The sequence below is a fragment of the Amycolatopsis thermoflava N1165 genome (genome assembly GCF_000473265.1).
Taxonomy (GTDB): domain Bacteria; phylum Actinomycetota; class Actinomycetes; order Mycobacteriales; family Pseudonocardiaceae; genus Amycolatopsis_E; species Amycolatopsis_E thermoflava.
This window is the reverse complement of record NZ_KI421511.1, coordinates 6,465,909-6,521,106: the sequence shown is the minus strand read 5'-3', so window position 1 is coordinate 6,521,106 and position 55,198 is coordinate 6,465,909. Positions and strand designations below refer to the sequence as shown.

Genomic DNA, 55,198 nt, shown 5'->3' with positions numbered 1-55,198 from the left:
TCGGCGACGTCCGGGTGCTGCAGCAACCGCTGCTCCACCTCGGCCGGCGACACCCAGATCCCGCCCGCCTTCAGCATGTCGTTGAACCTGCCGAGGCAGGTGTACGTGCCGTCCGGGTTGCGCACGTAGCTGTCCCCGGTCCGCAGCCACTCGCCCTGGAACACCTGCTTCGACGTCTCGTACCGGCTCCAGTAGCCGAACGCGGTGGACGGGCCGCGCACGTACAGCTCGCCGGGCTCGCCGGTGGTTTCGATCAGCGTGCCGAGCGGGTCGCGGATCTCCACGTCGTAGCCGGGCACGGCGACACCCGTCGTGCCCGGGACCACCTCGCCCGGCCGGTTGGACAGGAAGATGTGCAGCGCCTCGGTGGACCCGATGCCGTCCAGGATCTCCACCCCGAACCGGTCGCGGAACCGCTGGTAGATCACCGCGGGCAGCGGCTCGCCGGCCGACACCGCCTGCCGCACCGAGGAGAACGTGTCCGGTGGCAGGTCGGCGGCCAGCAGGGCGGAGTAGAACGTCGGCACCCCGAAGAACAACGTCGGCCGCTCGGCGCGCACCCGGTCGGCGACCAGCTGCGGCGTCGGACGGCCCGGCTCGAACACCGCGCTCGCGCCGGCCGACAACGGGAAGAACGCGGAATTGCCGATGCCGTAGGCGAAGAACAGCTTGGCGACGGAGAAGCACCTGTCGTCGGGGCCGATCCCGAGCACCTGCCTGCCGTAGGTCTCGCACACCGCCCGGATGCTCGCATGCCGGTGCATCGCACCCTTGGGCTGCCCGGTGGTGCCGGACGTGTACAGCCACAGCGCGGGCGAATCGGCCCACGTGTCATAGGTTTCCCGTGCGTCCGCTGTGGACAGACGAGTCCAGTCGTGTGTGGACACCCGGGAGAACTGCGCCGCGTCCGCGCGGTCCAGCACGACGTCGGTGACCTCCGGCGCCAGCTCGATCGCCTCCTTCGCGGCGGCGGTGAACTCCCCGGACACGCACAGCACCCTGGCCCGCGAGTCGGCGAGCACCCGGCCCAGCTCGGGCCCGGTCACCATGGTCGACACCGGCGCCGGAACGGCGCCCGCGCACATCGCGCCGAGGATGCCGGTGAGCATCTCGACGCCGTCGACCATGCACAGCATGACCCGTTCCTCGGGCCGCACCCCGATGTCCGCCAGCCCGCCCGCGACGCGGTGCACCGCTTCGGAAAGCTCGGCGTAGGACAGCGTGCGCGAGACCGTGACGACCGCGGTGCGGGCGCCGTTCCCGTCCCGGACGTGCCGGTCGACCAGGTAGTCCGCGGCGTTGAACTCGACCATCCGCCCGCCCTCCGCAGGTTTACAGGTACACGTACTCGTAGTCGAACGGCTTCCCGTTGATGCCCTGTCGCGGCGGGGCGACCCAGCTCGCGATCTTGCCCCGTTCGTACACCGGGTGCATGAGCGAGCGGACGAACGCCAGGTCCTCGTCGGTCGGCAGCCAGTGCTTGCGGCTGCGCTCCCAGGTCGCTTCGTCCACGATCGTCCCGTCCGGCGTGATGTGGTGGCCGGAGTTTATGCCGACTTTCCGGTTGAAACCAGGGTGCGGCAGGCGGAACCGGAAGTCGATGCCCGCGTCGGCGAGGATCTTGTTCCACCGCTTGACCCCGGAGGAGCAGTCGGCGATGTACTCACCGCGCAGGTCGAGGTTGAGCAGCAGGATCTTCTGCATCTCCTCGGCGGTCCAGGTGCCGTCGTCCTGCGGTTTCTCCAGCAGCGCCGCGTCTTCGGTCAGCTGGTGGTCGTCCTTGCGGCGGGTCTCCATCCAGCGGCCCTTGAGGCCGGCGGTGTAGTAGTTGGCCGCGTTCGTCGAGGTCTCGCTGCCGAACAGGTCGAGCGAGACGGTGTAGTGGAAGTTCAGGTAGCGCTGGATGATGTCCAGCGGGATGCCGCCGTGCGCGGCGATGTCCATGGTGTCGTGCTCGCGGATCAGCTCGGCGCTGCGCGTCACCACGCGGTCGACACCGGTGGTGCCGACGAACATGTGGTGCGCCTCCTCCTTGAGCATGAACTCGCAGGTGCGCGACAGCGGGTCGAACGCGGACTCCTTCAGCGTGCCCAGCTGGTACTTGCCGTCGCGGTCGGTGAAGTAGGTGAACATGTAGAACGCGAGCCAGTCCGCGGTCTCCTCGTTGAACGCGCCGAGGATGCGGGGCGTGTCCGGGCTGCCCGAGTTGCGGTGGAGCAACGCCTCCGCCTCCTCGCGGCCCTCCTTGCCGAAGTAGGCGTGCAGCAGGTAGACCATCGCCCACAGGTGACGGCCCTCCTCCACGTTGACCTGGAAGAGGTTGCGCAGGTCGTACAGGCTGGGCGCGGTCAGGCCGAGCAGTTTCTGCTGCTCCACCGAAGCCGGCTCGGTGTCGCCCTGGATGACGATCAGCCGCTGCAGGTCGGCGCGGTACTCGCCGGGCACCTGCTGCCACGCCGGCTCGCCGCGGTGCTCGCCGAACGCGATCCGGCGGTCCGGGTCGCGTTCGGCGAGGAAGATGCCCCAGCGGTAGTCCTGCGGCACCACGTGGTCGAAGTGCGCCCAGCCGTCGCGGCCGACGCTGACCGCCGTGCGCAGGTACACGCCCTGGGTTTCCAGCGCCGGGCCCATCTCGGCCCACCAGTGCATGAACTTCGGCTGCCAGCCCTCCAGCGCCCGCTGCAGCCTCCGGTTGTCGGACAGTTCGACGTTGTTCGGGATCTTGGCGTCGTAGTCGATCCTGGTCGGCATCTCACACCCGCTTGCGGTCGAAGGAAGCCTTCTGGCCGGTGCCGTAGCGGCGCAGCGCGCCCTCCGGCCCGGAGGCGTTCGGTCTCGTGAAGATCCAGTTCTGCCAGGCCGTCAGCCGGCCGAAAATCTTGGTCTCGATGGTTTCCGGGCCGACGAACCGGTGGTTGGCCTCCATGCCGGTGAGCGCGTCCGGCGACAGCGCGGCGCGGCCCTCCAGCACGATCCGGATCTCGTCCTCCCAGTCGATGTCGTCCGGGGCCTCGGTGACCAGGCCCAGCTCGACGGCCTCGCTGGCGGACAGCCGCCGGTCCCGCTCGCGCTTGAGCCAGTCCAGGTGGTCGTGCTCGCCGTAGAACCGGGATTCCAGGCGGGACAGGCCGTTGCCCATCGGAAACGCGCCGAAGTTCGCGTCGGACAACACGATCGACGCGCGCTCGTCGCTGTCCTCGTCGTCGATCGGCGGGCCGTCCAGCATGTACTGGCGGTCGCAGGCCAGCGCCAGCTCCAGCAGCACCCCGGCGAAGCAGCTGCCCGGTTCGATCAGCGCGATGAGGCTGCGGCTGGTGACGTCGAGCCGTTTCAGCGTGCGCTTGTAGTAGTGCAGGACCTCGTTGGACAGCCAGTCGGAACCGGTGAGCACCTCCCGTTCGGCGGCGAGCACGGCGTCCGGGTCGCCCTCGGTGCGGAAGACCCAGGTGCCCAGCTCGGGTTCGTTGGTGCGCAGGCGCAGGATGAGGTCGTCCAGCTCGCGGGTCAGGGCCAGCAGCCAGCCGTCTGCTTGCGGTCCGCGGACGGTGATCGTGACGACGCCGGCGGCGCGGTCCAGCTCGGCGGTGGTGTTCGGGTAGGCGATGCGGTCGTCGTCCTCGGTGCGGTCGAGCGGTTCGAGCACGATGCCCTGCGCGTTCTCCGGCCGGTTGCTGCGGGCGGCGAGTTCGCGGGCCCGCTGCTCGACGACCGCGCGGAACTCCTGGCGCGGGACCAGCTCGTCGACCAGCCGCCAGTCGACCGCCGTGCGGCCCTTCACGCCGTCCGGGCGGGTGGCGAACACGTCGGCACGGTCCTTGCGGACGCGGCGCTTGTCGGTGACGCGGGTGAGGCCGCCGGTGCCGGGCAGCACGCCGAGCAGCGGCACCTCGGGCAGCGCGACGGTCGAGGAGTTGTCATCGACCAGCAGGATCTTCTCGCAGGCCAGGGCGATTTCGTAGCCGCCGCCTGCGCAGCTGCCGTTGACCGCAGCGAGGTAGATCTGGCCGGAGTTCTCGGTGGCGTCCTCGATGCCGTTGCGGGTCTCGTTGGTGAACTTGCAGAAGTTCACCTTCCACTCGTGCGGGGAGCCGGCCAGCATCCGGATGTTCGCGCCGGCGCAGAACACCTTGTCCTTGGCGCTGGTCAGGATCACCGCGCGCACCTCGGGGTGCTCGAAGCGCAGCCGCTGCACGGCGTCGTAGAGCTCGATGTCCACGCCCAGGTCGTAGGAGTTGAGCTTCAGCTCGTAACCCGGGACCAGGCCGCCCTGCTCGTCGACGTCCATCTCCAGCCACGCCAGCGGCGGCTCGATCCGGAGCCGCCAGTGCCGGTAGTCCTCCGGTCGCCGATCGAATGACACCGTCGTCATGGCTCTCGATTCTCTACTTGTTTTTCCCGAACGTCAACGTTGTGTAGAGAGTGGATCTCGCGCCTATCGTGCTCAGCATGGCTGACCTCAAACCCCGGTCGCGGGACGTGACGGATGGACTGGAACGCGCGGCGGCTCGCGGCATGCTGCGCGCGGTCGGGATGGGCGACGAGGACTTCGCCAAACCGCAGATCGGCATCGCGTCCTCATGGAACGAGATAACACCGTGCAACCTGTCTCTGCAACGGCTCGCCCAGGCGAGCAAGCAGGGAGTGCACGCCGGCGGCGGCTACCCGATGGAGTTCGGCACGATCTCGGTGTCCGACGGGATCTCGATGGGCCACGAGGGCATGCACTTCTCGCTGGTGTCGCGGGAGATCATCGCCGACTCGGTGGAGACGGTGATGGAGGCCGAGCGCCTGGACGGCGCGGTGCTGCTCGCCGGGTGCGACAAGAGCCTGCCCGGGATGCTGATGGCCGCCGCACGGCTGGACGTCGCGGCGGTGTTCCTCTACGCCGGGTCGATCCTGCCGGGCAATGTGGACGGCCGCGAGGTGACGATCATCGACGCGTTCGAGGCGGTCGGCGCGTGTGCCCGCGGGCTGATCTCCCGCGAGGAGGTCGACAAAATCGAACGCGCCATCTGCCCCGGTGAGGGCGCGTGCGGCGGGATGTACACGGCGAACACGATGGCGTGCGCGGCCGAGGCGCTGGGCATGTCGCTGCCCGGCTCGGCGAGCCCGCCGTCGGTGGACCGGCGGCGCGACCGGTTCGCCCGGGAGAGCGGCGAGGCCGTGGTCGGGATGCTCGGCGCCGGGATCACCGCCCGTGACGTGCTCACGCGCGAGGCGTTCGAGAACGCGATCGCCGTCGTGATGGCGCTCGGCGGGTCCACCAACGCGGTGCTGCACCTGCTGGCCATCGCCCACGAGGCCGAGGTCGATCTGACGCTGGACGACTTCACCCGGATCGGTGACCGGGTGCCGCACCTGGCCGACGTCAAGCCGTTCGGGCGGCACGTGATGACCGCGGTCGACCGGGTCGGCGGGGTGCCGGTGGTGATGAAGGCCCTGCTGGACGCGGGTCTGCTGCACGGCGACTGCCTCACCGTGACGGGCAAGACGCTGGCCGAGAACCTGGCCGAGCTGGCCCCGCCGGAGCTGGACGGCGAGGTCGTGCGGAAGCTGTCCAACCCGATCCACCCGACCGGCGGGCTCACGATCCTGCACGGCAGCCTCGCGCCGGAGGGCGCGGTCGTGAAGAGCGCCGGGTTCGACTCGTCGCGGTTCGAGGGCACGGCGCGGGTGTTCGACGGCGAGCAGGCCGCGATGGACGCGCTGCCGACGCTGCAGCCCGGTGACGTGGTGGTGATCCGGTACGAGGGGCCGCGCGGCGGGCCCGGGATGCGCGAGATGCTCGCCGTGACGGGCGCGATCAAGGGCGCCGGGCTGGGCAAGGATGTCCTGCTGCTCACGGACGGCCGGTTCTCCGGCGGCACCACCGGGTTGTGCATCGGGCACGTCGCCCCGGAGGCCGCGCACGGCGGCCCGATCGCCTTCGTCCGCGACGGCGACCCGATCGTGCTCGACATGGAGACGCGAACGCTCGACGTGGGCATTTCCGAGGCGGAGATGGCCGAACGCCGGTCCGGCTGGGAAACGCCCCCGCCGCCGCGCCGCACCGGCGTGCTGGCCAAGTACGCCCGTCTGGTCGGTTCCGCCGCACAGGGGGCCGTCTGCTCGTAGATGACTAAGTCCTAACCCTGGGTGGGATGTGGAGATGGGTGAAGGATGCTGAACCGCTGACGCTGGCGGTGGCGCAAGTGCTGCTGGGGTGCGTTCCGAGGCCCGGTGGCTGCGGTTCGTGCCTCGCCAGGTACCGGGCGCGTTCCCGTATCTGCCCGGCCGCAACGACTCCTCGCCCTCACCGCCGCCATCTGGCACAACCGCGCCACCGGCCAACCCACCACCCGATCCCTGATCGCCTACGACCACTAACCAAGATCGGACTTACATCTAGACGTAGTATTGACGAATCGTTCAACAATCCAATAATGTCCTCCGCCACTGGGGGCGGCACACGGTGCGCCCATTCCTGGCGAAGGAGTTCCCGCATGCGTGCACGACGTTCGTTGTTCGTCGCCCTGGCATCCTCGATCGGCGCGGTCCTCGCGCTGCTCGTCCCGGGAACGGCCGCGGCTTCGGACTACAACATCGCGACGGCCTCCAGCGGCCCGAGCGGCAACTACTGGTACTACTGCGTGACGGACACCGGGGTGGAGGGCTGCTACCAGCCCTACGGCGACCTGTTCTATGTCCGCGACACGAAGGCGAACGGGCAATCGGCCGAGGTCCGCTGGTACAACAACCTGAACGGGTCGCCCTACCGCCAGGGCACGTGCCGGAACAACCTCGGCTCGGGCCACTGGGGCGTGTGCGACAAGGACTTCCGCGAGGACAGCACGATCCGCTTCGGGGTGGACGGCGTGGGCAACGACGCGCGCCTGTACTCGCCGACGCTCTACGCCTGACGCCCGCGGCCGGACCGCCGACACGCGGTCCGGCCCCGTCCGCTCCTAGAGGGAGCCGAAGAACTGCCGGATGTCCCGCACCAGTTCCGCCGGGGCCTGGTGCGCGGCGTAGTGCCCGCCGACGTCGTAGGTGCGCCAGCTGACGATGTTCTTGTGGTCGCGCTCGGCGAAGCGGCGGATGGACTGGAAGTCGTTCGCGAAGCCGGCCAGCGCGAGCGGCACCGTGGTCGGCTCGGCGGGCGGCTCGGTCTGCGCGTCCTCCCAGTAGAACCGCATCGAGGACGCCGTGGTTCCGGTCAGCCAGTAGATCGCCAGGTTCGTCACCACGAAGTCGTCGTCGAGGCCGGCGAGCAGCTGGCCGTTCCAGCCGGCCAGCCCGGCCGGCGAATCGGCCAGCGCGTGGGCCAGCGTCTGCGGCTGCTGGGCCTGCAGCTGGTTGAACGCGCCCATCTTCGACCAGAACCACTGCAGGTGCTCCAGCGCGGACCCTTCCTCCGGCGTCAGGTCGGCCATCTCGGCGGGATCACCCGACGGGAACGAGAAGATCTGCGTGACGTGCACGCCCACGACGTGCGACAGGTCCACCCGGCCGACCTCGGGTGAGATCAGCGAGCCGCCGTCGTTGCCGACCGCGCCGTAGCGCTCGTAGCCGAGGCGGGCCATCAGCTCGGCCCACGCCTTCGCGACGCGGTACCGGTTCCAGCCGCGCTCGCGGGTCGGGCCGGAGAAGCCGAACCCCGGGATCGACGGGATCACCAGGTGGAAGTCGCGGGACAGCGGCTCGATCACGTCGAGGTACTCCACCACCGAACCGGGCCAGCCGTGCGTGAGGATCAGCGGCAGCGCGTCCTCGCGCGCCGACCGGACGTGCAGGAAGTGGACGTTCTGGCCGTCGATCTCGGTGGTGAACTGCGGATGGGCGTTCAAACTCGCTTCGAAGGCGCGCCAGTCGTAGCCGTCGCGCCAGTACTCGACCAGCTCACGCACGCGGGCGACCGGCACGCCGTAGTCGGCGCCGCCGTCGGCGAGCTCTTCGCTGAACCGGGTGCGGGCGAGGCGATCGGCCAGGTCGTCCAGGTCGGCCTGCGGGACGTTGATGCGGAAGGGCTTGATCTCGGTCATGACACCAAGCTAGAAGCCCAATAGGAAGACTTCTTTCCTATTGATCGGGCAGACTCGGGAAAATGCTGGAGACCTCAGCCCGACTGCTCCGCCTGCTGTCCCTGCTGCAGACACCCCGCGACTGGACCGGCGCCGAACTGGCCGAACGGCTCGAGGTGAGCACCCGCACCGTCCGCAACGACGTCGAGCGGCTGCGCAACCTCGGCTACCCGGTGCACGGCACACGCGGCTCGGTCGGCGGCTACCGGCTGGGCGCGGGCGCCGCGCTGCCGCCGCTCCTGCTCGACGACGAGGAGGCTGTGGCGGTCGCGATCAGCCTGCGGACGGCGGCCGGCTCGCTCACCGGCGTCGAGGAAACGGCGTTGCGGGCGCTGACGAAGCTGGAACAGGTACTGCCGTCGCGGTTGCGGCGCCGCGTGCGAGCGCTGAGCACGTACGCCGTCCGCGCGCCCACCGACAGCGAAGGGCCACGCGTGAGCGGCGAAACCTTGAGCCTCCTCGCCGCGGCGTGCCGCGACCACGAGCGGCTGCGGTTCGACTACACCGGCCACGACGGCACGACCAGCCGGCGCGTCGCCGAGCCGTACCGGCTGGTGAACTGGGGGCGCCGCTGGTACCTCGTGGCCTGGGACTGCGACCGCGGCGACTGGCGCACCTTCCGCGTGGACCGGATGGAGCCGAAGATCCCGTCCGGCCCCCGGTTCACCCCGCGTGAGCTGCCGGAAGAGGTGACCGACCGGGTGCGCCGCGGGGTGTCGGCGGCGGCGTGGCGGCACCACGCGGAGGTGACCGTGCACGCCCCGGCGGACGTGGTGCGCGAGCGGATCAACCCGGCGGTGGGCGCGGTCGAGGCGATCGACGCGACGAGGTGCGTGCTGCACACCGGCGCGGACACCGTGCAGAGCATCGCCGTGCACCTGGGTCTGCTGGACCTGGATTTCACCGTGACCGGGCCGCCGGAACTCGTCGAACGGCTGCGCGTCCTGTCGCGGCGCTACCGGAAGGCCGTGTCGTGAAACCCTTCCAGACCACGCGTCTCGCGGACGCCGTCGAAGTCACCGCCCCCGACGGGTCCGCGGTCCGTCCACTGTGCACACTGCCGGGCGTGGCGAGCTTCGCGCACTTCGCGCTGGAGCCGGAGCAGGTGTCGCAGGCCGTGTCGCACGCGACCGTGGAGGAGATCTGGTACGTGGTCGGCGGCAGCGGCCGGATGTGGCGCGGGCAGGGCACGCGCGAGGAGGTCACCGAGCTGGCGCCCGGGGTGTGCCTGACGATCCCGCTCGGCACGGCGTTCCAGTTCCGGGCGGGCGCGGACGGGCTGGCGGTGGTCGCCGTGACGACGCCACCGTGGCCGGGCGCGGGCGAGGAGGCCTCGCCCACGGCCGGCCACTGGTGACCGTTGACTGAATTTCAAAATTGGTCATAAGCTAGCCACATGGATCGCCGGGAGCGGGCGGAACGCATCCTCGACGCGGCCGCCGACCTGCTGCTGCGCTGGGGCTACCAGAAGGTGACGGTCGACGACGTGGCCGATCGGGCCGGGGTCGGCAAGGGCACCGTCTACCTGCACTGGAAGTCGCGTCAGGACCTGTTCCACTCCGTGTTCCGGCGCGAGCTGGCCGCGGCCTCCGACGAACTCGTCGCCGCCGTCCGCGCGGATCCGCGCACGGTCCTGCTGCACGAGCTGACCCGCGTGAATTTCGAGTCGGTCAACCGCCGCCCCCTCCTGCGGGCGCTCACGCGAGCCGATCCGAACGTGCTCGGCAAGCTCGCCCGCGAACGGGCGGAGTCACGACACGACGAGGCCCTCGCCGGCTACTTCCGGCTGCTCACCGAGCACGGCCTGGTGCGCGACGACCTGCCGTTCGACGACCTCCGCTACGCCTGGCACGCCACGCTCGAAGGCTTCTTCCTGTCCCCGCCGCACCCCGGCGCCGCGGACCTGCTCGCCGCGACCGTGCGCGGCGCCTTCGAACCGGCGGGCGAACCGGATCCGGCGCTGCTGGCCGAGCTCGCGCCCCGGGCCGCCGAACTGCTCACCGAGATCGGGAACGAGCACCGCACCTTCTACGACGGGGGAAACCCATGAGGATCGGCCTGATGCTCGACGACGCGGGCAAGACCATCGACGACATCGTCGCGGCGGCCCGCTCCGGTCTGCCCGCGCTGTGGCTGGGCCAGCGGTTCGGCTGGGACCCGCTGACCGCGCTGGCCGTCGCCGGGCGGGAGGTGCCCGGGATCGAGCTCGGCACCGCGATCGTGCCGACCTGGCCGCAGCACCCGATCACCCTGGCCACGCGCGCGTTGAGCACGCAGTCGGCCACCGGCAACCGGCTCAGCCTCGGCGTCGGGCTCAGCCACCCGGTCATGGTCGAAGGCCAGTACGGCCTCCCCTACGACCGACCGGCCAGGCACCTCCGCGAGTACCTGAGCGCACTCGGGCCGCTGCTGCGTGGGGAAACCGTTGCCCACCAAGGGGAAACGTTGACAGCACGAGCGCGGCTGGAAGTGGCCGGGGCGACGCCGCCCGCGCTGCTGGTGTCCGCGCTCGGGGACCGGACGTTGCGCGTCGCGGGCGAGCTGGCGGACGGGACGATCACCACCTGGGCGGGGCCGCGCACGCTTGGCGAGCACATCGTCCCGAAGATCAGGAAGGCCGCTGCCGGGCGGGCCGAGCCACGCGTGGTGGCGGGCGTGGTGGTGGCGGTGACCGACGAGCCGGACGCTATCCGCGCGTGGGTCGCGCGGGAGTACGGCATCGCCGGGACGCTGCCCGCGTACCGCGCGGTCCTCGACCGGGAGGGGGTACGGGAGATCGCGGAGGTCGTCGTCGCCGGCGACGAGGACGCGGTCGAACGGGAACTCCGGCGTCAGCTGGACGCCGGAGCCACCGAGTTCGCCGCCGCCCTCGTCGGGTCACCGGCGGAGCAGGATCGGACGCTGGAACTGTTGCGGAGCCTGAACTCCTAGTACCGGTCCGTCGTGTACGGCGTGCCGCTCTCGATGCTCGGGCTGACCCGCGGGTCGCGGCCCTCCTGCCCGGGCACCGGCGAGACGACCGGGTCGTTGAGCGAGTGGTCCGCCGGTCGCGGGGCGTTCATCCGCGTGTTGATCTGCTCGACGACCTGTTCCTCGCGCTGGCGCGACAGCACGGCGATGGTGATGCCGTGGGCCAGCGCCAGCACCAGCAGGAACACGCCGATGCGTCCCACGATCGCCGTCGGCGTGGTGCCGCCGGGGAAATCGATCGTGGAGATGAGCGCGAGCACGCCCAGCGTCGCGATGTGGAACAGCACCGCGACCAGCCGGGCCATGGACGCCCCCGATTCCGATTCGCCCTGCCCGTTCGCCAGGTACCGCTTCCCGCTGTGGTAGACGAACTGACCGTCGACCAGGACGATCAGCGCGCCTATCACGAGGAAGGCCACATAGGCGTTCGTGTCCATGACGAGCTCCTCTCCTCACCGTGAGTCGAGTACCCGTCACGCTTCCGAGCGAAACCCGCGTGTCGTGGCAGCTCAGCGCAGGTGGCGCCGCGAATCCGGGGTCCGGGCGGTGATCGCGCGGGCGTCGAGGAGCTCCAGCAACGGCACCGCGACCCGGCGCGTCGTGTCCAGCGCTCGCCGGGCCTCGCTGACCGTGAACGGCTGCGGCAGCGTCCCCAGCACCTCGGCGGCCCGCGGAACCGCGTCCGGGCCGAGGAACACCCCGTCGGCGATCCGGGTGAGCCGCCCGGCCCGCACCGCCGCCGCCAGTTCCCGCGTGCCCAGCCCCAGCTCGGCGAGGTCGTCGGCCTCGGGCGCGCGGAACGGCTGCGACCGGAACCGCTCGTCCAGCCGTGCCAGCGCGGACAGCACCGGCGCGGGCAACCCCGCGCCCGGGCGCCGCACGAGGCCGTCGGCCATCACCAATCCGGTGCCGTCCAGCGCGGCCGGCACCAGCTCGGCCGCGGGCAGGCCGGTCGCCTGGCGCAGCGCCTCCACCGGCATCCCGGCCGCGACGGGGTTGCGAGATGACCACTCGTCGAACCGCGACCGCGCCTCCTCGCGTGCCCGCGCGATGGCCGCGTCGTCCACGATCCACTCGCCGATCCGCTTGCCCGTCAAGGGAAATCCCATCGCCCGCAGCTCGCTCGCGCGGGCGATCGGCGGCGGCGCCACCCGGCCGGCTGCCAGCTCGGCCGCCCGCGCACGCGCCGCACCGCGACGCCGCAGCAGCGGCGGCCGCACGTCCAGCACCGTGACCCCGGCCGCGATCCGGTGCTCGCCGGGGTCCCGCAGGAGCCCGACATCCCCGATGCGCAGCGGCAACGGTTCCCGCAACCGCAGGCGCGCCGCGTCCGTCCCCAGTGGACGGACGTGCACCGGGACCGCCGCCGCGCCGAGGTGCAGCACCAGCTCCCGGTGCAGCTCCCCCTGCGCGCGCACGGCCACGTCCACCTCCGACGTGTGCACCCACGCCCCGGGCGTCAGCAGCGCGTCCCCGCGCCGCACCCGGTCGCGGTCCACCCCGCGCAGGTTCACCGCGACCCGCGCCACCGCGGTCACCTCGGTTTCCGCCGCGCCGAGCGACTGCAGCCCGCGCACGCTCACCCGCTCCCCGGCCAGCTCCAGCTCGTCCCCGGCGCGCAGGGTGCCGCCGGCGAGCGTCCCGGTCACCACCGTGCCCGCGCCGCGCACCGTGAACGCCCGGTCCACCCACAGCCGCACGTCCGCCGCCGGATCCGGGGCGGGCAGCCGGTCGACGAGCGCGCACAGCGCCCGGCGCACCGGCGCCAGGTCCCCGCCGCGCCCGATCGACACCGCGTCGCAGCTGCCGAGGACCGCCAGCTGGGAAAGCGCTTCCGCGGTCGCAGGCCCGGGATCGGCGAGGTCGGCCTTGGTCACGACGAGGAGCGCGTGCCGGACGCCGAGCGCGTCGAGCGCCGCCAGGTGTTCCGCCGACTGGGGCATCCACCCCTCGTCCGCGGCCACGACGAACACCACGGCGGGCACCGGGCCGACCCCGGCGAGCATGTTCGGCACGAACCGCTCGTGCCCGGGCACGTCCACGAACGCGAGCCGCCGCCCGTCGATCTCCGTCCAGGCGAACCCCAGCTCGATCGTCAGCCCGCGGCGCTGCTCCTCCGCCAGGCGGTCGGGCCAGGTGCCGGTGAGCCGCTCGACCAGCGTCGACTTGCCGTGGTCCACGTGCCCCGCGGTCGCTACGACGTACACGCGCGCACCGCCGCGAGCAGCAGTTCGTCCTCGTCCGGGCCGACCGTGCGCAGGTCCAGCAGGCACCGGCCGTGCTCGACCCGGCCCACCACGGACGGCGTCCCGGTGCGCAGCGGCTCCGCCAACGCCTCCGGCAGGCTCACCGCGACCGAGGGCAGCTCCACGCCGGGCGCGCCGCCGCCGCCGACCGCCGAACGGCACGACACCACGCTCGCGCCGGGAATCCGCTCGGCCAGCGCGTCCGCCCTCCGCTGCAGGTCCGCCAGGTCGGCGACGAGGGCCCGCGCGACCGGCGGTTCGGGCCCGCGCAGGGTCGCCTCCAGCGCGGCGACGGTCAACTTGTCGACCCGCAGCGCGCGGGCGGCGGGATGCCTGCGCAGCCGCTCCACCAGCTCGGCCGAGCCCAGCAGCAGCCCGGCTTGCGGGCCGCCGAGCAGCTTGTCGCCGCTCGCGGTCACCAGGTCGGCGCCGTCGCGCAGGGTCGTGGCCGCGTCCGGCTCGTCCGGCAGGACCGGGTGCGGCGCCAGCAGCCCGGAACCGATGTCGACGACCAACGGCGCGTCCAGCGTGGCGAGTTCACGCACCGACGCCTCCGCGGTGAACCCGGTGACGCGGAAGTTCGACGGGTGCACCTTCAGCACGAAGCCGGTGTCCGGGCCGAGCGCCGCGGCGTAGTCGCGCAGGCTGGTCCGGTTCGTGGTGCCGACCTCGCGCAGCCGCGCGCCGGCGGACGCCAGCAGCTCCGGGATGCGGAACCCGTCGCCGATCTCGACCAGCTCGCCGCGGCTGATCACGATCTCCTTGTCGGGCGCCAGCGCGAGCGCGGCCAGCAGCAGCGCCGCGGCGTTGTTGTTCACCACGTGCACCCCGCCCGCGGCCGGCACCGCCTCGGCGAGCGCCGCCAGCGCACCCCGGCCGCGGCGGGCCCGGCGGCCGGTGGCGAGGTCGAACTCGACGTCGGTGCTGCGCCCCGCGGTGGCCACGGCGTCCAGCGCGGCCTGCGACAACGGGGCCCGGCCGAGGTTGGTGTGCACGACCACCCCGGTCGCGTTCACCACCGGCCGCAACGAGGTCGCGGACGACGGCAGCGCCGCGATGGCCTGCTCGGCGACCTGCTCCGGCTCGATCTCCCCGGCGCGCGCCCGGTCCTGCGCCGCCACGACCGCGGCCTTGACCAGGGCGCGGCCGAGCACGCGCTCCGCCTCGGCCAGGCGCGGGTGCGCGAGCAGCACGTCGGTCCGCGGCACGCGGCGACGGGGGTCCGTCACTCCTCGCTCCTCCCTGGGTGGCGGAGGCGGACGGGAATCGAACCCGCCGGCGACAGCGGCTGCCGCCCAACGGTTTTGAAGACCGCGCCGGTCACCAGACCGGATACGCCTCCTCGGGGGACACCCCATGATCGCAACTTCACGCGGCCCGCGCAGCGCGAAGACGGCACGATGATGGCATGGGCCATCGACTGACGCAGTACGCGCACGGCGGCGGGTGCGCGTGCAAGATCCCGCCGGGCGAGCTGGAGGACGTGGTGCGCGGGCTGGTCGGCAGGCAGCCGACCGACCCGGCCGGGGAACTGCTGGTCGGCCTGGACGACGGCGACGACGCGGCCGCCGTGCGGATCTCCGACGGGCTCGCGTTGATCGCCACCACGGACTTCTTCACGCCCGTCGTCGACGACGCCTACGACTGGGGGCGCATCGCGGCGGCCAACGCGTTGTCCGACGTCTACGCGATGGGCGGCCGCCCGGTGGTGGCGGTGAACCTGCTCGGCTGGCCGCGGGACGTGCTGCCGTTCGAACTGGCGGCGGAGGCGCTGCGCGGCGGGGCGGACGTCTGCGCCGACGCCGGGTGCCACCTCGCCGGCGGGCACAGCGTCGACGACCCGGAGCCGAAGTACGGGCTCGCGGTCACCGGCGTCGGCGATCCGGATCGCCTGCTGCGCAACGATTCCGCCCGGCCCGGAATGGCGTTGTCGCTGACCAAGCCGCTGGGCATCGGGGTGCTGAACTCGCGGCACAAGGCGACCGGCGAGCGCTTTCCGGAGGCGATCGAGGTGATGACCACGCTGAACGCCCCGGCCGCCGATGCCGCACTGGACGCCGGCATCACCGCGGCCACCGACGTGACCGGCTTCGGCCTGCTCGGGCATCTGTACAAGATGGCGCGGGCCAGCGGGGTGACCGCCGTCGTGAACTCAGCCGCGGTGTCCTATGTGGACGGCGCACGAGCGGCACTGGCCGAGGGCTACGTCAGCGGCGGCACGCGGCGCAACCTCGACTGGGTGCGGCCGCACACCGACCTGTCCGCGGTGGCCGAGGAGGAGGCCCTGCTCCTCGCCGACGCCCAGACCTCGGGCGGCCTCCTGCTGGCAGGCGAAATCCCCGGCGCCCCGGTGATCGGCGAGTTCGTCCCGCGCGGGGAGCACGTCGTGGTGGTGCGCTGATCTAACCTGATCGCCATGGGGGACGACGAGCTGATCGCGGGCGTCCTGTTCGGTGACGACGCGCGCGACCTGCTCGCCGCGGAGCGGATCCCGCTGCGCGAGGCGCACGAGACGTTGTCCGCGGACCCGGAGCTGCGCGAACGGCTGACCAGCGGCCGCGTCACCTTCCTGCGCGACCCCGCCTTCGAAGGCGTGATCACGTCGAGGCTGCCCGAGCACCGGCTCGTCGACCTCCGGCTCGCCGCCGCCTTCGCCGTCGTGTTCGGCTACCACCTGCTGCTGGTCCGGGCCTGGCCGCAGCTGCCGTGGGGGTTCGCCGCGTTCGCGGTGGCTGCCTACCTCGCCGTGCTGGCGATCGCCTGCCGCATCGGGTACCGCTGGATCGCGCCGCTGCGCGGGCTGTTCCGCCGCGTCGGCGCGTTGCCCGTCGAGGACCTGTGGCGCGTGTACGCGGTCGAGCAGATCGTGTGGCCGGCGCTGGTCCGCTACGTCAAGGAGAAGCGGACTCCGCCGGACAGCACCGAGTTCACCTACCGCGCGGTCGACGGCCTCTACCGGGAATCCCCCAGCGCGACGCCGGTCATCACGGGCGCCGGGGAGCGTCTGCGCACCGCCGTCGCACGGTCGGAGACCGGGGCGATCGCGCTCGCCGGGCACCGCGGGGTCGGCAAGACCACCGCCATCCGGTTCGTCGCGGGCGGGGTGCTCGGTGATCCGGATCGGCCGCCGCTCGCCGTGGTCGCGTCCGCGCCCGCCCGCTACGACGCCCGCGACTTCGTCCTCTACCTGCACGCCCTGCTGTGCAAGGAGGTCATCACCCGCACCCACGGCGCCGGGCAGCCGCACCGCTGGGCGACCTTCGCACGCCTGGCGGCGCCGGTCCGGCGGCGGGAACGGGCCGTGCACGTGGTCCGTTCCCTGCTGGCCCACCTCGTCGCGATCGCGGTGCCGGTGCTCCTCGGCGCGTGGGCGTGGGGACGGCCGCCGCTGGAGTTCGTCACCGATCCGCCGCCGCTGTTCCGCGACCTGACCGGCTGGCGGATCGCGGTTCTGGTACTCGCCGGGCTCGTCGCACTGGCCGTCGTCGCCGACCTGGGCGCGTTCGCCTGGCGGGCGGTGCGCGGGCTGCGCCCGGTGCGGCCGGCCGACCCGCGCCTGCGTGAGCTGCGCGCGGTCGCCGGGCAGCAGCTGCGCCGCATCCGGTTCCTGCAGACCTACACCACCGGCTGGTCCGGCAAGCTCACCCTGCCGCTGAAGAGCGAGGCCGGCTGGACCCGCTCCACGCAAAGCGCCGAACAACAGCTCAGCTACCCCGAGGTCGTCGACGAGTTCCGCGCCTTCGCCGAACACGCGGCGGAGGTGCTGCGGGCCACCGGCGTGACCGAGCGGGTGGTCATCGCGATCGACGAGCTGGACAAGATCGCCGAGCCGGAGAAGGCCCAGGAGCTGATCAACGACATCAAGGGCGTCTTCGACGTGCCCGGGTGCCTGTTCCTGGTGTCGGTGTCGGACGACGCGATCGTCTCCTTCGAGCGCCGCGGCATCCCCGCGCGCGACGCGTTCGACAGCGCCTTCTCCGAGATGGTGCGGCTGGACAACTTCACCCCGGACGACACGCGGAACTGGATCAGCCGGCGCGTCCTCGGGCTGCCGGAGCAGTTCGTCTGCCTGTGCCACTGCCTGTCCGGCGGCCTGCCCCGCGATCTGCGGCGCACGGTCGTCGAACTGCTCGACGTGCCTGCCGGGCAGCCGCTGAGCGCCGTCGTCGAGGTGCTGGTCCGGCGCGAGCTGGACCGCAAGGCGCACGCCTTCACCGGGGCCGCGCGCGGCATCGAACCCTCGCCGGAGCGGTCCGGCCTCATCGCGGACCTGGTGTCGATCCCGACCGTGCGCGGGCCCGGGGAGCTGCGCGCGCTGGCGACGAAGATCGATTCGGGCGACGGGCTCGCCGCGCTGCGCACGCAGGCCGCCGCGTACCTGCTGTTCAGCGCGACGATCCTGGAGGTGTTCACCGACGACCTCACCCGCGACCGGCTGTACGGCGTGCCCGGCGGCGAGCCACAGCTGCTCGCGCTGGCCCGGCAGCAGATGGCGTTCGACCCGCGGGTGTCGATGGACCTGCTCGCGTCCTTCCGCGCCGCCCGCGGGCTCACGGTGGAATAGCGCCTGTCCGGCAACGGTTTTCCAGGATATGGCCGACCTTGCCGAAGAAGTCCTGAAAGCCGCGAACACCATCGCCGTGGTGGGCCTGAGCCGCGACCCGGCGAAGGCCGCGCACTCGGTTCCGGCCGCGATGCAGGCCGCCGGGTTCCGGGTGATCCCGGTGCACCCCTCCGCCGACGAGCTCCTCGGCGAGAAGGTCTACCGCAGCCTCGCCGACATCCCCGAGCCGGTGGACATCGTCGACGTCTTCCGGCCCGCGCGCGAGGCGCCACAGGTGGCGGAGCAGGCCGTCGCGATCGGGGCCAAGACGCTGTGGCTGCAGCAGGGCATCGTCTCGGCCGAGGCCCGGCGCATCGCCGTGTCCGGCGGGCTGAACTACGTCGAGGACCGCTGCATCGCGGTCGTGCGCGCCCTCGCCCGGATCCGGAAGTGAGTCAGGCGCAGCGCGCGGTCAGCCCGCCGTCGACCGGCAGGCAGACCCCGTTGACGTAGGCCGCCTCGTCCGAGGCCAGGAACACCGCCGCCGCGGCCACGTCCCACGGGCTGCCCATCCGCCCCGTCGGGCTGGCCGCATGCCGCCGAGCCAGCTCACCGGGGTCGGCCGCGATGCCGCGCGTCACCAGCGGCGTCTCGATCAACCCCGGCAGGATCGCGTTGACCCGGATCCCGGCGGCCGCGTACCGCAGCGCCAGCGAGACCGTCAGCTGGTTCACCGCCGCCTTCGCCGCGCTGTAGGCCGGGTAGACGTAACCCGTGTCGCGGATCGCGGCGATCGACGAGACGTTCACGACCGCGCCGCCGCCTGCCGCGAGCATCCGCGGCACCACGTGCTTGCAGGTCAGGAACACCGGCCGCAGGTTCACCGCCAGCGCGGCGTCCCACTCCGCCAGTGACAGGTCCGCCACATCCCCGACCCGGGTCGCGCCGACGTTGTTGTGCAGCACCGACGGCCGCCCCAGCGCGGACGCGGCCTCGACGGCCGCGGCGACCTGTGCTTCGTCCGTGACGTCCGCGGTCAGCGCCACCGCTTCACCGCCCGCCGCCGTGATGGCCGCGGCCGTGCCCGCCGCCTCCGAGGCCCGGATGTCGATCGCCGCGACGCGCGCCCCCTCCCGCGCGAAGGCGAGCGCGGCCGCCTTGCCGTTGCTCATCCCGTCACCGCTCGAGCCCGCACCGAAGACGAGCGCCACCTTGCCGGCCAGTCTCCCCATGCCCCGCAGTATCGGCACGCCACCGGCCCGCCCGGAACCGACGGACGTCGAAGACCATGCGGCGGCCGTTCCGAAAACCGGAGGAACGGCCTGGTGGATCATGGGGTCATGGTCGGGAGCGAACTGCAGCGGAGGGTCGACGCGCTCGCGGAGGATCTCGGCCGGTCGGTGGCGATCAACGATCCGTCGGTCCGGCTGCTGTGCGCGAGCAGGCACTTCGGCGACGAGGACGCCGTGCGGGTGCGGGCGATGCTGCAGCGCAGCGCGGGCAGCGAGGCGATCGGCCACATCCTCGCCCAGGGCGTGACCCGCTGGGCCGGCCCCGGCGTCATCCCGCCCCGGCCCGACCTGGACATGCTCGCCCGCGTGAGCATGCCGCTGCGCTGGCGCGGCACCCTCCTCGGCCTGCTGATGGTGATCGACCCGGACGGCACCCTCACCGCCGCCGACCTGGACGCGATCAAGACCGCCGCCGAACCCATGGCCGCCCTGCTCTACCGGGACTTCCTGGTCGCCGACTCGGAACGCGCGGCCCGCGAGGAGACCCTGCGACGCCTGCTCAGCGCGGACCCGGCCGAGCGCGCGGTCACGCACGACTTCCCCGACACGTCCACGGTCCTGATCGCCGAGGTCCTCTCGGGCGAATCCGCGCGGATCGAGGTGGCGCTGCGGACGGCGCTGGAGGCCGCGACCCGCGGCCGCGAACCGTCCTTCTACGTGCGCGGACGGCAGGGCGTGCTGCTCGGCGCCGCGGACGCCGCGGCGATCGTCAAGCAGGCCGAGGACGTCCTCGGCGCGGGCGCCCGCTGCGTCGCCGGCATCGGCACGTCCGCCGACGGCCAGGCGTGGATCGCCCGGGACCGCGCCGCCGTCGCCGTCCGCGCCGCCGCGACGCTGCCCCGCTTCGACGGCATCGCGCACTGGGACGACCTCGGCGCCTACGGCCTGCTCCTGCGCGTCCCCGCACCGGCCAGGGCGCACCTGCCCGAACCGCTGCTCGCGCTGGTCGCCAAGGACCCGGGCGGACGGCTCGTGGAAACCCTCGCCGCCTACCTCGACCACGCCGGATCGAGCCTGGACACAGCCGCCGCGCTGCACATCCACCGCACGTCGCTGTACTACCGGCTGCACCGCATCGAGGAGATCACCGGACTCGACCTCGCCGACGGCGAGCACCGGCTCACCCTGCACCTCGGCCTGAAACTGCTCCCCCTGGTGCGCGACTGACCTGCCCGTTTCGACAGGATGAGGAATCGCGGCCGGCAAAACCCGACCACCGTAGGTCGTCACCCGCCGGGGTTGCGCAGATACTCCCACCGGATCAACCGGCCCCGAAGGAGCAGCCGATGAGTACCGCCGCGCAGACGTCCGCCGCCCCGGTGTCGGCCTCGCGGATCGCGATCGCCAGTTTCATCGGCACGGCCATCGAGTTCTACGACTTCTACCTCTACGGCACTGCCGCGGCGCTGGTGTTCGGGCACCAGTTCTTCCCGACGTTCTCCCCGCTCGCCGGCACGCTGGCCGCGTTCGCGACCTTCGGGGTCGGGTTCGTCGCGCGACCCGTCGGCGCGGTCGTGTTCGGGCACTTCGGCGACCGGATCGGGCGCAAGACGATGCTCGTCGCGTCGCTGCTGGTCATGGGCACCGGCACGGTCGCGATCGGCGCGCTACCCACCTACAGCGCGATCGGCATCGGCGCGCCGATCCTGCTCGTGCTGTGCCGGTTCCTGCAGGGCTTCGGGCTCGGCGGCGAGTGGGGCGGCGCGGTGCTGCTGGCCACCGAGTACGCGCCACGCAACCGGCGCGGCCTGTGGTCGAGCTTCCCGCAGATGGGGCCCGCGATCGGGTTCATCATCGCGGGCGGCGCGTTCCTGGTGCTGGGCGGGACGATGTCGCAGGAGTCGTTCGACGACTGGGGCTGGCGGATCCCGTTCCTGGCCAGCTCGCTGCTGATCGTCATCGGCTACTACATCCGGATGAAGATCGCCGAGACGCCGGTGTTCGAGCGCGCGATGGCCGAGCACGACAAGGCGAAGGTGCCGATCGTCGAGGTCCTGCGGCGGCAGCCGAAGACCCTGTTCCTCAGCACGTGCGCGTTCATCCTTGCGCACACGCTCTTCTACACGATCACCACGTTCTCGCTGTCCTACGGCACCACGGTGCTGGAGCTGGACAAGAACATGCTGCTGATCTGCGCCATGATCAGCGCGCTCGTGATGGGCCTGGCGACCCCGCTGCTCGCGACCTGGTCGGACCGGGTCGGCCGTCGCCGGGTGTGCCTCGGCGCCGCGGTGCTCGCGGTGGCCTGGGCGTTCCCGCTGTTCGCCCTGATCAACACGGGCAACCCGGTGCTGATCGCGCTCGCGATGGCCGTCGGGATGATCGCGTTCGCCGCGTTGTTCGCGCCGATGGGCGCGTTCCTGCCGGAGCTGTTCGCGACCCGCTACCGCTACACCGGGGCGTCGATCGCGTACAACGCCAGCGGCGTGATCGGCGGTGGCGTGAGCCCGATCCTGGCCACGCAACTCATCGCCGCGACGGGTTCGTCCCTGCCGGTTTCCGGGTACGTCGCCGGGATAGCGGTGATTTGCGCGGTGTGCGTCTGGTTCCTGCGCGAGACCCGGGGCAACGAACTCGAGTGAGATCGACGCGCGTTGTTCGCCCGGGCGTCGCCTGGCGGTCGGCACCGCCACACGCGGAACGGACAAAGTGCGCACATGTCTGACATCACTCGAAGGGGTGCACTCGGCCTCGCCGGCGCGGGTGCGGTGACGTTGATGACCGCGAGCGGGGCGCAGGCCCAGCCCGGGGACGGCGCGGTGATCGGCCGCGCCGCCGGCGACACGCTGCACGTGACCACGTTCAACATCCGCCTGGACACGAAGGCCGCGCCGGGCACGCCGGACTCGTGGACCGACCGGCGGCCGGTGCTCGCGCGGTTCCTGGAGATCGAGCAGCCGACTGTGCTGGGCATCCAGGAGGGCCTGTACCACCAGGTCAAGGAGATCGCGGCCGACCTGCCCAAGCACTACGAGTGGATCGGCCTCGGCCGCGAGGGCGGCGGGCGCGGCGAGTTCATGGCGATCTACTACGACACGCGCCGCGTCGAGCCGCTCGACTTCGACCACTTCTGGCTGTCCGACACGCCGTACGTGATCGGGTCGAAGTCGTGGGGCAACAACGTCGTCCGCATGGTCACCTGGGGCCGCTTCCGCGATGCCCGCACCGGCAAGGAGTTCGTGCACGTCAACACGCACTTCGACCACCAGTCGGAGAACGCGCGGCAGCGCAGCGCGGCCTTGGTGCGCGACCGGATCGCCGGCTTCGACCCGGCGCTGCCGGTGGTGCTGACCGGCGACTTCAACACGCCTGCCGACTCGGTGTCGTACCGGACGCTGATCGAGGGCGGCCTGTCCGACACCTGGCGTACGGCGGCCAAGCAGCTCACGCCGGAGTGGGGCACGTTCCCGAACTACCGCGACCCGGTGCTCGGCGCGAACCGCATCGACTGGGTGCTGGCGAACCCACGGGTGTCGGTCCTGGCGGCGGCGATCAACACGTTCCGCGTCGACGGCCGCTACCCGTCCGACCACGTGCCGGTGCAGGCGCTGGTGCGGCTGGTCTGAAAAAAGTCCGGCCGCGGTGTCCAGCGCGGTGGGAGGCTGTTCGTCACAAGTGGGCGCCGGTCAGCGCTTCCCGCGTCTCGGTGCAGGGACCCCATTCCGCCGGACACCGGCACGGCGGTGGCGGTCGCAGCCGGGTCGAGCGCGTGGCCGCCGCGGCGGCCTGACCGAACTCTCGAGCGCGCCGACCTCGACGAGGCGGTGAAGCTCGCCGCGCAGCTCCCGGCGGCCTGGGACGGCGTCGTGGAGGTCCGCCCGGTGATCGAGTTCTGACCGTGGAGGCCGGTGACGCGGTCGCGCGGCTGGTGCGGGACGAGGGGACCCGCGTGCTGGCCACGCTGATCCGCGTCACCGGCAGCGTCGGCCTCGCCGAGGACGCGGTGCAGGACGCCGTCATGCGGGCGCTGGAGACCTGGCCGCGCGACGGCGTGCCGGACAACCCGCGTGGCTGGCTGCTGGTCACCGCGAAGCGGCGGGCCGTGGACCTGTTCCGCCGCGAGGCCGCGTTGTCGCTGGAGGCTCAGGTGGCGCTCGCCTTGCGGACGCTCGGCGGGTTGTCGACCGCCGAGGTCGCGCGGGCGCGGATCCCGTACCGCGTGCCGGAGGCGGCCGAGCTGCCGGACCGGCTGACGGCGGCGCCGACCAGGTGCGCGCCGATCTGACCGCGGAGGCGATCCGGCTCGCGCGGCTGCTGGCTTCGCAGATGCCCGACGAGCCGACGGTGCTGGGCTGCTCGCGTTGCTGCTGCTGCAGAACTCCCGTCGCGACGCGCGGGTGGACGCCGACGGGGCGCCGGTGCTGCTGCCGGACCAGGACCGGTCGCGGTGGGACCGCTCCGCGATCAAGGAGGGCGTGTCGCTGGTGGGCCGCGGCCTGCGGCGCGCGGTGGAACCGGACCGGTACGTCGTCCAGGCCGCGATCGCCGCCTGCCACGCGCTGGCGCCGTCCTACGCCGGGACGGACTGGGACGCCGTGATCTCCTGGTACGACGTGTTGCTGCGCATCTCCGGCACGCCGGTGGTCCGCCTGAACCGCGCGGTTGCGGTGGCCGAGCGGGACGGCCCGGCGGCCGGTCTGGCGTTGGTGGACGCGATCCCCGGACTGACGTCGTACCCGTGGTGGCACGCGACCCGCGCCGAACTGCTGCACCGGCTGGGCGCGGCAGCCGAGGCGCGGACCGCGTACCGGCAGGCGCTGGCACTCGGGATGAGCGAGGCGCAGGCCGCCCACCTGCGCCTCGGCGAACTGGGCTGAGGCGTTGCGGTGCTCAGCCGGCCGTCTCGCGTGGCGCCATCTCCGAGATGATGCCCAGCTGCTGCAACGCGCCGAGCATGTCGTAGTTGACCCACATCTCCACGATCCGGTCGTCGGCCCACTTGGCGCACATCATGCCGGTCATCACGTACGTCTTGCCGGTCGCGGGCAGGCCGCGGAACTCCGCCCGCGAGGTGCCGCCCATCGTGAACCGCACCGCGCACAGGTCGCCGTCGACGAGCACGTCGTGGATGTCCATGTGCAGGTCCGGGTTGGCGGTGCGCAGGTCGCCGACCTGGCGCTGGAACCCGGCGACGCCGTCCACCTCGAAGCTCGGGTCGTGGAACGTGCAGTGCGGCGCGCACAGCTCTTCGCAGGCGTCGAGCTCGCCCTGGTTCCACATCAGGTCCAGCACCCGGCGCAACCGTTCGCGCCGCTCGTCGGAAGTCATGAGGTGCCTCCTTCCGGCCGCGCCGGGGCGGGCGGCGCCCGCTGACTACTGCCGCGGCCGCGATCCGCAGTGGACACCCGGTGCGCGCGACGCGGACAGAGGCTTAGGGCTCTTTATCGCGCGGCGCGGACGCGGCGGCCGTAGGGCGAGCGGCGGTGGCCGATGCGGTGCACGGCCAGTGCGAGGAGGCCGAGGCTGAGGGCGGCGAGCACGACGTAGCTGAGCGTCGTGCCGATGCCGTCCCACGCGGCGTGCAGCGCCACGGCGACGACGAACGTCGCGGCGAAGCGGCCCATCCAGCGGGACCGCCCGCGGTGCCGGACGGCGGCCCACAACGCGGCGGCGGTCAGCCCGGTCCACGCCATGTGGGTGGCCGGGCTGAGCACGCCGCGGATCAGCAGCGTCTGGTCGACGGCGCTGATGTCGCCCTGGGACTTGAGGAACGCCACGAGGGCGTAGCCCATCGTTTCGAGCGCCGCGAAGCCCGCCCCGGACGCGACGCCGAGCAGGAGCCCGGTCGCCGCGCGGCGGTCGCGGACGACCACGAGGACCACGGCGGGCGCGATGAGCTTCGCGGTCTCCTCGATGACGCCGACCCCGGCCATCTGGAACGGACCGAGGTCCTTGAGGACGTCGTACTCCAGCGCCCCGGCCGTGACGACGCCGACGACGCCCCCGACCACCGCGACGAGCCCGACGAGCACCGGATCGACCCCGAAGGAGAGCCGGCGCCCCCACACGAAGACGACGAAGGTGGCCGGCCCGACGACCGCGCCGAGCAGGATCAGGGAGGGCACCAGGTTGGGGTTCTCGGTGGCCAGCACAACCCGCCGGACGAGCTCGAACAACCCGAGCCCCACGACGAGCACGAGCACCCACGCCCACCGCCAGGTCACCTTCCAAGTCGCGGTCCGCGTCCGCATGGCACCTCCGCTCAGGCCGGTGACCAGAAATCGGCCCGACGCCAGGCGGCGTTACCCGGTCGGGCGCGGGCAGCTGGACGGCCACCTCGGCCAGCGCGTCCAGCACGGCTTCGCTGACCTGCCCGGTCGCCCGTTCACTCGCGGCGATGACGACAGTGTTGCCCAGACGACGGATACGAGCGCGGTGTTCCCGTTGCCGTCGCGGATTTCGCCGCCCAGACGCTGCCACGCCTCATCCGGACGTCCTCGGCCGGCGGAACGCTTGCTGTCGGCCTTCCGGCTGTTCTGTCCAGGAGCGCGACCGCGATTCCGCCGACTCCGTTCACCGTCGAGAGCTCCCGGCTTGCCCCGGTCGCCTCCGTACGGCATCTTTACGGTCGGCGCGCCGGGAAGTCTGGTCGGCACACCCGTCCTGAGCAGGGCCGGGTGAACGGTCGACGGCAGGAGTGGCGCGGTGATGCTCGTCAGGATCCCGGCAAGAACCGGTGACCGCGCCGAGATCGTCGTACGCTGCGGGCATGCACGCGTCGGAGATGGCCGAGGACTTTCCGGTCGTCGCGTCGGATTCGGACGCTCTCGATGCGGCCCGCCTGCTGGCCGCGAACCGGCTGCCCGGCCTGGTCGTCACCGATCCGCGCGGCCGTCCGGTGGCGGTGCTGCCCGCGTCGCAGGTGGTGCGGTTGCTGGTACCGCAGTACGTCCAGGACGACCCGTCGCTCGCCGGCGTGCTGTCGGAGTCGATGGCCGACCGCGTGGCGGAGAAGCTGCACGGCAAGACCGTCCGCGCCCTGCTGCCCGAGGACCGGCCGGAGCTGCCCGTGGTCAAGACCGACGACACGATCGTGGAGGTCGCCGCCGCGATGGCGCGGTTGCGCTCCCCGCTGGTGGCCGTGGTGGACGGCGACGGGATCACCGGGGTGATCACCGCGTCCCGGCTGCTTGAGCTGGCGCTGCGGTAGGCGGTGCGCGGTGACCGTGCTCGCGATCGTCGTGTTCGCGGTCGCCTACCTGCTGATCGCGACCGACCGCGTCCCGAAGGCGGCCGCCGCGCTGGGCGGGGCGGGGATCGTGCTGGCGGCTGGCGTGGTCGGCTCGGACGAGGCGTTCTACTCGCACGACACCGGCATCGACTGGGACGTCGTGTTCCTGCTGCTCGGCATGATGATCATCGTCGGGATCCTGCGCCGCACCGGGGTCTTCGAGTTCACCGCGATCTGGGCTGCCAAGCGCGCGAAGGGCTCGCCGCTGCGGGTGATGGTCCTGCTGGTCCTGCTGACGGCGACGGCGTCGGCGTTCCTGGACAACGTCACGACGGTCCTGCTGATCGCACCGGTGACGCTGCTGGTGTGCGATCGGCTCGGGATCAGCCCGGTGCCGTTCCTGATCGCCGAGGTGTTCGCGTCGAACATCGGCGGCACCGCGACGCTGATCGGCGATCCGCCGAACATCATCATCGGCAGCCGCGCCGGCCTGACCTTCAACGACTTCCTCGTCCACCTGACGCCGATCGTGGTCGTCGAGGTCGCCGTGTTCGCGCTGGTGCTGCGCCGGCTGTTCCGCGGCGCGTTCGACGCGGACCCGGCGCGCATCGCCGAGGTGATGACCCTCGACGAGCGCGAAGCCATCCGCGACAAGCGGTTGCTGGTGAAGTGCGGCGTCGTGCTGGCGCTGGTGTTCACCGGGTTCATCGGGCATTCGGTGTTCCACCTGGACCCGTCGGTCGTGGCGCTGCTCGGCGCCGGGGTCCTCGTGCTCGTGTCGGGCACCCGCCCGCGGGACTACCTGGCCGCGGTCGAATGGGAGACGCTGCTGTTCTTCGCGGGCCTGTTCATCATGATCGGCGCGCTCGTGCACACCGGGGTGATCAGCCACCTGGCGCGGCTCGCGGCGGACGCGACCGGCGGGAACGCGCTGCTGGCCGTGATGCTGATCCTGGTGGTCTCCGCGGTGCTCTCCGGTTTCATCGACAACATCCCCTACGTGGCGACGATGAGCCCGCTCGTGGTGGGCCTCGTGGCCGACTTGCCGGACCCCGGCGAGGCCCAAGCGCTGTGGTGGGCGCTGGCCCTGGGAGCCGACTTCGGCGGCAACCTCACGGCGATCGGCGCCAGCGCGAACGTGGTGATGCTGGGAGTCGCCGCCCGCGCCGGCACGCCGATCTCGTTCTGGGAATTCACCCGGAAGGGCGCGGTGGTCACGCTGATGACCATCGCGCTGGCGGCGCCGTACCTGTGGCTGCGCTACTTCGTGCTGGCGTGAGCCCACGACGCCGAGCCTGCGCGGACCACGTCAGAGAAGACCTGACGGATCAATACGCGGTGGAGACCGGCGAGAACCTGACGCCGGCACTGGAACGCACAGCCGTGACGCTCCAGGAGGCGCTAAAGCGACCATCCTCAAGATGGCTGATCCGCGAGGTGAAGAACGTGCTCGATCAGACCGTCCAATCCCCCGTTCTCGACGAACTACGGCAGAGCATCGCGACGCAGCTCGGCGGACGGCCTGAACGAACAGCTGAGACGGAAACCGAGACGAGCCCTGACCGGGGTGTTCCGCACCACAGGAAACACCCCGGCCCGCACGAAGAGCCGACTAGGGGGCTCGAACCCCTGACCTGCTGTTTACAAGACAGCTGCTCTACCAGCTGAGCTAAGTCGGCCTGATCGAGGGTCATCCTAGCAACCGCTGCCGGGCCCCCCGGATTCGTGGATGATCGGCGAAGTGGCGCACGCCACGGTTGCCCCTTTGCAACGACCGGCGTGATCCAGGCGATGGGCACCCGGGAGGCCAATCAAGGAGGTGACGGCCGTATGAACAGCACCCAGCGCGTCCGGGGCCCGGTGACCCGCAGACGCGGCTGGCACATCCTCGAAGCGCCGGAGGACCCGGGCGTCGAGAAGGCGAACCGGCGGCGGCGGGCGACCGAGCCGCGTCGCCGGGCCTGGCACATCCTGGAAGCGCCGACCGGTGAGCAGCCGGCGCCGGACGCGACCACCGAACTCGGTCCCGCCCTGCCGGACGAGGCGACGGTCAACTTCGTCCTCGACCTGGTCCTCCGGATCGGCGAGGTGCAGATGGCCAGCGGCGCCGGCGCCTCCGACGTGACCGCGACGATCCTGTCGCTCACCGCGGCCTTCGGTCTCCCGCACTGCGAGGTGGACGTCATCTTCACGTCCATCACCGTCACCTGCCACCGGGGCACCGACGCGAACCCGATCACGGCCCTGCGCGTCGTCCGCTCGCGCAGCCTCGACTACACGCGCCTGTCGCAGACGGAGATGCTGGTCCAGCAGATCCTGCGCGGCAACCTCAGCGCGGAAGAGGCCTACACCGAGCTGCACAAGATCACCACCGCGCCGCACCCGTACCCGCGCTGGTTCGCCACGCTGGCCTGGGGCGGCATGGCCTTCTTCATCACCCTGCTGCTCAGCGGCACCCTGGACGTCGCGGTCGGCGCGCTGATCATCTCCGCCCTCATCGACCGGCTCGGGCGCCTCCTCAACCGCGTCGCGCTGCCGTTCTTCTTCCAGCAGGCCGTCGGCGGGCTGGTCGCGACGGGGCTGGCCACCTTCGCCGTCAACACCGGACTCGTGCCGACCCGGTTCTCCACGCTGGTCGCCGCCGCGGCGATCACCGTGCTCCTCTCCGGTCTGTCCACGGTGTCCGCGGTGCAGGACGCGATCACCGGCTACAACGTGACCGCCGCGGGCCGCACGATGGAAACGATCCTGATGTCCGCCGGCCTGATCACCGGCGTCGCGCTCGCGCTGAACATCGCCAAGGCACTCGGTTTCACCCCGGCCGAACCGGTGCTGCCCGCGCAGACCGCCGACAGTCTGCTGGTGATCGTGCCGGCGGGCGCGGCCGCGGCGGCCTGCTTCGCCGTCGCCTCCTACTCGACGTTGCGGTCGATGCTCGTGGCCGCCGCCGCGGGCGCGATCGGCGCCGGCGTCTACGGCGCGCTGGTGATCGTCGGCCGGTTCGACGTCATCACGTCCTCCGCCGTCGCGGCCGTCGTGATCGGCTTCTCCGGCGGCGTTCTGGCCCGCCGCCTGAAGGTGACGCCGCTGGTCGTGGCGGTGTCGGGAATCACGCCCCTGCTGCCAGGTCTGTCCACGTACCGTGGCCTGTATGAGCTGGCCACGCAGAGCAACGGCAACCTCTCCACGCTGATCAAAGCCGCGGCGATCGGGCTTGCGCTGGCCGCAGGCGTGGTACTCGGGGAGTACCTCGCGCAGCCGGTCCGCACCGGTCTCGGCCGGCTCGAACGGAAGCTCGCCGGCCCCCGGATGGCGGGTCCGCTGCGGACGACCGACCGGCGACTGGAGTAGCCGCTGGTGGGCCACCGCGCGGTGGATCTTGGTTCGCCGTCGCGAGATAGTGTTCGAGCGGACGACAAGGGAGCATGGCCACGTGAGCGAACCAGGGATCGGCACGGCTTCGGCGGACTTCGTCGTGGTCGCCAACCGGCTGCCCGTCGACCTCGAACGGACGGCCGACGGCAACCAGCGCTGGACCGCGAGTCCGGGCGGCTTGGTGTCGGCGCTGGAGCCGTTCCTGCGTTCGCGCAAGGGCGCGTGGGTGGGCTGGCCGGGCGTGCCGGGTGTCGACGTCGACCCGTTCAGCGACGAAGGCATGGTCCTCTACCCCGTCTCGCTGTCCACCGAAGAGGTCCGCGACTACTACGAGGGTTTCTCCAACGCCACGCTGTGGCCGCTCTACCACGACGTGGTCGCGCCGCCGGTGTTCGACCGCGGCTGGTGGGAGAGCTACGTGCAGGTCAACCGCCGTTTCGCCGAGGCCAGCGCGCAGGTCTCGGCCGAAGGCGCCACCGTGTGGGTGCAGGACTACCAGCTGCAGCTGGTGCCGAGCATGCTCCGCGAGCTGCGCCCCGACCTGCGCATCGGCTTCTTCCTGCACATCCCGTTCCCGCCGGTGGAGCTGTTCATGCAGCTCCCGTGGCGCGCGGAGATCGTGCGCGGCCTGATCGGCGCCGACCTGGTCGGCTTCCACCGGCCCGGCGGCGCGCAGAACTTCCTGTGGCTGGCCCGCACGCTGCTCGGTCTGGAGCCCAGCCGCGGCGCGGTCGGGGTCCGGTCCCGGCCGGGCATGATGCAGGTCGGCAACCGCACGGTCCGGGTCGGGGCGTTCCCGATCTCGATCGACGCGGCCGGCCTGGACACGCTCGCCCGCACCAAGGAGGTCGCGGAGCGGGCCGCGCAGATCCGCCGCGACCTGGGCAACCCGAAGACCGTCCTGCTCGGGGTCGACCGCCTGGACTACACCAAGGGCATCGACCTGCGGCTGCAGGCGCTGCACGAGCTGCTCCAGGAGGGCCGGGTCCAGCCCGAGGACGTCACCTTCGTCCAGCTGGCCACCCCGAGCCGGGAACGCGTCGAGCACTACCAGCGGATGCGCACCGAGATCGAGCAGATGGTGGGCCGTATCAACGGCGAGTTCGCCCGCGTCGGTCACCCGGTGGTGCACTACCTGCACCAGTCGGTCGACCGCAAGGAGCTGGCCGCGTTCTACAGTGCGGCCGACGTCATGGTCGTCACCCCACTACGCGATGGGATGAATCTCGTCTGTAAGGAGTACGTCGCGTGCCGTCACGATCTCGGCGGCTCGCTCGTGCTGTCCGAGTTCGCCGGCGCCGCCGCCGAGCTGACCAGCGCTTTTCTCGTCAACCCGCATGATCTCGACGGGGTTAAGAACGCGTTGGAGGCGGCCATTACGCTCGACCCTGCCGAGGGCAGACGCCGGATGCGCGCGTTGCGGCGTCAGGTCCTCACCCACGACGTCGACAGGTGGGCACGGTCGTTCCTCGAGGCACTCGGGTCCGAACCGGCCGCCTGAGTGGCCCACCTGCAGCTACACGCTTTTGAGCTCCTTAAGGAGGAGTGGTGACCGCCGAGTCCCTGCCCGCTGAGCTGCGCCGTGCGATCGTGCAGATCGCTCGCACGCCGCGATTGCTGGTCGCTTGCGACTACGACGGGACCTTGGCTCCGATCGTGACCAACCCGGACGAGGCGCGCCCGCTGCCCGAGTCGGTGGGCGCGCTGCGCTCACTGGCCGGGCTGCACGAGACGACCACCGCGGTCATCTCCGGCCGCGCGCTGCGCGACCTCGCCATCCTGTCGCGACTGCCGCACGAGGTGCACCTGGTCGGCAGCCACGGTTCCGAATTCGACATCGGCTTCGTGCACGAGCTCGACGCCCAGGCCCGCGACCTGCACCGCAGGGTCGAGCAGGAGCTGGAGCGCATCGCCGGTGACGTGCCCGGCGTGAGCCTGGAGGTCAAGCCGGCCAGCATCGCGGTGCACGTCCGCCGCGCCGACCGCGACGCCGCCCGCCGCGTGCTCGACGAGGTCCACAGTGGACCGTGCACGTGGGAGGGCGTGACGACCACCGACGGCAAGGAGGTCGTCGAGCTGGCCGTCGTGCAGACCGACAAGGGCCGCGCGCTGGACACCCTGCGCCACCAGGTCGGCGCCACCGCGGCGATCTTCCTCGGTGACGACGTGACCGACGAGAAGGCGTTCGCGCGGCTGTCCGGCCCCGACGTGGGCGTCAAGGTCGGCGACGGCGAAACCCTGGCCGCCTACCGGGTGCCCGGCACCGAGGACGTCGCCACGGTGCTGGCGTTCATGCTGGAGGAGCGCCGCAACTGGCTCTACGGCGAGCAGGCGCCGCCGATCGAGCGGCTGTCCATGCTGTCCAACGAGCGCGCGGTCGCGCTGGTCACCCCGGACGCCCGGCTGACCTGGATGTGTCACCCCGGCCCGGACGCGCCCGCGGTGTTCGCCGACCTGCTCGGCGGCACCAGCGCAGGCCACTTCTCGATCAAGCCGCACCACAACGGCCTGCCGCTGGGCCAGCGGTACCTGCCGAACACGATGACGGTGGAGACCCGCTGGTCGCGGCTGCTGGTGACGGACTACCTGGAGCCGGAGGGCCCGCCGCACCGCACCGACCTGGTGCGCGTGATCTCCGGGACCGCCGCCGCGTCCGTGGTGTTCGCGCCGCGGCCGGAGTTCGGCGGTGTCCCGGTCCGGCTGGTGCCGGACCCCGAGGGCCTGCGCGTGCTGGGCACGTCGGAGCCGATCGTGCTGCGCTCGCCGGGCGTGGCGTGGGAGATCACCTCCGACGGCCTGCACGACACCGCCACCGCGCTGGTCCAGCCCATGCAGGACGAGCCGGTCGTGCTCGAACTGCGGTGCGGCACCACCGACCTGACCGCGCACGAACTGTCCGAACCGGAGCGGCGGGCGCGGGCGGGCGCGTACTGGAGCGACTGGGCGACCACGCTGAAGCTGCCGAACGTGGAGCCGGAGCTGGTCGCGCGCTCGGCGCTGACGCTGCGCGGGCTGTGCAACGCCGACACCGGCGCGGTGCTCGCGGCGGCCACGACGTCGCTGCCGGAGGAGATCGGCGGCGTGCGGAACTGGGACTACCGCTACTGCTGGATCCGCGACGCGGCGTTCACCGTCCGGGAGCTGGTCGGGCTGGGCTCGCTCGCCGAGGCCGAGGGCTACCTGCGGTGGCTGCATGGCGTGCTGTCGACGCTGGCCGGGCCGGAGCGGCTGCACCCGCTGTACACGATCAACGGCACCCAGCTGGGCGCCGAGGCCGTGATCGACTCGCTGCCCGGCTACGCGGGTTCGCGGCCGGTGCGTGTCGGCAACCTGGCGAACCACCAGGTGCAGCTGGACGTGTTCGGCCCGGTCGTCGAGCTGGTGGCCGAGCTGGCGCAGGTGCGCGGCGAGCTGCGGGACGAGGACTGGCAGCTGGTGCGCGCGATGGCCGAGGCCGTCACGCGGCGCTGGTCGGAGCCCGACCACGGCATCTGGGAGGAACGGCACGTGCCGCGCCACCGGGTGTACTCGCGCGTCATGTGCTGGGTGACCGTCGACCGCGCCATCAAGCTCGGCGAGGTGTACGGGCGCGAGATCCCGGCCGGGTGGCACGACCTGCGCGAGGAGATCGCGACCGACGTGCTGACCAACGGCTGGAACGACGAGGTCCAGGCGTTCACCACGGCCTACGACGGCACCGACCTGGACGCGGCTTCGCTGTTCGTCGGGCTGGCCGGGCTGATCGACCCGTCGGACGAGCGGTTCCAGCACACGGTGACCGCGATCGAGGCCGAGCTGCGCAGCGGTTCCACGGTGTACCGCTACCGCCGCGACGACGGCCTGCCGGGCGGCGAGGGCGGGTTCCACCTGTGCGCCGCGTGGCTGATCGAGGCGTACCTGCTGACCGGCCGCCGCACCGAGGCGGAGGAGCTGTTCGAGCAGCTCGTCGACGCGGCCGGCCCGACGGGTCTGCTGCCCGAGCAGTACGACCCGGTGGCGGAGCGCTCGCTGGGCAACCACCCGCAGGCGTACTCGCACCTCGGGCTGATCCGCTGCGCCAAGCTGCTCTCCGGCGCCTGATCCGACTGCGTGAACGGCCCCTCCGGCACGTCCGGAGGGGCCGTTCCCGTCTCAACGGGCCACCCGGCCCGCCGCCGCGACCTCGCGCACGGCCTCGGCGACGGCCCGGAAGTCCTTCTGCAGGATCTTCGAGTGGTTGCCGGCGACCTTCGCGCTGATCCGCAGGTTCGGGTTGCGGGCGAGCACCGGTTCGAGCGAGGCCCGCGACGCCTCCATCTCCTCCGCGCCGCCGCCGAGGTTCGACCCGGTGGCCAGGACGTGGCGCATCGGGCAGGACACGCTCTCCAGCCCCGGCGCGAGAGCCGCGGCGATCTCGTTCAGCTCGATGTTGACCTCGGCGTGCTGCTCGGCGGACATCCACGCGGCCAGTCCGAACGGGCGCGCCAGGGGCAGCAGGAACCGCATGCGGTGGAACATCTGCCGGATCCGTTCCTGACCCTCTTCGCCGGTCAGGCCGTAGGGCATCGCGCCGTCGACCGCGGCCACACCGGCGACGCGCTGCGGGTTGCGGGCCGCCCAGTGCGCCGCGAGCGTCGCGCCGCGCCGCGCGCTGACTCACGCGCCTGGCACCGGAATCAGGCGTAGTTGGCCGCGTGCAGGGCCGCCGCCACCGAGTCCACCTCCAGCACCCGGATCCCGTCCGGCAGCTTCCCCGGGTCGGGCGGCACCAGCGCGTGCGTGAACCCCATCCGCGCGGCCTCCGCCAGCCGCCGCCCGGCGCCGGTGACCCGGCGGACCTCCCCGGCGAGCCCGACCTCGCCGACGACCACCAGCCGCGGCGACAACGCCACGTCCCGCACCGACGACCACAGCGCCAGCAACACGGACAGGTCCACGGCGGGCTCGGTGACCTTCATCCCGCCGACCGTCGCCGAATAGACGTCCCGGTCGCCCAGCTTGATCCCGCCACGCTTCTCCAGCACGGCGAGGATCATCGCCACCCGCGCGGAGTCCAGGCCGCTCACGGCCCGCCTCGGCTGCGGCGCGCCGGCACTCGACACGAGCGCCTGCACCTCGCACAGCAGCGGCCGCTTGCCCTCGACCGTGACCGTCACCGCGGTGCCCGGCACCGCGTCCTCCCGCCGGTTCAGGAACAGCCCGGACGGGTCCGGCACCCCGACGATGCCGTCCTCGCGCAGTTCGAAGCACCCGATCTCGTCGGCGGGCCCGAACCGGTTCTTCACCCCGCGCACCATCCGCAGGGTCGAGTGCCGGTCGCCCTCGAAGTGCAGCACCACGTCGACCAGGTGCTCCAGCACGCGCGGGCCGGCGACCGAGCCGTCCTTCGTGACGTGCCCCACGAGCACGACCGGCAGCCCGCGCTCCTTCGCCAGCGCCACCAGACCGGCCGTGACCGCCCTGACCTGCGTGACGCCGCCCGGCGCGCCCTCCACCTGCGGCGAGGCCATCGTCTGCACCGAGTCGACGATCAGCACACCCGGCTTGACCGCGTCGACGTGCCCGAGGATCGCCGAAAGATCGCTCTCCGCCGCCAGGAACACGCCCTCGTGCACGTTCTTCGTCCGCTCGGCGCGCAGCCGCACCTGCCCCGCGGACTCCTCGCCCGTGACGTACAGGGCCGGCCCGGACCCGCCGCGGGCCCACTGGTAGGCCACCTCCAGCAGGAGGGTGGACTTGCCGACGCCCGGCTCACCGGCCAGCAGCACGACCGCGCCGGGGACGAGCCCGCCGCCGAGCACCCGGTCCAGCTCGCCGACGCCGGTGGTGCGGGCGCGGGCGGCCTCGATGTCGACCTGGCCGATCGGCCGTGCCGGGGCGCTGGGCGCGCCCGCGGCCACGCGGGCTATCGCCGGGCGCGCGTCGCCGCGCTCCTCGATGGTTCCCCACGCCTGGCACTCCGGGCAGCGGCCGACCCACTTGGCGGCCTCGTACCCGCACTCACCGCAGCGGTAGCTGGTGCCCTTCTTGACCATGGTCGGTCACGCTAGCTGGCACCACCGACAGTTCTAGTGACCGCCGGCTTCCGCCTCGGCGGACGGCTGGCAGCTCAGCTCGACCGTGGGCGCCTGGATCGGCAGGTTGACGGTGACCGGGCCGGCATCGCGGAAGGTGAAGGTGACCGGGATGGTCTGGCCGGGCCACACGACCTGCTTGATGCCCTGCAGGACGACCTCGGCGTGACCGATCCGGGTCGGCTGCCCGGTGGGACCAGCGGACGCCGACGAGGTGGGCGAGGTCTGGGTCGAGCTCGGCGCGGCGGAGCTGGACTCCGGCTGCTGCACGGACTCGCCTTCGGTGGCCGGGCCGATCAGGAGCTTGCTGCCCGCGACGATGGCCTTCTGGCCCTCGACGGTGGCGCTCGCCGCGTTCGCGCTGCTCACGGAGACCAGCTCGTCGTCGGCGGTGCCGTCGTTGGCGATCACCAACGTCAGCGGGGCGCTCGACCCGGTCGCGTAGGCCTGCTGGCAGTCGTTGCGGTTCACCAGGCCGGCGTCACGCAGGACGAGCTTGCCCGCCTGGGCCATGGCGCCGTTGACCGCGGGCAGCATGGTGTTGGTCTGGGTGATCTGCCCGGCCCCGCACCCGGCAAGAGCCAGGGCGGCACCCACGGCGACCACGCTCGCGCCGACCACACGACGTTTCTGCAGCCTCACGGTCTCAGTCCCTCCTAGAAGCTATACCGGCCCGATCCTATCTGCGCCGCGAAGCGGCTCCGTTGAGGGTGGTGGTGGGCTGGCGGGAGGGGCCTGGCTATGGCCGGAAAGCCCGCCACCGAGGGTGAGCCGAGGGGGCCGGAAACCGTCCACAATGGATCAGAGAATCAATGTCGACAGGGTTCCCCACCACCTGCATGAGCATGCACTTTATCGGTTTGTCAACCCCCCGGATGGCCCCTGACCTGCGACGACGATCTCGGCCCGCTAGGTGGGCCCCCTCGCCGCGTGCTAGGATGGAGGCAGCGAAAGGGGCAGAGGACACATGGTTTTCAAGGTCGGAGAGACCGTCGTCTACCCGCACCACGGTGCCGCACTCATCGAAGCGATCGAGACCCGCGTGATCAAGGGCGAGGAGAAGCAGTACCTCGTCCTCAAAGTCGCGCAAGGGGACCTCACGGTTCGCGTGCCCGCTGACAACGCCGAGATCGTCGGCGTGCGGGACGTCGTGGGCCAGGATGGTCTGAACCGGGTTTTCGACGTGCTGCGAGCGCCGCACACCGAGGAGCCCACGAACTGGTCTCGTCGGTACAAGGCCAACCTCGAGAAGCTCGCCTCGGGCGACGTGAACAAGGTGGCCGAAGTGGTGCGCGACCTCTGGCGGCGCGAGAAGGACCGCGGCCTGTCCGCCGGCGAGAAGCGCATGCTGGCCAAGGCGCGGCAGATACTGGTCAGTGAGCTCGCCCTGGCGGAGGGCACCGACGAGGGCAAGGCGGAGACGCTGCTCGACGAGGTCCTGGAGACAGCGGCCGTCTAGAGCACAGGCTGACCTCGCGAGATGAGCCGGGCAGACGTGCTCATCTACTGCGTGTGCCCCATGAGACACAGCTCGTCCCGCGAAGTGAGACCCCGGCGATGAAGGTCGCGGCAGTCCTCATCGCCGACCCCGAGGGGCCGGATCCGTGCGCGCTCGTACGCGGTGCGCCGCTGTTGCGGCACGCCGTGGACGGTCTGCTGGAGTCCGGATGCGCGGACCGCCTGGCGGTGGCGGTTCCCAAACCCGTGCTCGGGGATTGTGAATTGATCATACGGCCAGTACCCGGCGCCGGTTCCCGGTGCCGGGTACTGGCCTGTGGTCCTGATCGCGCCGAATCCGTCCGGGCGGCCGTCGAGGCCACCGGGGAATCCGATGTCGTCCTGGTGCACGACGTCGCGCGTCCGTTCGTGCCTCCCGCCACCGTCCGCGCGGTGGCCGAGGCGGTGTTCGCCGGGGCAGAGGCGATCATCCCGGTCCTACCCGTGACCGACACCGTCAAACTCGTTTCCGGCGACGTGATCGCCGCCACCTCGGACCGGGACCACCTGCGCGTCGTGCAGACCCCCGTCGGCTACCGCCCCGAGGTGCTCCGCGAGCTCTGCGCACGCGGCGCGGACCCGCTGTCGGATCTGCCCGGTAGCGTGCGCACCGTGGCCGGGCACCCCACCGCGCTCCGGCTCACCACGGCCTTCGACGTGGCCGTCGCGGAAGCACTACTCGAGGAGCAGGGTTGAGGGTCGGGACCGGGGTCGACGTCCATCCGATCGAGGCGGGCCGCGAGTGCTGGATCGCCGGGCTGCTGTGGGAGGGCGCCGACGGCTGCGCCGGCCACTCCGACGGTGACGTGGCCGCCCACGCGCTGTGCGACGCGATGCTGTCCGCGGCCGGGCTCGGCGACCTCGGCACGGTGTTCGGCACCAGCGACCCACGCTGGGCAGGCGCCCACGGCGCGGAGTTCGTGGCCGAGGCGCGTCGGCTGGTCGAGGCGGAAGGCTGGCGGCTGGGCAACGCGTCGGTGCAAGTCATCGGCAACGCGCCGCGCATCGGCAAGCGGCGCGAAGAGGCCCAGGACGTGCTGAGCAAGGCCGCGGGCGGCGCGGTCAGCGTCAGCGGCACCACCACCGACGGGCTCGGCCTGACCGGCCGCGGCGAGGGCATCGCCGCGGTCGCCACCGCCCTGCTGCTGCCGGCCGAATAAGTCACACGAATCCGGAGGTCGTCCCCGGTAGCCTGTGGTCTGTGACGATTCAGGCTGTGATGTTCGACTTCTCCGGCACCCTCTTCCGGCTCGAGCAGAACTCCAGCTGGCTGTCCGACCTCACGACCCCCGACGGCGCCCCGCTCGACGTCGAGGCGCAGACCGAGCTGATGCGCCGCATGACCGCCCCGACCGGGCAGGTCGTCGAGCTGTCCGACGAGTACCAGCACGCGTGGGAGAACCGGGACCTCGACCCGGCGCTGCACCGCAAGATCTACCTCGAGGTGCTGCGCAAGTCCGGCGTCGCGCACGCCCACCAGGCCGAGGCTCTCTACAACCGCCTGATCGATCCCGCGGAGTGGACGCCGTACCCGGACACCGAGGCCGCGCTGAAGGACACCGCCGCCAAGGGCGTCAAGGTCGGCGTGTTGAGCAACATCGCCTTCGACATCCGGCCCGCGTTCGCGATGCGCGGCTACACCGACTTCGTCGACGAGTTCCTGCTCTCCTTCGAGGAGGGCTACATCAAGCCGCAGCCCGAGGTGTTCCGGCTGCTGATCGACAAGCTCGGGGTCGCGCCGGAGGACACGCTCATGGTCGGCGACAGCGAGGAGGCCGACGGCGGGGCGAAGGCGCTCGGCTGCGCGTTCGCCCTCGTCGACCCGCTGCCGACCACCGAACGCCCGGACGGCCTGCTCACGGCCCTGCGCACGCACGGGGTGCTCTGAGCGGCGTCAAGGTGACCCGTACCATTTCAGGGTGGCCCTTCATCTGTACGACACCGCGAGCAGGAGCGTGCGGGAGTTCCACCCCGCCCGTAGCGGAACGGCGTCCATGTACGTGTGTGGGGCCACCGTGCAGGGCATTCCGCACATCGGGCACGTCCGCGGCGCCCTGAACTACGACGTCCTGCGCCGCTGGCTGATCCACAGTGGACTGGACGTGTTGTTCGTGCGGAACGTCACGGACATCGACGACAAGATCCTCACCAAGGCGGCCGACGCCGGACGGCCGTGGTGGGAGTGGGCGGCGACGCACGAACGCGCGTTCGAGGAGGCCTACACCGTCCTCGGCTGCCTCCCGCCCTCGATCGCGCCGCGCGCCACCGGGCACGTCACGCAGATGGTGGAGCTGATGCAGCGCCTCATCGACGCCGGGCACGCCTACGCGGCGGGCGGCGACGTGTACTTCGCCGTGTCCACGTTCCCCGAGTACGGCGCGCTGTCCCGGCAGAAGCTGGACGAGGTGCAGCAGGGCGAGACGCTGGCCGAGGGCAAGCGCGACCCGCGGGACTTCACGCTGTGGAAGAGCGCCAAGCTGGGCGAGCCGTCGTGGCCGACCCCGTGGGGCGACGGGCGGCCGGGCTGGCACCTGGAGTGCTCCGCGATGGCGACCACCTACCTGGGCGCCGAGTTCGACATCCACGGCGGCGGCGTCGACCTGGTGTTCCCGCACCACGAGAACGAGCGCGCCCAGTCGCAGGCGGCGGGTGACCCGTTCGCGCGGTTCTGGCTGCACAACGCGTGGGTGACGCTGTCCGGCGAGAAGATGTCGAAGTCGCTGGGCAACGTGGTGTCGATCGAGGCGATGCTGCGCAACTACCGGGCCGCCGAGCTGCGGTACTACCTGGTGCAGCCGCACTACCGGTCGACCATCGAGTACTCCGACGGCGCGTTGTCCGAGGCGGCCCAGGGCTACCGGCGGATCGAAGGCTTCCTGCGCCGGGCGGCGCAGCGGACGGGCACGGTCGAGCCGGGTGAGCTGGCGCCCGAGTTCGTCGCCGCGATGGACGACGACCTGTCCACGCCGGCGGCGGTCGCGGCCGTGCACAACCTGGTCCGCGAGGGCAACGCGGCGCTGGACGCGGGCGATGACGCCAAGGCGCGTGCGGCCGCCGGCTCGGTGCGCGCGATGATGGGTGTGCTCGGGCTGGACCCGCTGGCACCGGAATGGGCGGAGAGCTCGGCGGCGGAGACGCCGGCGAGGGCCGCACTGGCCGAGTTGGTCGAGGCGATGCTCGTGGAGCGCCAGGAGGCGCGTGCCACGCGTGACTTCGCCAGGGCCGACGCCGTGCGCGACCGCCTGCTCAAGGCGGGGATCGCGGTCGAAGATACTCCCGATGGTCCGGTGTGGACCGTGAAAGAAGCTTAAATGGCAGGCAATTCCAAGCGCCGGGGTGCGGTTCGCAAAGAGGGCACCAAGAAGGGCGCCGTCGTCGGCTCCGGCGGTCAGCGCCGCCGCGGGCTGGAGGGCAAGGGCCCGACGCCGCGCGCGGAGATGCGTCCCGGGCACCCGAAGCAGAAGCGTGCCGCGGCGGCTGCCGCGCGCGCCGAGAAGGCTCGCGACCGCCGCGAAGGGCCGGAGATCATCGCCGGGCGCAACCCGGTGGTCGAGGCCCTGCGCGCGGGCGTGCCGGGCACCACGCTGTTCGTGGCGCTGAACATCGACGCCGACGACCGGGTCACCGAAGCGGTGCGGCTGGCGGCGGACAAGGGCATCTCGATCCTGGAGATCCCGCGCGAGGAGCTGGACCGCAAGACCAACCGCGCGGTGCACCAGGGGCTCGGGCTGCAGGTGCCGCCGTTCGAGTACAGCCACCCGGACGACCTGCTGGCGATCGCGAAGGACTCGGGTGAGCCGCCGCTGCTGGTGGCGCTCGACGGCGTGACCGACCCGCGGAACCTGGGCGCGGTGGTGCGTTCGGCGGCGGCGTTCGGGGCGCACGGGGTGCTGCTGCCGCAGCGTCGCAGCGCGGGCATCACGGCCGTGGCGTGGCGGACGAGCGCCGGGACCGCGGCGAAGATGCCGATCGCGATCGCGACCAACCTGACCCGGCAGCTGAAGCTGTGGGCGGAGGAGGGCCTGATGATCGCGGGCCTGGACGCGGACGGCTCGGTCGGGATCGACGACCTGTCGCTGGCGACGGACCCGCTCGTGGTCGTGGTGGGCTCCGAGGGGCGCGGCCTGTCCCGCCTGGTGCGCGAGACCTGCGACGAGACGGTGTCGATCCCGATGGCCGCCGGGGTGGAGTCGCTGAACGCCTCCGTCGCGGCGGCGGTGCTGCTGGCGGAGGTCGCGCGGCGGCGTCGCGTGACGGGGCGCATCTGATCGTGGCTGCGTGAGCGGCGCCGGGCTCCGGCGCCGTTCCTTTTTGTGGCGTCCAGCGGGGAACTTCACACACCCGCTGCGGAAGCGGTGAGTTTCACTCCTTCGGGCCAACCCGGTCGGCTAAGGTCAGTGCGCTGATCCGCTTGCACAGGGGGACCCCAGGTCGATGTCGTTCGCTTCACCGTTGTTCCTCTGGTACTTCCTGCCGGCGACGTTGCTCGCCGTGCTGGTGCTGCCGAGGAGCTGGCGGAACGGCATCATCGCGGTCGCCAGCCTGGTCTTTTACGCCAGCGGCGCGGGCGCGTTCACCCTGCTGCTCCTGGCGTGCATGGTGGTCAACTTCGCGGCGGGCACCGCGCTGGAGCCGAACCCGTGGGAGCCGCGGTCGAGCCGGAAGCGGTCGCTGCTGATCGCGGTCATCTGCTTCGACGTCGGCATTCTGGTGGTCTGGAAGTACGCCGGGTTCGCGACGCAGCAGATCGACTACTTCACCCAGCTCTTCGGCGGTTCGTTCCCGGTGGCGCACCTGGCGCTGCCGATCGGCATCTCGTTCTTCACGTTCCACCACATCTCGTACGTCGTCGACATCTACCGGGGTGAGCGGCGGGCGCTGCGCAACCCGGTGTCGTTCGTGACCTACATCGCGATGTTCCCGCAGCTGGTGGCCGGGCCGATCGTGCGGTACCGGGAGATCGCGGACCAGTTGCCGCAGCACCGGTCGCACCGGCTGGACGACATCGCGGCGGGCTTCCCGCGGTTCGCGCTGGGGCTGTGCAAGAAGGCGATCATCGCGGACTCGCTGAGCCCGATGGTCGAGGCATGCTTCGCGACGCCCGGCGACGAGATGACGTTCGCGATCGCGTGGCTCGGCGCGGTCGGGTACACGTTGCAGCTGTACTTCGACTTCTCCGGCTACTCGGACATGGCGATCGGCCTGGGCCGCATGTTGGGGTTCCGGCTGCCGGAGAACTTCGCGCGCCCGTACTCGTCGGTGACGGTGACCGAGTTCTGGCGGCGCTGGCACATGTCGCTGAGCCGCTGGTTCCGCGACTACGTGTACATCCCGCTCGGCGGCAACCGCGCCGGTGCGGCGAAGACGTACCGGAACCTGTGCATCGTGTTCGTGCTGACAGGTTTCTGGCACGGCGCGAACTGGACGTTCCTGGTTTGGGGTTGTTACCACGGGCTGCTGCTGATCATCGAGCGCCGGTTCGGCTGGGACCGCACCCCGCCCGCGGTGGCCGCGCGCGTGGGCCGCCGGGTGCTCACGCTGGTGCTCGTGGTGTTCGGCTGGGTGTTCTTCAAGTCGGCCGACATCGGGCACGCGTTCACCATGATCGGGCACATGCTGGTCCCCGACTTCGACGGCCTGACGGACGTCGTCGAGGCGGCGCTGACGAACCAGCGGGTGGTCATCCTGATCGCCGCGCTGGCGATCTTCGCGCTACCGGCCAACCCGGTCACGGGGCCACTGCTGGAGTCCGCCCGAACCCGCGGCGCGGTGGGCTTGCGGATCGGCGTGATGACGGCGGGCGCACTGTACGCCGCGATCCTGGTCGCGAACGGGACGTTCAGTCCGTTCCTGTACTACCAATTCTGAGTGGAGCGCCCTGCTCCAGGACGTTCCGGTACTGATCTGCGCTGAACCGGAAGGGACCGACGTCCGGGTAGCTTTCGAGCACTTGGTCTTGCGAGTCCTGCCAGCGGAAGTCGCGCCAGATGATGAGTTCGTCGTGCCGGGTGATCATCGCCGTGATGGCTCCACAGCCGAGATCACCGCACTCCGGACAGCAGTAGAGCACCTGCCGCCCGTTCGGAAGGCTGGACGGACCGCGGAGCCGCAGACGGTCCATTTCCCTGCTCAGGGCACGCGGCGGAAGATCAGTGGCGAGCGCAGAAACCACGTCCTCCCCGTCGAAGAGCGACAACAGGGGCCGGCCATCGATCACGAAGCCCAGAAACTCCCGTCGCGTGCGCGTGGCAGGCCCCAGAACGGCACCGCTGCGCACGGATGGGATCAACCCGACGTTCTGGAACATCGGCTGGCTCCTTGTCTTGCCCTGCCCCTGCCCCTGCCCGCGACTTAACCAGTGGCTGTTTCCCCTGCTCAACGTTACGTTTCCCAGTGTCACCGGGGTGAGGGGGATGCCATGCCGGAGCGGATCATGTTCGTCCAGCTGAAGACCGGCTTCGACACCGATCGGGGGCCGTCGTGGATTGGGTGGGTGCGGTTTTCCCGGACGTGGCAGACGGCCTACTTCCACGGCCGGACGCTGCGGCGGTGGACCGGTCTGCCGAGCGCGAACTTCGTCGACGTCGAGACGGACGAGTTGTTCTGGCTCTCCGGCCCGAAACGCGACCGGACGGACACCCGCTACGGCCCCGAGCCTCCGGAGGTCGAAGAGGACGCCCGGGAAGCCTACGAGGCGTTCCTCCGCGGTGAGCCGCTGCCGGGGCGGGAGGACGGTTAGCGTTGTCCGCGCGCAGTGCGGAACGTGCGGAAGCCCCGGCGGTGGTAGTTCGGCAGGGCGTGCGGATGGTCCAGGTCCGAGGTGTGCAGCCAGACGCGGCGGACGTCCAGGGGGAGGTGCCACGCCTGCTCGACCGCCAGGGTCAGCGCGTAGCCGCCGATGCCCTTGCCCACGTACTCCGGCACCAGGCCGAACGTGGTGATCTCCACTTCGCCGTCGCCGTGGGACTGGTAGTCGGCCAGGCCGGCGATCTCGCCCAGGTGGCGGATCAGCACGCAGTGGCGGCCCTCGCGGGAGAGGTACCACTCCCAGTCGTCGTCGGACCAGCGGGAGCTCGGCCAGTTGTACGGCTCGCCGATCCGCACCGTCGTCGGGCGCACCAGTGGGGAGTCGGCGGGAATGGGCTCTACCGCGACCCCGGGCACAGGTGCCGACGGGCGCAGGTCGCCGGGGCTGGTCATCTCGAGATGGGTGACGGTCTCCTCCACCCGGCCCAGCATGCCGACCGCGCCCACCACACGCGAGCTATTTCTGGCCGTACCCCCGCAACTTCTCCACCACGTGCGCGATCTCCTCGGCCGGCAGCAGCCGCGGGTCGCCCGCGGAACGGGCGAGCAGCCACACCTGGCAGAGCCACTCCAGCTGCTCGGCCCGGCTGTACGCCGCCGACAGACCATCGCCGTACGTGATGGTTCCGTGGTTGCCCAGCAGGCAGCCCCGGCGCCCCTCCAGCGCGGCGAGCATCGACTCGGCCAGCTCCTCCGTGCCGTACGTCGCGTAGCGGGCGACCCGCGCGGACGGGCCGATCGTCGCCAGCATGTAGTGCACCGCGGGCACCTCGTCGACCAAAGTGGACACCGCGGTCGCGTGCACCGAATGCGTGTGCACGACCCCGGTGATCGGCGCGCCGTCCGGGTCGGCCGCCTTCGTGTACACCGACAGGTGCATCGGCATCTCGCTGGTGGGCCGCAGCTTGCCCTCCACAATGGACCCGTCGAGCGACACCACCGGGATGTCCTCCGGCGTCAGCACGTCGTAGTCCACCCCGGTCGGCGTCACCGCGATCAGCTCGCCCGAGCGGGCGGAGATGTTGCCGGAGGTGCCCACCACGAGCCCGTCGGCGGTCAACCGCCGCGCGTACTCGCACACCGCTCGCCGTTCATCGGCCAGGATCACAGTCGCCACAACCCCCGCGCGGCGGTCAGCGACGCCTGGTAATCCGCGTAACCGCTCTGGTAGAACTCGACATTTTCGGGCACCGGCGACACGGTCCGCGAGCTGCTCGCCCACAACTCCGCGTCGAACGGCTGGTTCAGCGCCTCGGCCGCGACCAGGACGGCACCCCGCGCCCCGACACCCGGATCGCTCGGGATCACGATCGGGCGGCCGAGCACGTCGGCGAAGATCTGCGTCCACTCGGCGGATCGCACCCCGCCGCCGCACGCGTACAGCCGGCCGGACAGACCGGCCGCGTCGAAGCAGTGCCGTGCCGCGTAGGCGATCGACTCGCACAGCGCACGCACCACGTCCGCCCGCCCGTGCTCCAGGCTCAGCCCGGCGAACTGCGCCCGCGCGGACGCGTCGACGAACGGCGCCCGCTCACCGGACGCGGACAGGAACGGCAGCGCCCGCACCCCGGCGGCCCCGGGCGGGCTCTGCGCGAGCAGCGTCCCGATCTCGGTGACCTCGATGCCCAGCAGACGGCAGATCCAGTCGATGCTCGCGGTGCCGACCATCGCCGGCATCGCGTGCAGGTACTCGCCCGGCGTCGGCGTGGACAGGAACATCCCGGCCGGCTCGCCCTCGCCGTCGAACTCGGCGTTGTCGGTGAGCACCTGGCAGGCCAGTGTGGTGCCGGCGGTGAGGATGCCGTCGCCCGGCGCGCGCACCCCGGCGCCGATCGCGCTGGCGGGCAGGTCGAACGGGCCTGCGGTGACCGGCAGCCCCTCGGGCAGCCCGAGGAGTTCGGCGCCACGGCGGTTCAGCCTGAACACGGCCTTCGGCGGCGCCGGTTCGGCCAGCAGGTTCCGCCGGTGGGACAGTCCGACGGCGGCGATCGCGCCCTCGTCGTAGCGGCGGGTCTTCGGGTCGAGGAACGGCAGGGAGGCGTCAGACACGTCCACCGTGATCTCACCGGTCAGCCGCTGCACCACGGCGTCGACGCAGTACCCGGCCACCGCCGCCCGGTCCAGCACCTCGGGTTCGTGGGTGTCCAGGTAGGACAGGACGGCGGCCGCGCAGCCGGGGAACATGCCCGAGCCCGTGCGCCGGAACACCTCCCGCGACACCCCGTCGGCCTGCCACTTGGCGAGCAGCGCGTTGGCCCTGCCGTCGAGCCAGGAAATGGCCGGCCGCACCGCGTTGCCGTCCTCGTCGCGGAGCCACACGCCGTCGCCCTGACCGGTCAGCGCCAGCGCGGTGACCGGGGCGTCCAGCTTCGCCGCGACCTCGCGCACGACGGTCGCGACGGTGCCGACGACCTGGTCGAGGTCCTGCTCGACCCGGCCGCCGGGCAGGTGGTGCACCTCCGACGGCGTGCAGGCCTGGTGCAGCGACACCCCGGCCTCGTCGAACACGACGGCCTTCGTCAGTGAAGTACCGATGTCGACGCCGATGATCATCGCAGCACTTCCGGGTTCGCGACGTTCGCCAGCTTCTCCCCACGGGCGTAGCGGCCCACCTCGGCGGCGACGATCCGCGCGGCGCGCTCGGCGGTCTGGCGGCTGGCACCCGCCAGGTGCGGCGTTGCGATCACGTTCGGCGCGTCCCGCAGGGCCCAGTCCGCGGGCGGCGGCTCCACGTCGTAGACGTCCAGCGCGAGCGCGCCCAGTCGCCCGGACTTCAGCAGGTCCGGCAGCGGCGCGTAGTCCAGCAGCCCGCCGCGGGCGGAGTTGACCAGCACCGCGCCCTCGGGCAGCAGGGCAAGGCGCTCGGCGTTGATCAGGTGGCGCGTCTCGTCGGTCAGGCGGGCGTGCAGGCTGACCACCGCGCTGCGGCGGAGGAGGTCGTCCAGCTCGACCAGCTCGGCGCCGTCCGCCGCGATCTGCTCCGGCTTCGCGTACGGGTCGGCGACCAGCACCTTCGACCCGAACGCGACCAGCACCTTGGCCACCCGCGAGCCGATCGCGCCGTAGCCGACCAGGCCGACCGTGGTGCCCTCCAGCTCCAGCCCGGCGTTCGGGTAGGCGTAGTAGTCACCGCGCCAGGTGCCGCCGAGCAACTCGGCCGACGAGGTCGAGATGCGGCGCATGGCGGCGAGGATCATGCCGATCGCGAACTCGGCGGCGGCGGTCGCATTGCGGCCCGGCGCGTAGGTGACCGCGACGCCGGCCTCGGTGGCGGCCGCGAGGTCGACGTTCACCGGCCCGCCCCGGCACACCGACACCAGCTTCAGCTCGGGCGCGGCGGCGAAGACCTTCTTCGTGAACGGCGCCATCTGGGTGACCGCGACCTCGGCCCCGGCCAGCGCCTCGATGACCTGCTCCTCGGTGCCGCTCGCCTCGTGCACCCCGCCGACCGGGCCGAACGGCTCGACCGGCCAGGGCAGCGACAGCTCACTGAATTCGGGCTCGGTGGCCAGCTCGGCCCGGACCGCGTCGGCAAGCAGGTTGTTGCCGACGAACTCGTCTCCCGCGCAGAGAACGCGCACTTCTGGCTCCTCCTTGAACCGCCGGGCCTCAGCCGGCCGCGTGGACCTGTTCGTATTCGGTGATGTGTGCGACCTTGGCCGCGCTCGGCGAACCCGGGTCGAACGTGTACCCCAGCCACTCGGTGACGATCTTCTTCGCCAGCTCGGCCCCGATCACCCGGGCGCCGAAGGTGATGATCTGGCAGTTGTTCGACTTCACCGACCGCTCGGCCGAGTATGAATCGTGCGCGACCGTCGCACGCACCCCCGGCACCTTGTTCGCCGAGATCGCCACACCGATGCCGGTGCCGCAGACCAGGACGCCCCGGTCGGCCTCGCCGTTGGCGATCTTCTCCGCCGCGGCCAGGCCGAAGATCGGGTACGCGCGGTCGTCGTCCGGGCTGTCCACGCCCAGGTCGATCACCTCGGTGACCCGCTCGTCCTTCGCCAGCAGGTCCCGCACCTCGTTCTTCAGCAGCACGCCTGCGTTGTCCGCGGCCACCACGACCCGCATCAGTTCCCCTCCTTGCCCAGAGCTTCCCCGATCGCCGTGACGATCAGGGCGAACGAGGTCGCGCCGGGATCGGCGTGCCCCTTGCTGCGCTGCGCCAGCCGGGCCGCGCGTCCCTTGGCTGGCACCAGGTTCGCGGTCTCCTCGGCGGCGAGCGTCGCTGCCTGCGCGGCCTCGCGCCACGCGTCCGGCAGCGCGGCGCCGGCCTCGGCCTGCTTGCGCAGCGCCTGCCGGAACGGCTCGATCGCGTCGAGCATGGTCTTCTCGCCCAGTTCGGCCTTGCCCAGCTCGGTGAAGGCCCGCACCGCGCCGTCGACCGCGTCCGCGACCACCGCGGTGGTGATCTCGTCCACCCGCAGCCCCGCGCCGGTCTCGGCGAGCAGCACGCCGTACAGGGCGCCGGACGCACCACCGGCGGCGTCGGCGAGCGCGGTCCCGGCCGCCAGCAGCGTGTCGGCCACCGAAGACCCGGCGGCCTCGCGGGCGGCCGAAACGGCGGCTCGCATGCCGCGGGTCATGCCGAGGCCGTGGTCACCATCCGCGGCGACCGCGTCCAGACGGCCCAGCTCGGACTCGTTGTCCTCGATGCGGCGCATGGCCGCGGTCAGCAGGCGGTCGACGAGTTCGACCCCCTCACCCTCCGGGCGCGCCAGCTGCTTGTCCACTGTGGACGAGAGCTCGACCGGCTCCAGGATCGCCCCGCCGCTGCGGTAGCCCGGGGTGTCGCACGGCGCGCCGTACAGCTCGGCCAGCTCGTCGTCCAGCACCAGCACCGACAGCGAGACCCCGGCCATGTCCAGCGAGGTGACGAACTCGCCGACCTCCGTGTGCACCGGCGTCAGCCCGGCGCCGGCGAGGCGCTCGTGGATCCGGGTGTAGGTCACGAACATCTCTTCGTACTTGGTCCGGCCGAGGCCGTTGACCAGCACCGCGACGCGGCCGTCGCCCCGCGGCAGCTCGGGCAGCAGGCCGTCGACCAGCTCGTCGGCCAGCTCCGCCGCGCCGAGGCGGCCGACGGTGCGCACCCCCGGCTCGCCGTGGATGCCGAGGCCCAGCTCCATCTCGGACTTGCCCACGGTGAACAGCGGCTGGTCGGCACCCGGGAGCGTGCAGCCGCCGAAGGCGACGCCGAACGTGCGGGTGTGCGCGTTGGCCTTGACCGCCGCCGCGTGCACCGCGTCGAGGTCGTCACCCCGCTCGGCCGCGGCGCCCGCGACCTTGAAGACGATGAAGTCGCCCGCCACCCCGCGGCGCTTCTCCGGCGCGTCGGCCGGTCCGCTCGCGATGTCGTCGGTGACCAGGATGGTGCGGCTCTCGATGCCCTCCGCGGCCAGTCGGCGCGCGGCGAGGCCGAAGTGCAGGACGTCGCCGGCGTAGTTGCCGTAGGCGAACAGCACCCCCGCGCCACCCTCGGCGGCGCGGGCCGTGCGGTAGACCTGCTCGGCGCTCGGGCTGGTGAACACGTCACCGACCACCGCCGCGTCGGCGAGGCCGGGCCCGACCAGGCCGGCGAAGGCCGGGTAGTGGCCGCAGCCGCCGCCGATGACCACGGCGACCTTGCCCCGCCGGGGGACGTTCCGGCCGAGCACGCCGTACGCGCCGGGCACCTTGCGCACCTCGCGGCCGTACGCGGTGACGAAGCCGTCCAGCCAGTCCCGCTTGAACGTCGCGGCCGTTCCCAACGTGGTCATGAGCGCACCAGCTCCCCGGCGAGGTAGGCGAGCAGCAGCTTCCGGACATCGTGGTTGGACTCCGCGACCTGTGCGGCCAGCTCCAGCGCGTCCGGCTTTGGCGGGTAGGTCGGGTTGGGCAGGGCGATGACGGTCAGCCCGGCGGCCGCGGCGGCGCGGATGCCGTTGCTGGAGTCCTCGACCCCCAGGCACTCCTCGCCGCGGAAGCCGAGCCGGGACGCGGCCTCGGCGTAGACGTCCGGGCTGGGCTTGCCGCGCGGCACCTCGGCGCTGGACACGGTGGCCGAGAACTCCCCCGTCAGCCCGTGGGTCTCCAGCACCGCGTCGATCACCCGGCGCGCCGCCGAGGACGCGAGCGCGACCGGGACGCGGGCCGCCACGTCGCGCACCATCGCGTCGGCGCCGTCCAGCAGCGGGGCCTCACCGTCGGCGATCGACTTGATCATCCCGTCGACCACGGCCTTCTCGACCTGCTCCGGGGTCTCCGGGGTCCCGCTGCGCTCCGCCAGGTACGCGGCCCACTCGGGCGCGCTCATGCCCTGGACGGTGGCGGTGTCGGCGGCCGTCCACTCGACACCGTGGGCCGCCGCGTAGGCGACCCAGTTCTCCTCCCAGAGGTGTTCACTCTCGACCAGGACACCGTCGAGGTCGAACACCACCGCGGCGAAACCCATGCAACAACCCCTTTCACGCCGTTGGTGTTAAATTAACACCGCCGCCGAGATTTGTCACGGGAGGTCCGATGGGAACGCGGTTGCTGCTGGTCCGCCACGGCGAGACCGAATGGCACGCGGAGAACCGCTACGCCGGCACCAGCGAGGTGGGCCTCACCGAGCGGGGCCGCAGGCAGGCCGAGGGGCTGGCGGCGTACCTGGCCGGCGCCGGCGAGCCGGTCACCGCGCTCTACCGGTCGCCGCAGGGGCGCGCGCGGGTCACCGCCGAACCGTCCGCGCGGGCGCTCGGTCTCGAGCCGGTCGTGCTCGACGAGCTGCGCGAGGTGCACTTCGGCATCGCCGAGGGCAAGGTCCTGTCCGAGCTGGATCCGCAGGTCGTGGCTGCGTTCCGGGCGGATCCGGTGGCCGGCGCGTTCCCCGGAGCCGAGCCGACGGCCGAGGCCGCGCGCCGGGGAGCGGCGGCGCTGCGGGACATCGCGAAGCGCGAAGACGGCGGGCGGGTGCTGGTCGTCGCGCACAACACGCTGATCCGGGTCACGCTGTGTGAACTGCTCGGCATCCCGGTCCGCGACTACCGCCGCGTGTTCCCGCGCCTGGAGAACGCGGCCATCACCGAGATCGGGATCGACGGCGACGCGACGAGCCTGCGGCGCTTCAACCTGCCCACGTCCTAGCCTTGTCCCGTGGAAGACAAGTCCAGCGGGAGCGCGCGCTCCCGTAACATCCGGCAGCAGCGCATCACCGACTACGTCGTGAAGAAGGGCCAGGCGTCCGCAGCGGAACTGGCCGAGCTGACCGGCGTGAGCGTGATGACCGTGCACCGCGACCTGGACGAACTGGCCCGGCGCGGCCTGCTGCGCAAGTACCGCGGCGGGGTGTCCGCGCAGCCGTCGACGGTGTTCGAGAGCAACACCGAGTACCGGCTCAACGCCCACGTCGAGGCGAAGGCCGCGATCGCCGAGAAGGCGTTGTCGCTGGTCGAGCCCGGGATGTCGATCCTGCTGGACGACTCGACCACCGCGCTCGCCCTGGCCAAGCTGCTGCACCAGGTCACGCCGCTCACCGTGGCGACGAACTATCTGCGGATCATCGAGGTGCTCAAGCAGGTCGACGACGTGCGCCTGATCGGGCTCGGCGGCGACTACTCCGCGACTCACGACTCGTTCCTCGGCATGCCCTGCCTGGAGGCCGTCGAGCGGCTCACCGTGGACGTGACGTTCGTGTCGACCTCGGCGATGAACGCGGAGATGACGTTCCACCAGGAGCCCGAGATCGTCATGGTGAAGCGGGCGATGCTGGCCAGCGCGGAGATCCGGGTGCTGCTCATGGACTCCAGCAAGATGCCGCGCACCGCGCTGCACCGCCTGGCCGAGATCGAGGACTTCCACCACCTCGTGGTCGACTCAGCGGTGTCCGCGTACCTGCTCGACCAGTACGAGGACCAGACGAACGTGCTCGTCGCCGAGGTCTGATCGCATCACACCCTTGCGTGTTAATTTCACGTGCTCCATGATAACTTGGGTTTCGCACACTCATGGAGGCGTGATGACGCAGACGGCAACATCGAGGTTGTCCCAGCCGGACAGGGGGTTCGGGGGGCTTCTCGCCAGGTGGGGGCTACCGGCCCCGTTGTTCCTCGGGTACGTCGGCTTGTTGCTGTTCATGGTCGGCGACGGGGTGGAGTCCGGGTTCATCGCCCCGTTCATGGCCGATCACGGCGCCGGGGATGAAATTCACGCGTCCTATGTGATCACCGCGTACGGCGTGGCCGTGATGCTCGCGTCCTGGCTGTCCGGCGCGTTGTCGGAGCTGTGGGGGCCGCGCCGGGTCATGTGGATCGGCCTGGCGATCTGGCTCGTGTTCGACGTGCTGTTCCTCGCCGTGGCGGTGCCCAGCGAGAACTACCCGCTGATGCTGATCACCTACGGCATCCGCGGCTTCGGGTACCCGATGTTCGCGTTCGGGTTCCTGGTGTGGATCACCGCGGTGGCGCCGGTCGCGCGGCTCGGCGCCGCGGTCGGCTGGTTCTACTTCGCGTTCACCGGCGGCCTGCCGACGCTCGGCTCGCTGGTCGCGAGCTTCACCAACCCGGTGCTCGGCCACTACGGCACGCTGTGGCTGTCGGTCGGCATCCTGGCCGCGGGCGGTCTGCTGTGCGTGCTCGGGGTGCGGGAGCGGACCGGGTTCACGCGGCTCGCGCCGGAGGGCGTCCAGCCGGTGCAGAGCCTGGTGTCCAGCGTGTCGATCGCGTGGAAGAACCCGCGCGTGGGCGTCGGGATGATCGTGCGGATCATCAACACCGCGCCGGAGTTCGGCATGCTGGTGTTCTTCCCGACGATCTTCGCCGACCAGATCGGGTTCGGCGAGGGCCGGTGGCTGCTGCTGGTGTCGGTCATCTACGGCACGAACATCTTCTTCAACCTGATCTTCGGTGTGGCCTCGGACAGGATCGGCTGGCAGCGCACGATCTTCTGGTTCGGCGCGATCGGCTGCGCCATCTCGATCCTGCTGCTGTACTTCGTGCCGACGTCGCTGGGCGCGGACTACTACTGGGTGGCTCTGCTCGTGGGCGCGCTGTACGGTGCGACGCTGGCCGGGTTCGTGCCGATCTCGGCGCTGCTGCCCTCGCTCGCGCCGGAGAACAAGGGCGGCGCGATGGCGTTGCTGAACCTGGGCGCCGGTGCCGCGGCGTTCGTCGGGCCGGCGATCGTGTCGCTCTTCCTCGGCCCGGCGGGCGCGGCCGGCGTGGTGATCATCTTCGCCGCGCTGTACATCGTGGCGGCGGTGCTCACCCGGTTCCTGAAGCTGCCGGAGGCCACGCGGAAGGCCATCGACGAGGACGTCAGCTTGCAGGACGTGACGGCGGTCCGCCCGTGACGGTTGTCGGTGTCGACGTCGCGACCGCGGGGGTGCGTGCCTTCGCGGTCGGCGGCGACGGCTCGGTGCGGGCGACGGCTGCCGAGCCGTTGCCCGCCCCGGTCCGGGACGAGTCCGGCCGCAGCGAGCAGGACGCGCGGGCGTGGTGGCCCACGGTCGAGTCGGTGCTGCGGCGGGTGGCCGCGGAGGTGGCCGAGCCGGTGCGGGCGGTCGCGGTGTCGGCCACCTCGGGCACGATCGTCGCGGTCGACGGCCGGGGCGAGCCGCTCGGCCCGGCGCTGATGTACGACGACCGGCGCGGCGCGGACGACAACGCGAAGGCGGCGGAGGTGGGGGCGCAGCGGTGGCACGAGCTGGGGATGAGCGTGTCGCCGACGGCGGCGCTGGGCCGGATCAACTGGCTGCGCCGCGCCTACCCGGATGCCGCCGGTGTCCGTCACACACCGGACCTGATCGGTGAAAAGCTCCTCGGCCGCCCGGTGGCGACCGACTCCTCGCATGCCCTGAAGAGCGGGTACGACCCGTTGCGCGAGGAGTGGGCGGCCGAGGTGTTCGACTTCGGGGTGGACTGGCTCCCCGAGGTCGTGCGGCCGACGACCGTGCTGGGCGAGTTGCCCCGCCCGGTCGCCGGCCTACCCCAGGGGTGCCTGGTGGTGGCCGGCATGACCGACGGGTGTGCCGGCCAGCTGGCGACGGGCGCCGTGACGCCAGGCCGTTTCGCAGGGATCCTCGGCACGACCTACGTGTTGAAGGGCGTGACCGAACACCTGGTGCGGGACCCGTCCGGGGCGTTGTACAGCCACCGCCACCCCGACGGCTGGTGGCTACCTGGCGGAGCGTCGAACACCGGCGGCGAGGCGGTGGCCAGTGTCCCCAACCTCGCCGAACTGGATGCGGAGGCGGCGCGGCGCGGCCCCGCGCGAGTGGTGGCCTACCCCCTGAAGCGCGCGGGCGAGCGCTTCCCGTTCGTCACGCCCGACGCCCGGGGCTTCGTACTGGGCGAGCCGCAGGACGAGGTGGAGCTGCACCGGGCCCGCCTGGAGGGCGTCGCCTTCGTGGAGAGGCTGGCGTTGGAGCGGTTGCGTGAGCTGGGGGTGCCCGTGACCGGCCCGCTGGTGGCCGCGGGCGGGGGAAGCAAGAGTCCGTTGTGGACCCGCATCCGAGCGACGGTCAGCGGAATCGAACTGCGAGTGTCGCCCCAAGCCGAAACCGGCTACGGAGCGGCGATGCTCGCAGCCGCGGCGGTACTGCCGGGGGGACTGACCGAAGCGGCGGAAATGATCGGCGGAGAAGAATCGATAGTTGAGCCGGACGCGGCGGAACAAGAGCCGATGGAAGAGAACTACCAGCGGTTCAAAGAGGAATTGAAGAACCGGGGCTGGCTTTAGCGAGCGAACCCGGAAGCCGGGGCACGCTGTGGCAGGGAACCGGAAGCCAGAGGTGCTTTGACGGGCAACCCGAATACCGGGGCTGGTCTGACAGGCAGAACTGGAAGCCGGGGCGGGGCCTGGCAGGCGAATCGGAAGCTAGGGGTTGCCTTGGGTAGGCAAGCCGGAAGCTAAAGCTGATGGCAGGCAAAACCGTAGCCGAGCTGGCCTTGGCAGGAAAAGGCCGGAAACCGGGGCGGGGCCTGACAGGCAAACCCGAATACCGCGGCTGGCCCGATAGGCAGAAGCGGAAGCCCGGGCAGGCCTGGCAGGAAGAATCGGACGCCCAGGGCTGGCCCGAGTGGCAGAACCGGAAGCCGGGCTGGTCTGACAGGCAGAAACCGGAAGCCGGGGCCGGTCCGACTGGCAGAACCGGAAGCCGGGCTGGTCTGACAGGCAGAAACCGGAAGCCGGGGCCGGTCCGACTGGCAGAACCGGAAGCCG

At 71.7% G+C, this 55,198-nt stretch carries 51 protein-coding genes, 2 tRNA genes and 2 pseudogenes (1 of these 55 running past the window's edge); 32 read left to right on the top strand and 23 right to left on the bottom strand.

The window, feature by feature from the left end; all coding sequences use genetic code 11:
* The 3 genes in view from AMYTH_RS0132210 to boxC are tightly spaced (at most 19 nt apart) and all read right to left on the bottom strand, a layout consistent with a single transcriptional unit that may run on beyond the window.
* Window positions 1–1,313, bottom strand: the 5' portion of a protein-coding gene (locus tag AMYTH_RS0132210) for a benzoate-CoA ligase family protein (RefSeq protein WP_027933694.1). Its footprint begins 250 nt before the window's first position; only the first 1,313 of its 1,563 coding nucleotides appear in the window; the start codon lies at window positions 1,311–1,313; its stop codon lies off the left edge, out of view.
* A gap of 19 nt (window positions 1,314–1,332) precedes the next feature.
* Complete coding sequence (gene boxB / locus AMYTH_RS0132205) at window positions 1,333–2,751, bottom strand: benzoyl-CoA 2,3-epoxidase subunit BoxB (protein ID WP_027933693.1); 1,419 nt, start codon at window positions 2,749–2,751, stop codon at window positions 1,333–1,335.
* Window position 2,752: 1 nt separating this feature from the next.
* The gene (boxC, locus tag AMYTH_RS0132200; protein ID WP_027933692.1) at window positions 2,753–4,369 is read right to left on the bottom strand and encodes a 2,3-epoxybenzoyl-CoA dihydrolase; all 1,617 of its coding nucleotides are present in this window, start codon (window positions 4,367–4,369) and stop codon (window positions 2,753–2,755) included.
* Window positions 4,370–4,446: 77 nt separating this feature from the next.
* On the opposite strand from boxC, the gene ilvD reads away from it, so the two are divergent.
* The 3 genes and pseudogenes from ilvD to AMYTH_RS0132190 all read left to right on the top strand — a co-directional run bounded on the left by ilvD (window position 4,447) and on the right by AMYTH_RS0132190 (window position 6,899).
* Window positions 4,447–6,114 (top strand): dihydroxy-acid dehydratase, encoded by a 1,668-nt coding sequence (gene ilvD / locus AMYTH_RS0132195; RefSeq protein WP_027933691.1) that lies wholly within the window; start codon window positions 4,447–4,449, stop codon window positions 6,112–6,114.
* 38 nt (window positions 6,115–6,152) lie between these two features.
* Window positions 6,153–6,280: pseudogene (locus AMYTH_RS51330) on the top strand (IS982 family transposase); the annotation flags it as partial.
* A gap of 202 nt (window positions 6,281–6,482) precedes the next feature.
* Entirely contained in the window at window positions 6,483–6,899 is a 417-nt protein-coding gene (locus tag AMYTH_RS0132190; protein WP_027933690.1) for a hypothetical protein, read from the top strand.
* A gap of 45 nt (window positions 6,900–6,944) precedes the next feature.
* Here the strand turns inward: AMYTH_RS0132190 and AMYTH_RS0132185 are convergent, their stop codons facing one another.
* Window positions 6,945–8,021 carry an epoxide hydrolase family protein gene (locus AMYTH_RS0132185; protein ID WP_027933689.1) on the bottom strand — a complete coding sequence of 359 codons (1,077 nt, stop codon included), beginning with the start codon at window positions 8,019–8,021 and terminating at the stop codon, window positions 6,945–6,947.
* A 62-nt stretch (window positions 8,022–8,083) separates the two neighbouring features.
* Between AMYTH_RS0132185 and AMYTH_RS0132180 the strand changes: the two genes are divergently transcribed.
* The 4 genes from AMYTH_RS0132180 to AMYTH_RS0132165 are packed head-to-tail and all read left to right on the top strand — an operon-like array spanning window position 8,084 to window position 10,991.
* Window positions 8,084–9,037 carry a helix-turn-helix transcriptional regulator gene (locus AMYTH_RS0132180; RefSeq protein WP_027933688.1) on the top strand — a complete coding sequence of 318 codons (954 nt, stop codon included), beginning with the start codon at window positions 8,084–8,086 and terminating at the stop codon, window positions 9,035–9,037.
* Entirely contained in the window at window positions 9,034–9,417 is a 384-nt protein-coding gene (locus tag AMYTH_RS49130) for a cupin domain-containing protein (protein ID WP_037322840.1), read from the top strand. Before AMYTH_RS0132180 ends, AMYTH_RS49130 begins: the two co-directional genes overlap by 4 nt.
* 39 nt (window positions 9,418–9,456) lie before the next feature.
* Window positions 9,457–10,110, top strand: a complete 654-nt coding sequence (locus AMYTH_RS0132170) for a TetR/AcrR family transcriptional regulator (RefSeq protein WP_027933687.1) — start codon at window positions 9,457–9,459, stop codon at window positions 10,108–10,110.
* Window positions 10,107–10,991: a TIGR03564 family F420-dependent LLM class oxidoreductase gene (locus tag AMYTH_RS0132165; protein WP_027933686.1), complete on the top strand. Its 885-nt coding sequence runs from the start codon at window positions 10,107–10,109 to the stop codon at window positions 10,989–10,991. The genes AMYTH_RS0132170 and AMYTH_RS0132165 overlap by 4 nt, the downstream gene beginning before the upstream one ends.
* Here AMYTH_RS0132165 and AMYTH_RS0132160 read toward each other — a convergent pair.
* From AMYTH_RS0132160 to AMYTH_RS0132145, 4 genes are all read right to left on the bottom strand, one after another.
* Window positions 10,988–11,467 (bottom strand): hypothetical protein, encoded by a 480-nt coding sequence (locus AMYTH_RS0132160; protein ID WP_020417016.1) that lies wholly within the window; start codon window positions 11,465–11,467, stop codon window positions 10,988–10,990. The genes AMYTH_RS0132165 and AMYTH_RS0132160 overlap by 4 nt on opposite strands.
* A 72-nt stretch (window positions 11,468–11,539) precedes the next feature.
* Window positions 11,540–13,237, bottom strand: coding sequence for a SelB domain-containing protein (locus AMYTH_RS0132155; protein WP_027933685.1), 1,698 nt, complete (start codon window positions 13,235–13,237; stop codon window positions 11,540–11,542).
* Window positions 13,225–14,505, bottom strand: a complete 1,281-nt coding sequence (gene selA / locus AMYTH_RS0132150) for an L-seryl-tRNA(Sec) selenium transferase (RefSeq protein WP_027933684.1) — start codon at window positions 14,503–14,505, stop codon at window positions 13,225–13,227. The genes AMYTH_RS0132155 and selA overlap by 13 nt, the downstream gene beginning before the upstream one ends.
* Window positions 14,506–14,523: 18 nt before the next feature.
* A tRNA-Sec gene (locus tag AMYTH_RS0132145) sits at window positions 14,524–14,618 on the bottom strand.
* A gap of 66 nt (window positions 14,619–14,684) precedes the next feature.
* Here AMYTH_RS0132145 and selD point away from each other — a divergent pair.
* From selD to AMYTH_RS0132130, 3 genes are read left to right on the top strand one after another with little or no spacing between them, the layout of a single operon-like run.
* Window positions 14,685–15,677: a selenide, water dikinase SelD gene (gene selD, locus AMYTH_RS0132140; protein ID WP_027933683.1), complete on the top strand. Its 993-nt coding sequence runs from the start codon at window positions 14,685–14,687 to the stop codon at window positions 15,675–15,677.
* A gap of 15 nt (window positions 15,678–15,692) precedes the next feature.
* Complete coding sequence (locus tag AMYTH_RS0132135; RefSeq protein ID WP_027933682.1) at window positions 15,693–17,840, top strand: P-loop NTPase fold protein; 2,148 nt, start codon at window positions 15,693–15,695, stop codon at window positions 17,838–17,840.
* A 28-nt stretch (window positions 17,841–17,868) separates the two neighbouring features.
* Window positions 17,869–18,273 (top strand): CoA-binding protein, encoded by a 405-nt coding sequence (locus AMYTH_RS0132130; RefSeq protein WP_027933681.1) that lies wholly within the window; start codon window positions 17,869–17,871, stop codon window positions 18,271–18,273.
* A 1-nt stretch (window position 18,274) separates the two neighbouring features.
* Here the strand turns inward: AMYTH_RS0132130 and AMYTH_RS0132125 are convergent, their stop codons facing one another.
* On the bottom strand, window positions 18,275–19,051 hold the full coding sequence (locus tag AMYTH_RS0132125) for an SDR family NAD(P)-dependent oxidoreductase (RefSeq protein ID WP_027933680.1): 777 nt from the start codon (window positions 19,049–19,051) through the stop codon (window positions 18,275–18,277).
* Window positions 19,052–19,159: 108 nt separating this feature from the next.
* On the opposite strand from AMYTH_RS0132125, the gene AMYTH_RS0132120 reads away from it, so the two are divergent.
* The 5 genes and pseudogenes from AMYTH_RS0132120 to AMYTH_RS46070 all read left to right on the top strand — a co-directional run bounded on the left by AMYTH_RS0132120 (window position 19,160) and on the right by AMYTH_RS46070 (window position 23,928).
* Complete coding sequence (locus tag AMYTH_RS0132120; RefSeq protein WP_027933679.1) at window positions 19,160–20,278, top strand: PucR family transcriptional regulator; 1,119 nt, start codon at window positions 19,160–19,162, stop codon at window positions 20,276–20,278.
* A 119-nt stretch (window positions 20,279–20,397) separates the two neighbouring features.
* Window positions 20,398–21,693, top strand: coding sequence for an MFS transporter (locus AMYTH_RS0132115; RefSeq protein ID WP_027933678.1), 1,296 nt, complete (start codon window positions 20,398–20,400; stop codon window positions 21,691–21,693).
* Window positions 21,694–21,768: 75 nt separating this feature from the next.
* Window positions 21,769–22,677: an endonuclease/exonuclease/phosphatase family protein gene (locus AMYTH_RS0132110; RefSeq protein WP_051362875.1), complete on the top strand. Its 909-nt coding sequence runs from the start codon at window positions 21,769–21,771 to the stop codon at window positions 22,675–22,677.
* 117 nt (window positions 22,678–22,794) lie between these two features.
* A complete protein-coding gene (locus tag AMYTH_RS50605; protein ID WP_228685040.1) occupies window positions 22,795–22,947 on the top strand; it encodes a YciI family protein in 153 nt (50 codons plus the stop codon).
* Window positions 22,944–23,928 (top strand): annotated as a pseudogene (locus AMYTH_RS46070) (RNA polymerase sigma factor). The gene AMYTH_RS50605 and the pseudogene AMYTH_RS46070 overlap by 4 nt, the downstream one beginning before the upstream one ends.
* A gap of 13 nt (window positions 23,929–23,941) precedes the next feature.
* On the opposite strand, the gene AMYTH_RS0132095 reads toward AMYTH_RS46070, so the two are convergent.
* A complete protein-coding gene (locus tag AMYTH_RS0132095) occupies window positions 23,942–24,379 on the bottom strand; it encodes an ester cyclase (protein ID WP_017985363.1) in 438 nt (145 codons plus the stop codon).
* 113 nt (window positions 24,380–24,492) lie between these two features.
* Window positions 24,493–25,302 (bottom strand): PrsW family intramembrane metalloprotease, encoded by an 810-nt coding sequence (locus AMYTH_RS46065; protein ID WP_037322836.1) that lies wholly within the window; start codon window positions 25,300–25,302, stop codon window positions 24,493–24,495.
* A gap of 518 nt (window positions 25,303–25,820) precedes the next feature.
* Between AMYTH_RS46065 and AMYTH_RS0132085 the strand changes: the two genes are divergently transcribed.
* Both AMYTH_RS0132085 and AMYTH_RS0132080 read left to right on the top strand, forming a co-directional pair.
* Window positions 25,821–26,261: a CBS domain-containing protein gene (locus tag AMYTH_RS0132085; RefSeq protein ID WP_027933676.1), complete on the top strand. Its 441-nt coding sequence runs from the start codon at window positions 25,821–25,823 to the stop codon at window positions 26,259–26,261.
* Between the two features lie 10 nt (window positions 26,262–26,271).
* Window positions 26,272–27,561, top strand: a complete 1,290-nt coding sequence (locus AMYTH_RS0132080) for an ArsB/NhaD family transporter (protein WP_027933675.1) — start codon at window positions 26,272–26,274, stop codon at window positions 27,559–27,561.
* Between the two features lie 327 nt (window positions 27,562–27,888).
* On the opposite strand, the gene AMYTH_RS0132075 is transcribed toward AMYTH_RS0132080, so the two are convergent.
* Window positions 27,889–27,961, bottom strand: a tRNA-Thr gene (locus tag AMYTH_RS0132075).
* Window positions 27,962–28,112: 151 nt separating this feature from the next.
* On the opposite strand from AMYTH_RS0132075, the gene AMYTH_RS0132070 reads away from it, so the two are divergent.
* From AMYTH_RS0132070 to otsB, 3 genes are all read left to right on the top strand, one after another.
* Window positions 28,113–29,633 (top strand): threonine/serine exporter family protein, encoded by a 1,521-nt coding sequence (locus AMYTH_RS0132070; RefSeq protein ID WP_027933674.1) that lies wholly within the window; start codon window positions 28,113–28,115, stop codon window positions 29,631–29,633.
* Between the two features lie 82 nt (window positions 29,634–29,715).
* Window positions 29,716–31,158, top strand: coding sequence for an alpha,alpha-trehalose-phosphate synthase (UDP-forming) (locus AMYTH_RS0132065; RefSeq protein WP_017985373.1), 1,443 nt, complete (start codon window positions 29,716–29,718; stop codon window positions 31,156–31,158).
* A 47-nt stretch (window positions 31,159–31,205) separates the two neighbouring features.
* Window positions 31,206–33,737, top strand: a complete 2,532-nt coding sequence (gene otsB, locus AMYTH_RS0132060) for a trehalose-phosphatase (RefSeq protein WP_027933673.1) — start codon at window positions 31,206–31,208, stop codon at window positions 33,735–33,737.
* A 51-nt stretch (window positions 33,738–33,788) separates the two neighbouring features.
* Here otsB and AMYTH_RS46060 read toward each other — a convergent pair whose 3' ends face one another.
* From AMYTH_RS46060 to AMYTH_RS0132045, 3 genes are all read right to left on the bottom strand, one after another.
* Window positions 33,789–34,223, bottom strand: coding sequence for a hypothetical protein (locus AMYTH_RS46060; RefSeq protein ID WP_051362874.1), 435 nt, complete (start codon window positions 34,221–34,223; stop codon window positions 33,789–33,791).
* A gap of 89 nt (window positions 34,224–34,312) precedes the next feature.
* Complete coding sequence (gene radA / locus AMYTH_RS0132050; RefSeq protein ID WP_027933672.1) at window positions 34,313–35,671, bottom strand: DNA repair protein RadA; 1,359 nt, start codon at window positions 35,669–35,671, stop codon at window positions 34,313–34,315.
* 33 nt (window positions 35,672–35,704) lie between these two features.
* Window positions 35,705–36,352 carry a copper chaperone PCu(A)C gene (locus AMYTH_RS0132045; protein ID WP_027933671.1) on the bottom strand — a complete coding sequence of 216 codons (648 nt, stop codon included), beginning with the start codon at window positions 36,350–36,352 and terminating at the stop codon, window positions 35,705–35,707.
* Between the two features lie 325 nt (window positions 36,353–36,677).
* On the opposite strand from AMYTH_RS0132045, the gene AMYTH_RS0132040 reads away from it, so the two are divergent.
* From AMYTH_RS0132040 to AMYTH_RS0132010, 7 genes are all read left to right on the top strand, one after another.
* Entirely contained in the window at window positions 36,678–37,169 is a 492-nt protein-coding gene (locus AMYTH_RS0132040; RefSeq protein ID WP_020417039.1) for a CarD family transcriptional regulator, read from the top strand.
* 98 nt (window positions 37,170–37,267) lie between these two features.
* Window positions 37,268–37,903: an IspD/TarI family cytidylyltransferase gene (locus AMYTH_RS0132035; protein ID WP_027933670.1), complete on the top strand. Its 636-nt coding sequence runs from the start codon at window positions 37,268–37,270 to the stop codon at window positions 37,901–37,903.
* Window positions 37,900–38,367: a 2-C-methyl-D-erythritol 2,4-cyclodiphosphate synthase gene (gene ispF, locus AMYTH_RS0132030; protein ID WP_027933669.1), complete on the top strand. Its 468-nt coding sequence runs from the start codon at window positions 37,900–37,902 to the stop codon at window positions 38,365–38,367. Before AMYTH_RS0132035 ends, ispF begins: the two co-directional genes overlap by 4 nt.
* A gap of 41 nt (window positions 38,368–38,408) precedes the next feature.
* On the top strand, window positions 38,409–39,095 hold the full coding sequence (locus AMYTH_RS0132025; RefSeq protein ID WP_027933668.1) for an HAD family hydrolase: 687 nt from the start codon (window positions 38,409–38,411) through the stop codon (window positions 39,093–39,095).
* A gap of 31 nt (window positions 39,096–39,126) precedes the next feature.
* The gene (gene cysS, locus AMYTH_RS0132020) at window positions 39,127–40,518 is read left to right on the top strand and encodes a cysteine--tRNA ligase (protein WP_027933667.1); all 1,392 of its coding nucleotides are present in this window, start codon (window positions 39,127–39,129) and stop codon (window positions 40,516–40,518) included.
* Window positions 40,519–41,475 carry a 23S rRNA (guanosine(2251)-2'-O)-methyltransferase RlmB gene (rlmB, locus tag AMYTH_RS0132015; RefSeq protein WP_027933666.1) on the top strand — a complete coding sequence of 319 codons (957 nt, stop codon included), beginning with the start codon at window positions 40,519–40,521 and terminating at the stop codon, window positions 41,473–41,475. It abuts the gene before it with no gap.
* Window positions 41,476–41,641: 166 nt separating this feature from the next.
* The gene (locus tag AMYTH_RS0132010) at window positions 41,642–43,075 is read left to right on the top strand and encodes an MBOAT family O-acyltransferase (protein ID WP_027933665.1); all 1,434 of its coding nucleotides are present in this window, start codon (window positions 41,642–41,644) and stop codon (window positions 43,073–43,075) included.
* On the opposite strand, the gene AMYTH_RS46055 is transcribed toward AMYTH_RS0132010, so the two are convergent.
* Entirely contained in the window at window positions 43,047–43,514 is a 468-nt protein-coding gene (locus AMYTH_RS46055; RefSeq protein ID WP_051362872.1) for a hypothetical protein, read from the bottom strand. The two genes, AMYTH_RS0132010 and AMYTH_RS46055, sit on opposite strands and share 29 nt — an antisense overlap.
* A gap of 111 nt (window positions 43,515–43,625) precedes the next feature.
* Between AMYTH_RS46055 and AMYTH_RS0132000 the strand changes: the two genes are divergently transcribed.
* Complete coding sequence (locus AMYTH_RS0132000; protein ID WP_027933664.1) at window positions 43,626–43,946, top strand: hypothetical protein; 321 nt, start codon at window positions 43,626–43,628, stop codon at window positions 43,944–43,946.
* Here AMYTH_RS0132000 and AMYTH_RS0131995 read toward each other — a convergent pair.
* The 7 genes from AMYTH_RS0131995 to AMYTH_RS0131965 are packed head-to-tail and all read right to left on the bottom strand — an operon-like array spanning window position 43,943 to window position 50,450.
* Window positions 43,943–44,446: a GNAT family N-acetyltransferase gene (locus tag AMYTH_RS0131995; RefSeq protein WP_084022869.1), complete on the bottom strand. Its 504-nt coding sequence runs from the start codon at window positions 44,444–44,446 to the stop codon at window positions 43,943–43,945. The genes AMYTH_RS0132000 and AMYTH_RS0131995 overlap by 4 nt on opposite strands.
* A gap of 25 nt (window positions 44,447–44,471) precedes the next feature.
* Window positions 44,472–45,122 (bottom strand): class II aldolase/adducin family protein, encoded by a 651-nt coding sequence (locus tag AMYTH_RS0131990; RefSeq protein ID WP_027933662.1) that lies wholly within the window; start codon window positions 45,120–45,122, stop codon window positions 44,472–44,474.
* The gene (locus AMYTH_RS0131985; protein WP_027933661.1) at window positions 45,119–46,567 is read right to left on the bottom strand and encodes an FGGY-family carbohydrate kinase; all 1,449 of its coding nucleotides are present in this window, start codon (window positions 46,565–46,567) and stop codon (window positions 45,119–45,121) included. Before AMYTH_RS0131985 ends, AMYTH_RS0131990 begins: the two co-directional genes overlap by 4 nt.
* Entirely contained in the window at window positions 46,564–47,595 is a 1,032-nt protein-coding gene (locus AMYTH_RS0131980; protein ID WP_027933660.1) for a 2-hydroxyacid dehydrogenase, read from the bottom strand. Before AMYTH_RS0131980 ends, AMYTH_RS0131985 begins: the two co-directional genes overlap by 4 nt.
* Window positions 47,596–47,623: 28 nt before the next feature.
* On the bottom strand, window positions 47,624–48,088 hold the full coding sequence (locus AMYTH_RS0131975) for a ribose-5-phosphate isomerase (protein WP_017985389.1): 465 nt from the start codon (window positions 48,086–48,088) through the stop codon (window positions 47,624–47,626).
* The gene (gene dhaL, locus AMYTH_RS0131970; protein ID WP_027933659.1) at window positions 48,088–49,776 is read right to left on the bottom strand and encodes a dihydroxyacetone kinase subunit DhaL; all 1,689 of its coding nucleotides are present in this window, start codon (window positions 49,774–49,776) and stop codon (window positions 48,088–48,090) included. The genes AMYTH_RS0131975 and dhaL overlap by 1 nt, the downstream gene beginning before the upstream one ends.
* Entirely contained in the window at window positions 49,773–50,450 is a 678-nt protein-coding gene (locus tag AMYTH_RS0131965) for an HAD family hydrolase (protein ID WP_027933658.1), read from the bottom strand. Before AMYTH_RS0131965 ends, dhaL begins: the two co-directional genes overlap by 4 nt.
* 68 nt (window positions 50,451–50,518) lie before the next feature.
* Here AMYTH_RS0131965 and AMYTH_RS0131960 point away from each other — a divergent pair, with 68 nt between their 5' ends.
* From AMYTH_RS0131960 to AMYTH_RS0131945, 4 genes are all read left to right on the top strand, one after another.
* On the top strand, window positions 50,519–51,124 hold the full coding sequence (locus AMYTH_RS0131960) for a histidine phosphatase family protein (protein ID WP_027933657.1): 606 nt from the start codon (window positions 50,519–50,521) through the stop codon (window positions 51,122–51,124).
* 9 nt (window positions 51,125–51,133) lie between these two features.
* The gene (locus AMYTH_RS0131955; protein ID WP_017985392.1) at window positions 51,134–51,922 is read left to right on the top strand and encodes a DeoR/GlpR family DNA-binding transcription regulator; all 789 of its coding nucleotides are present in this window, start codon (window positions 51,134–51,136) and stop codon (window positions 51,920–51,922) included.
* Window positions 51,923–51,995: 73 nt separating this feature from the next.
* The gene (locus tag AMYTH_RS0131950) at window positions 51,996–53,327 is read left to right on the top strand and encodes an MFS transporter (protein WP_027933656.1); all 1,332 of its coding nucleotides are present in this window, start codon (window positions 51,996–51,998) and stop codon (window positions 53,325–53,327) included.
* Window positions 53,324–54,715 (top strand): FGGY-family carbohydrate kinase, encoded by a 1,392-nt coding sequence (locus AMYTH_RS0131945; protein WP_027933655.1) that lies wholly within the window; start codon window positions 53,324–53,326, stop codon window positions 54,713–54,715. The genes AMYTH_RS0131950 and AMYTH_RS0131945 overlap by 4 nt, the downstream gene beginning before the upstream one ends.
* Window positions 54,716–55,198: the final 483 nt, after the last annotated feature.

Excerpts from the sequence above, each read along its gene's own strand:
- boxB (WP_027933693.1), bottom strand. The coding sequence starts at position 2,751 with ATGCCGACCAGGATCGACTACGACGCCAAGATCCCGAACAACGTCGAA.
- boxC (WP_027933692.1), bottom strand. The coding sequence starts at position 4,369 with ATGACGACGGTGTCATTCGATCGGCGACCGGAGGACTACCGGCACTGG.
- ilvD (WP_027933691.1), top strand. The coding sequence starts at position 4,447 with ATGGCTGACCTCAAACCCCGGTCGCGGGACGTGACGGATGGACTGGAA.
- AMYTH_RS0132190 (WP_027933690.1), top strand. The coding sequence starts at position 6,483 with ATGCGTGCACGACGTTCGTTGTTCGTCGCCCTGGCATCCTCGATCGGC.
- AMYTH_RS0132185 (WP_027933689.1), bottom strand. The coding sequence starts at position 8,021 with ATGACCGAGATCAAGCCCTTCCGCATCAACGTCCCGCAGGCCGACCTG.
- AMYTH_RS0132180 (WP_027933688.1), top strand. The coding sequence starts at position 8,084 with ATGCTGGAGACCTCAGCCCGACTGCTCCGCCTGCTGTCCCTGCTGCAG.
- AMYTH_RS0132170 (WP_027933687.1), top strand. The coding sequence starts at position 9,457 with ATGGATCGCCGGGAGCGGGCGGAACGCATCCTCGACGCGGCCGCCGAC.
- AMYTH_RS0132165 (WP_027933686.1), top strand. The coding sequence starts at position 10,107 with ATGAGGATCGGCCTGATGCTCGACGACGCGGGCAAGACCATCGACGAC.
- AMYTH_RS0132160 (WP_020417016.1), bottom strand. The coding sequence starts at position 11,467 with ATGGACACGAACGCCTATGTGGCCTTCCTCGTGATAGGCGCGCTGATC.
- selD (WP_027933683.1), top strand. The coding sequence starts at position 14,685 with ATGGGCCATCGACTGACGCAGTACGCGCACGGCGGCGGGTGCGCGTGC.
- AMYTH_RS0132135 (WP_027933682.1), top strand. The coding sequence starts at position 15,693 with ATGGGGGACGACGAGCTGATCGCGGGCGTCCTGTTCGGTGACGACGCG.
- AMYTH_RS0132130 (WP_027933681.1), top strand. The coding sequence starts at position 17,869 with ATGGCCGACCTTGCCGAAGAAGTCCTGAAAGCCGCGAACACCATCGCC.
- AMYTH_RS0132125 (WP_027933680.1), bottom strand. The coding sequence starts at position 19,051 with ATGGGGAGACTGGCCGGCAAGGTGGCGCTCGTCTTCGGTGCGGGCTCG.
- AMYTH_RS0132120 (WP_027933679.1), top strand. The coding sequence starts at position 19,160 with ATGGTCGGGAGCGAACTGCAGCGGAGGGTCGACGCGCTCGCGGAGGAT.
- AMYTH_RS0132115 (WP_027933678.1), top strand. The coding sequence starts at position 20,398 with ATGAGTACCGCCGCGCAGACGTCCGCCGCCCCGGTGTCGGCCTCGCGG.
- AMYTH_RS0132110 (WP_051362875.1), top strand. The coding sequence starts at position 21,769 with ATGTCTGACATCACTCGAAGGGGTGCACTCGGCCTCGCCGGCGCGGGT.
- AMYTH_RS0132095 (WP_017985363.1), bottom strand. The coding sequence starts at position 24,379 with ATGACTTCCGACGAGCGGCGCGAACGGTTGCGCCGGGTGCTGGACCTG.
- AMYTH_RS46065 (WP_037322836.1), bottom strand. The coding sequence starts at position 25,302 with ATGCGGACGCGGACCGCGACTTGGAAGGTGACCTGGCGGTGGGCGTGG.
- AMYTH_RS0132085 (WP_027933676.1), top strand. The coding sequence starts at position 25,821 with ATGCACGCGTCGGAGATGGCCGAGGACTTTCCGGTCGTCGCGTCGGAT.
- AMYTH_RS0132070 (WP_027933674.1), top strand. The coding sequence starts at position 28,113 with ATGAACAGCACCCAGCGCGTCCGGGGCCCGGTGACCCGCAGACGCGGC.
- radA (WP_027933672.1), bottom strand. The coding sequence starts at position 35,671 with ATGGTCAAGAAGGGCACCAGCTACCGCTGCGGTGAGTGCGGGTACGAG.
- AMYTH_RS0132040 (WP_020417039.1), top strand. The coding sequence starts at position 36,678 with ATGGTTTTCAAGGTCGGAGAGACCGTCGTCTACCCGCACCACGGTGCC.
- AMYTH_RS0132035 (WP_027933670.1), top strand. The coding sequence starts at position 37,268 with ATGAAGGTCGCGGCAGTCCTCATCGCCGACCCCGAGGGGCCGGATCCG.
- rlmB (WP_027933666.1), top strand. The coding sequence starts at position 40,519 with ATGGCAGGCAATTCCAAGCGCCGGGGTGCGGTTCGCAAAGAGGGCACC.
- AMYTH_RS0132010 (WP_027933665.1), top strand. The coding sequence starts at position 41,642 with ATGTCGTTCGCTTCACCGTTGTTCCTCTGGTACTTCCTGCCGGCGACG.
- AMYTH_RS46055 (WP_051362872.1), bottom strand. The coding sequence starts at position 43,514 with ATGTTCCAGAACGTCGGGTTGATCCCATCCGTGCGCAGCGGTGCCGTT.
- AMYTH_RS0132000 (WP_027933664.1), top strand. The coding sequence starts at position 43,626 with ATGCCGGAGCGGATCATGTTCGTCCAGCTGAAGACCGGCTTCGACACC.
- AMYTH_RS0131995 (WP_084022869.1), bottom strand. The coding sequence starts at position 44,446 with ATGCTGGGCCGGGTGGAGGAGACCGTCACCCATCTCGAGATGACCAGC.
- AMYTH_RS0131985 (WP_027933661.1), bottom strand. The coding sequence starts at position 46,567 with ATGATCATCGGCGTCGACATCGGTACTTCACTGACGAAGGCCGTCGTG.
- AMYTH_RS0131975 (WP_017985389.1), bottom strand. The coding sequence starts at position 48,088 with ATGCGGGTCGTGGTGGCCGCGGACAACGCAGGCGTGCTGCTGAAGAAC.
- dhaL (WP_027933659.1), bottom strand. The coding sequence starts at position 49,776 with ATGACCACGTTGGGAACGGCCGCGACGTTCAAGCGGGACTGGCTGGAC.
- AMYTH_RS0131965 (WP_027933658.1), bottom strand. The coding sequence starts at position 50,450 with ATGGGTTTCGCCGCGGTGGTGTTCGACCTCGACGGTGTCCTGGTCGAG.
- AMYTH_RS0131960 (WP_027933657.1), top strand. The coding sequence starts at position 50,519 with ATGGGAACGCGGTTGCTGCTGGTCCGCCACGGCGAGACCGAATGGCAC.
- AMYTH_RS0131950 (WP_027933656.1), top strand. The coding sequence starts at position 51,996 with ATGACGCAGACGGCAACATCGAGGTTGTCCCAGCCGGACAGGGGGTTC.